Origin of the sequence: Alcanivorax profundi (genome assembly GCF_003597125.1) — a bacterium.
GTDB lineage: Bacteria > Pseudomonadota > Gammaproteobacteria > Pseudomonadales > Alcanivoracaceae > Alcanivorax > Alcanivorax profundi.
The window spans coordinates 172,639-228,695 of the sequence record NZ_QYYA01000004.1; the positions used below are offsets into that span (position 1 = coordinate 172,639).

61 protein-coding genes (2 of these 61 only partly in view) are annotated in these 56,057 nt (G+C 58.0%); 28 read left to right on the plus strand and 33 right to left on the minus strand.

Going from position 1 to position 56,057, the window contains the following annotated elements:
* The 4 genes in view from D4A39_RS13435 to D4A39_RS13450 are tightly spaced (at most 33 nt apart) and all read left to right on the plus strand, a layout consistent with a single transcriptional unit that may run on beyond the window.
* Positions 1-1,151 carry the 3' portion of a penicillin-binding protein activator gene (locus D4A39_RS13435; protein WP_119918364.1) on the plus strand. 736 nt of this gene lie to the left of the window's left edge, so the window shows 1,151 of its 1,887 coding nt (coding positions 737-1,887); its start codon lies off the left edge, out of view; its stop codon occupies positions 1,149-1,151.
* Positions 1,132-1,509, plus strand: coding sequence for a YraN family protein (locus D4A39_RS13440; RefSeq protein ID WP_022984975.1), 378 nt, complete (start codon positions 1,132-1,134; stop codon positions 1,507-1,509). The genes D4A39_RS13435 and D4A39_RS13440 overlap by 20 nt, the downstream gene beginning before the upstream one ends.
* Before the next feature lie 33 nt (positions 1,510-1,542).
* Positions 1,543-2,130 (plus strand): phosphoheptose isomerase, encoded by a 588-nt coding sequence (locus D4A39_RS13445; protein ID WP_022984974.1) that lies wholly within the window; start codon positions 1,543-1,545, stop codon positions 2,128-2,130.
* A gap of 5 nt (positions 2,131-2,135) precedes the next feature.
* The gene (locus tag D4A39_RS13450) at positions 2,136-2,714 is read left to right on the plus strand and encodes a BON domain-containing protein (RefSeq protein ID WP_022984973.1); all 579 of its coding nucleotides are present in this window, start codon (positions 2,136-2,138) and stop codon (positions 2,712-2,714) included.
* A gap of 69 nt (positions 2,715-2,783) precedes the next feature.
* Here the strand turns inward: D4A39_RS13450 and D4A39_RS13455 are convergent, their stop codons facing one another.
* From D4A39_RS13455 to rplM, 7 genes are all read right to left on the minus strand, one after another.
* Complete coding sequence (locus D4A39_RS13455; RefSeq protein ID WP_199699464.1) at positions 2,784-3,194, minus strand: ClpXP protease specificity-enhancing factor; 411 nt, start codon at positions 3,192-3,194, stop codon at positions 2,784-2,786.
* Positions 3,194-3,832, minus strand: coding sequence for a stringent starvation protein SspA (gene sspA / locus D4A39_RS13460; RefSeq protein WP_022984971.1), 639 nt, complete (start codon positions 3,830-3,832; stop codon positions 3,194-3,196). Before sspA ends, D4A39_RS13455 begins: the two co-directional genes overlap by 1 nt.
* A gap of 135 nt (positions 3,833-3,967) precedes the next feature.
* The gene (locus tag D4A39_RS13465) at positions 3,968-4,624 is read right to left on the minus strand and encodes a cytochrome c1 (RefSeq protein WP_022984970.1); all 657 of its coding nucleotides are present in this window, start codon (positions 4,622-4,624) and stop codon (positions 3,968-3,970) included.
* The gene (locus tag D4A39_RS13470; RefSeq protein ID WP_022984969.1) at positions 4,624-5,907 is read right to left on the minus strand and encodes a cytochrome b; all 1,284 of its coding nucleotides are present in this window, start codon (positions 5,905-5,907) and stop codon (positions 4,624-4,626) included. The genes D4A39_RS13465 and D4A39_RS13470 overlap by 1 nt, the downstream gene beginning before the upstream one ends.
* Positions 5,904-6,491 carry a ubiquinol-cytochrome c reductase iron-sulfur subunit gene (petA, locus tag D4A39_RS13475; protein ID WP_022984968.1) on the minus strand — a complete coding sequence of 196 codons (588 nt, stop codon included), beginning with the start codon at positions 6,489-6,491 and terminating at the stop codon, positions 5,904-5,906. The genes D4A39_RS13470 and petA overlap by 4 nt, the downstream gene beginning before the upstream one ends.
* A gap of 214 nt (positions 6,492-6,705) precedes the next feature.
* Entirely contained in the window at positions 6,706-7,101 is a 396-nt protein-coding gene (gene rpsI, locus D4A39_RS13480; protein WP_022984967.1) for a 30S ribosomal protein S9, read from the minus strand.
* A 13-nt stretch (positions 7,102-7,114) separates the two neighbouring features.
* On the minus strand, positions 7,115-7,543 hold the full coding sequence (rplM, locus tag D4A39_RS13485; protein ID WP_022984966.1) for a 50S ribosomal protein L13: 429 nt from the start codon (positions 7,541-7,543) through the stop codon (positions 7,115-7,117).
* A 247-nt stretch (positions 7,544-7,790) separates the two neighbouring features.
* Between rplM and D4A39_RS13490 the strand changes: the two genes are divergently transcribed.
* From D4A39_RS13490 to D4A39_RS13505, 4 genes are all read left to right on the plus strand, one after another.
* The gene (locus D4A39_RS13490; RefSeq protein WP_022984965.1) at positions 7,791-8,828 is read left to right on the plus strand and encodes an aldo/keto reductase; all 1,038 of its coding nucleotides are present in this window, start codon (positions 7,791-7,793) and stop codon (positions 8,826-8,828) included.
* Positions 8,829-9,189: 361 nt separating this feature from the next.
* Positions 9,190-9,816, plus strand: a complete 627-nt coding sequence (locus D4A39_RS13495; protein WP_022984964.1) for a TetR/AcrR family transcriptional regulator — start codon at positions 9,190-9,192, stop codon at positions 9,814-9,816.
* The gene (locus tag D4A39_RS13500) at positions 9,813-11,438 is read left to right on the plus strand and encodes a phytoene desaturase family protein (protein WP_119918366.1); all 1,626 of its coding nucleotides are present in this window, start codon (positions 9,813-9,815) and stop codon (positions 11,436-11,438) included. The genes D4A39_RS13495 and D4A39_RS13500 overlap by 4 nt, the downstream gene beginning before the upstream one ends.
* Entirely contained in the window at positions 11,438-12,151 is a 714-nt protein-coding gene (locus tag D4A39_RS13505) for an SGNH/GDSL hydrolase family protein (protein WP_119918368.1), read from the plus strand. The genes D4A39_RS13500 and D4A39_RS13505 overlap by 1 nt, the downstream gene beginning before the upstream one ends.
* 62 nt (positions 12,152-12,213) lie before the next feature.
* On the opposite strand, the gene D4A39_RS13510 is transcribed toward D4A39_RS13505, so the two are convergent.
* The 5 genes from D4A39_RS13510 to D4A39_RS13530 all read right to left on the minus strand — a co-directional run bounded on the left by D4A39_RS13510 (position 12,214) and on the right by D4A39_RS13530 (position 17,794).
* A complete protein-coding gene (locus D4A39_RS13510; RefSeq protein ID WP_022984961.1) occupies positions 12,214-12,879 on the minus strand; it encodes an outer membrane protein in 666 nt (221 codons plus the stop codon).
* 78 nt (positions 12,880-12,957) lie between these two features.
* Positions 12,958-14,253 (minus strand): OmpP1/FadL family transporter, encoded by a 1,296-nt coding sequence (locus D4A39_RS13515; protein ID WP_119918370.1) that lies wholly within the window; start codon positions 14,251-14,253, stop codon positions 12,958-12,960.
* A gap of 260 nt (positions 14,254-14,513) precedes the next feature.
* Positions 14,514-15,659 (minus strand): acyl-CoA dehydrogenase family protein, encoded by a 1,146-nt coding sequence (locus D4A39_RS13520; RefSeq protein WP_022984959.1) that lies wholly within the window; start codon positions 15,657-15,659, stop codon positions 14,514-14,516.
* Between the two features lie 178 nt (positions 15,660-15,837).
* Complete coding sequence (gene zapE / locus D4A39_RS13525) at positions 15,838-16,920, minus strand: cell division protein ZapE (RefSeq protein WP_102791275.1); 1,083 nt, start codon at positions 16,918-16,920, stop codon at positions 15,838-15,840.
* A gap of 76 nt (positions 16,921-16,996) precedes the next feature.
* The gene (locus D4A39_RS13530) at positions 16,997-17,794 is read right to left on the minus strand and encodes an alpha/beta hydrolase (protein WP_306461025.1); all 798 of its coding nucleotides are present in this window, start codon (positions 17,792-17,794) and stop codon (positions 16,997-16,999) included.
* Here D4A39_RS13530 and D4A39_RS13535 point away from each other — a divergent pair.
* Complete coding sequence (locus D4A39_RS13535) at positions 17,748-18,275, plus strand: Z-ring associated ZapG family protein (RefSeq protein WP_022984956.1); 528 nt, start codon at positions 17,748-17,750, stop codon at positions 18,273-18,275. The genes D4A39_RS13530 and D4A39_RS13535 overlap by 47 nt on opposite strands.
* 59 nt (positions 18,276-18,334) lie before the next feature.
* On the opposite strand, the gene D4A39_RS13540 is transcribed toward D4A39_RS13535, so the two are convergent.
* Both D4A39_RS13540 and D4A39_RS13545 read right to left on the minus strand, forming a co-directional pair.
* Positions 18,335-19,210 carry a diacylglycerol/lipid kinase family protein gene (locus D4A39_RS13540; RefSeq protein ID WP_022984955.1) on the minus strand — a complete coding sequence of 292 codons (876 nt, stop codon included), beginning with the start codon at positions 19,208-19,210 and terminating at the stop codon, positions 18,335-18,337.
* Between the two features lie 32 nt (positions 19,211-19,242).
* Positions 19,243-19,998, minus strand: coding sequence for a Nif3-like dinuclear metal center hexameric protein (locus tag D4A39_RS13545; protein WP_022984954.1), 756 nt, complete (start codon positions 19,996-19,998; stop codon positions 19,243-19,245).
* A 183-nt stretch (positions 19,999-20,181) separates the two neighbouring features.
* Here D4A39_RS13545 and D4A39_RS13550 point away from each other — a divergent pair, with 183 nt between their 5' ends.
* Entirely contained in the window at positions 20,182-21,294 is a 1,113-nt protein-coding gene (locus D4A39_RS13550) for a trypsin-like peptidase domain-containing protein (RefSeq protein ID WP_199699468.1), read from the plus strand.
* Between the two features lie 87 nt (positions 21,295-21,381).
* Here D4A39_RS13550 and hisC read toward each other — a convergent pair whose 3' ends face one another.
* From hisC to D4A39_RS13580, 6 genes are all read right to left on the minus strand, one after another.
* The gene (gene hisC, locus D4A39_RS13555; RefSeq protein WP_119918375.1) at positions 21,382-22,455 is read right to left on the minus strand and encodes a histidinol-phosphate transaminase; all 1,074 of its coding nucleotides are present in this window, start codon (positions 22,453-22,455) and stop codon (positions 21,382-21,384) included.
* Positions 22,456-22,479: 24 nt separating this feature from the next.
* Positions 22,480-23,790 (minus strand): histidinol dehydrogenase, encoded by a 1,311-nt coding sequence (gene hisD / locus D4A39_RS13560; protein WP_119918377.1) that lies wholly within the window; start codon positions 23,788-23,790, stop codon positions 22,480-22,482.
* A 181-nt stretch (positions 23,791-23,971) separates the two neighbouring features.
* Complete coding sequence (gene hisG, locus D4A39_RS13565; RefSeq protein ID WP_022984950.1) at positions 23,972-24,613, minus strand: ATP phosphoribosyltransferase; 642 nt, start codon at positions 24,611-24,613, stop codon at positions 23,972-23,974.
* A gap of 10 nt (positions 24,614-24,623) precedes the next feature.
* A complete protein-coding gene (gene murA, locus D4A39_RS13570; protein WP_022984949.1) occupies positions 24,624-25,886 on the minus strand; it encodes a UDP-N-acetylglucosamine 1-carboxyvinyltransferase in 1,263 nt (420 codons plus the stop codon).
* Positions 25,887-25,927: 41 nt separating this feature from the next.
* On the minus strand, positions 25,928-26,182 hold the full coding sequence (locus tag D4A39_RS13575) for a BolA family protein (RefSeq protein WP_022984948.1): 255 nt from the start codon (positions 26,180-26,182) through the stop codon (positions 25,928-25,930).
* Between the two features lie 119 nt (positions 26,183-26,301).
* Positions 26,302-26,943 (minus strand): MlaC/ttg2D family ABC transporter substrate-binding protein, encoded by a 642-nt coding sequence (locus tag D4A39_RS13580; RefSeq protein WP_119918380.1) that lies wholly within the window; start codon positions 26,941-26,943, stop codon positions 26,302-26,304.
* 164 nt (positions 26,944-27,107) lie between these two features.
* Here D4A39_RS13580 and D4A39_RS13585 point away from each other — a divergent pair, with 164 nt between their 5' ends.
* From D4A39_RS13585 to mgtE, 11 genes are all read left to right on the plus strand, one after another.
* Positions 27,108-28,076: a KpsF/GutQ family sugar-phosphate isomerase gene (locus D4A39_RS13585; RefSeq protein ID WP_022984946.1), complete on the plus strand. Its 969-nt coding sequence runs from the start codon at positions 27,108-27,110 to the stop codon at positions 28,074-28,076.
* Entirely contained in the window at positions 28,076-28,573 is a 498-nt protein-coding gene (locus tag D4A39_RS13590; protein ID WP_022984945.1) for a KdsC family phosphatase, read from the plus strand. The genes D4A39_RS13585 and D4A39_RS13590 overlap by 1 nt, the downstream gene beginning before the upstream one ends.
* On the plus strand, positions 28,570-29,127 hold the full coding sequence (gene lptC / locus D4A39_RS13595; RefSeq protein WP_022984944.1) for an LPS export ABC transporter periplasmic protein LptC: 558 nt from the start codon (positions 28,570-28,572) through the stop codon (positions 29,125-29,127). The genes D4A39_RS13590 and lptC overlap by 4 nt, the downstream gene beginning before the upstream one ends.
* Positions 29,111-29,647: a lipopolysaccharide transport periplasmic protein LptA gene (gene lptA / locus D4A39_RS13600; protein ID WP_022984943.1), complete on the plus strand. Its 537-nt coding sequence runs from the start codon at positions 29,111-29,113 to the stop codon at positions 29,645-29,647. The genes lptC and lptA overlap by 17 nt, the downstream gene beginning before the upstream one ends.
* Complete coding sequence (lptB, locus tag D4A39_RS13605; protein WP_022984942.1) at positions 29,644-30,369, plus strand: LPS export ABC transporter ATP-binding protein; 726 nt, start codon at positions 29,644-29,646, stop codon at positions 30,367-30,369. The genes lptA and lptB overlap by 4 nt, the downstream gene beginning before the upstream one ends.
* Positions 30,370-30,635: 266 nt before the next feature.
* Positions 30,636-32,087: an RNA polymerase factor sigma-54 gene (locus tag D4A39_RS13610; protein ID WP_022984941.1), complete on the plus strand. Its 1,452-nt coding sequence runs from the start codon at positions 30,636-30,638 to the stop codon at positions 32,085-32,087.
* Positions 32,088-32,126: 39 nt separating this feature from the next.
* Positions 32,127-32,426, plus strand: a complete 300-nt coding sequence (hpf, locus tag D4A39_RS13615) for a ribosome hibernation-promoting factor, HPF/YfiA family (RefSeq protein WP_022984940.1) — start codon at positions 32,127-32,129, stop codon at positions 32,424-32,426.
* A gap of 15 nt (positions 32,427-32,441) precedes the next feature.
* A complete protein-coding gene (gene ptsN / locus D4A39_RS13620) occupies positions 32,442-32,915 on the plus strand; it encodes a PTS IIA-like nitrogen regulatory protein PtsN (RefSeq protein WP_022984939.1) in 474 nt (157 codons plus the stop codon).
* A 56-nt stretch (positions 32,916-32,971) separates the two neighbouring features.
* Positions 32,972-33,829 carry an RNase adapter RapZ gene (gene rapZ / locus D4A39_RS13625; RefSeq protein WP_022984938.1) on the plus strand — a complete coding sequence of 286 codons (858 nt, stop codon included), beginning with the start codon at positions 32,972-32,974 and terminating at the stop codon, positions 33,827-33,829.
* On the plus strand, positions 33,830-34,099 hold the full coding sequence (locus D4A39_RS13630) for an HPr family phosphocarrier protein (RefSeq protein ID WP_022984937.1): 270 nt from the start codon (positions 33,830-33,832) through the stop codon (positions 34,097-34,099).
* Positions 34,100-34,245: 146 nt separating this feature from the next.
* Positions 34,246-35,610 (plus strand): magnesium transporter, encoded by a 1,365-nt coding sequence (gene mgtE, locus D4A39_RS13635; RefSeq protein ID WP_022984936.1) that lies wholly within the window; start codon positions 34,246-34,248, stop codon positions 35,608-35,610.
* A gap of 160 nt (positions 35,611-35,770) precedes the next feature.
* On the opposite strand, the gene D4A39_RS13640 is transcribed toward mgtE, so the two are convergent.
* Both D4A39_RS13640 and pmbA read right to left on the minus strand, forming a co-directional pair.
* Complete coding sequence (locus D4A39_RS13640) at positions 35,771-36,562, minus strand: BPSS1780 family membrane protein (protein WP_119918382.1); 792 nt, start codon at positions 36,560-36,562, stop codon at positions 35,771-35,773.
* 25 nt (positions 36,563-36,587) lie between these two features.
* Positions 36,588-37,943 (minus strand): metalloprotease PmbA, encoded by a 1,356-nt coding sequence (gene pmbA / locus D4A39_RS13645; RefSeq protein WP_031226247.1) that lies wholly within the window; start codon positions 37,941-37,943, stop codon positions 36,588-36,590.
* A gap of 41 nt (positions 37,944-37,984) precedes the next feature.
* Between pmbA and yjgA the strand changes: the two genes are divergently transcribed.
* Positions 37,985-38,524 carry a ribosome biogenesis factor YjgA gene (gene yjgA / locus D4A39_RS13650; protein ID WP_022984933.1) on the plus strand — a complete coding sequence of 180 codons (540 nt, stop codon included), beginning with the start codon at positions 37,985-37,987 and terminating at the stop codon, positions 38,522-38,524.
* A 57-nt stretch (positions 38,525-38,581) separates the two neighbouring features.
* Here the strand turns inward: yjgA and D4A39_RS13655 are convergent, their stop codons facing one another.
* The 9 genes from D4A39_RS13655 to D4A39_RS13695 form a co-directional block, all read right to left on the minus strand.
* Positions 38,582-40,087, minus strand: coding sequence for a C13 family peptidase (locus D4A39_RS13655; RefSeq protein WP_119918384.1), 1,506 nt, complete (start codon positions 40,085-40,087; stop codon positions 38,582-38,584).
* 22 nt (positions 40,088-40,109) lie between these two features.
* A complete protein-coding gene (locus D4A39_RS13660) occupies positions 40,110-40,571 on the minus strand; it encodes a Crp/Fnr family transcriptional regulator (protein WP_022984931.1) in 462 nt (153 codons plus the stop codon).
* On the minus strand, positions 40,571-42,007 hold the full coding sequence (gene tldD / locus D4A39_RS13665) for a metalloprotease TldD (protein WP_022984930.1): 1,437 nt from the start codon (positions 42,005-42,007) through the stop codon (positions 40,571-40,573). The genes D4A39_RS13660 and tldD overlap by 1 nt, the downstream gene beginning before the upstream one ends.
* Entirely contained in the window at positions 41,997-42,842 is an 846-nt protein-coding gene (locus D4A39_RS13670; RefSeq protein ID WP_022984929.1) for a carbon-nitrogen hydrolase family protein, read from the minus strand. Before D4A39_RS13670 ends, tldD begins: the two co-directional genes overlap by 11 nt.
* On the minus strand, positions 42,839-46,678 hold the full coding sequence (locus D4A39_RS13675) for a YhdP family protein (RefSeq protein ID WP_119918414.1): 3,840 nt from the start codon (positions 46,676-46,678) through the stop codon (positions 42,839-42,841). The genes D4A39_RS13670 and D4A39_RS13675 overlap by 4 nt, the downstream gene beginning before the upstream one ends.
* Positions 46,671-47,273, minus strand: a complete 603-nt coding sequence (locus D4A39_RS13680; protein WP_022985179.1) for a Maf family protein — start codon at positions 47,271-47,273, stop codon at positions 46,671-46,673. Before D4A39_RS13680 ends, D4A39_RS13675 begins: the two co-directional genes overlap by 8 nt.
* Before the next feature lie 99 nt (positions 47,274-47,372).
* Positions 47,373-47,864: a rod shape-determining protein MreD gene (mreD, locus tag D4A39_RS13685; protein ID WP_022985180.1), complete on the minus strand. Its 492-nt coding sequence runs from the start codon at positions 47,862-47,864 to the stop codon at positions 47,373-47,375.
* Complete coding sequence (gene mreC, locus D4A39_RS13690) at positions 47,854-48,702, minus strand: rod shape-determining protein MreC (RefSeq protein WP_022985181.1); 849 nt, start codon at positions 48,700-48,702, stop codon at positions 47,854-47,856. Before mreC ends, mreD begins: the two co-directional genes overlap by 11 nt.
* The gene (locus D4A39_RS13695) at positions 48,702-49,739 is read right to left on the minus strand and encodes a rod shape-determining protein (protein WP_022985182.1); all 1,038 of its coding nucleotides are present in this window, start codon (positions 49,737-49,739) and stop codon (positions 48,702-48,704) included. The genes mreC and D4A39_RS13695 overlap by 1 nt, the downstream gene beginning before the upstream one ends.
* A gap of 263 nt (positions 49,740-50,002) precedes the next feature.
* Here D4A39_RS13695 and gatC point away from each other — a divergent pair, with 263 nt between their 5' ends.
* From gatC to D4A39_RS18195, 6 genes are all read left to right on the plus strand, one after another.
* The gene (gene gatC / locus D4A39_RS13700; protein WP_022985183.1) at positions 50,003-50,290 is read left to right on the plus strand and encodes an Asp-tRNA(Asn)/Glu-tRNA(Gln) amidotransferase subunit GatC; all 288 of its coding nucleotides are present in this window, start codon (positions 50,003-50,005) and stop codon (positions 50,288-50,290) included.
* Between the two features lie 35 nt (positions 50,291-50,325).
* Positions 50,326-51,786: an Asp-tRNA(Asn)/Glu-tRNA(Gln) amidotransferase subunit GatA gene (gene gatA / locus D4A39_RS13705; RefSeq protein WP_031226366.1), complete on the plus strand. Its 1,461-nt coding sequence runs from the start codon at positions 50,326-50,328 to the stop codon at positions 51,784-51,786.
* A complete protein-coding gene (gene gatB, locus D4A39_RS13710; RefSeq protein ID WP_022985185.1) occupies positions 51,783-53,222 on the plus strand; it encodes an Asp-tRNA(Asn)/Glu-tRNA(Gln) amidotransferase subunit GatB in 1,440 nt (479 codons plus the stop codon). The genes gatA and gatB overlap by 4 nt, the downstream gene beginning before the upstream one ends.
* A gap of 52 nt (positions 53,223-53,274) precedes the next feature.
* Positions 53,275-54,090: a crotonase/enoyl-CoA hydratase family protein gene (locus D4A39_RS13715; RefSeq protein WP_102791307.1), complete on the plus strand. Its 816-nt coding sequence runs from the start codon at positions 53,275-53,277 to the stop codon at positions 54,088-54,090.
* A gap of 188 nt (positions 54,091-54,278) precedes the next feature.
* Complete coding sequence (locus tag D4A39_RS13720) at positions 54,279-55,061, plus strand: cyclic nucleotide-binding domain-containing protein (protein ID WP_119918386.1); 783 nt, start codon at positions 54,279-54,281, stop codon at positions 55,059-55,061.
* Between the two features lie 43 nt (positions 55,062-55,104).
* Positions 55,105-55,236 (plus strand): hypothetical protein, encoded by a 132-nt coding sequence (locus D4A39_RS18195; protein ID WP_022985188.1) that lies wholly within the window; start codon positions 55,105-55,107, stop codon positions 55,234-55,236.
* Here the strand turns inward: D4A39_RS18195 and D4A39_RS13725 are convergent.
* Positions 55,221-55,976: a HesA/MoeB/ThiF family protein gene (locus D4A39_RS13725; protein WP_119918415.1), complete on the minus strand. Its 756-nt coding sequence runs from the start codon at positions 55,974-55,976 to the stop codon at positions 55,221-55,223. The two genes, D4A39_RS18195 and D4A39_RS13725, sit on opposite strands and share 16 nt — an antisense overlap.
* Before the next feature lie 74 nt (positions 55,977-56,050).
* Positions 56,051-56,057: the end of a peptide chain release factor N(5)-glutamine methyltransferase gene (gene prmC / locus D4A39_RS13730; RefSeq protein WP_119918388.1), read on the minus strand. 830 nt of this gene lie beyond the right edge of the window; only the last 7 of its 837 coding nucleotides appear in the window; its start codon lies beyond the right edge, outside the window; it ends in the stop codon at positions 56,051-56,053.

The following is a 56,057-nucleotide window of genomic DNA, read 5'->3' on the forward strand; positions in this document are numbered from 1 at the left end:
CAGTCATGCTCGAAGCTCTTGAAAAAGCCGCCAGCCAACGCCCCAGCCAGGTTGCCATTCTGCTACCCGCAAGCGGACCACTGGAAACCGTGGGAGCCACGCTGAAACAGGGCATCATGACCGCCTATTACCAGCACAAGCAGGATAACCTGACACCCACCCTGCGCTTTTACGATTCATCCGGCGACGACATTCTTGCTGTCTATCAGCAAGCCATCGCCGAAGGTGCCGATTTTATTCTCGGTCCTTTAGCCAAGGAAAAAGCCGCCACCATCGCAAGCCAGGGCACATTGCCCGTCACCACACTGGCACTGAACTACGTGGACGAAGAACAGCCGCTCCCGGATAACTTTTTCCAATTCGGGTTGGCGCCGGAGGATGAAGCACGGCAGATTGCCCTGCAAGGCTTCCAGCAAGGTGATACCCAGGCCGGAATCCTTTACCCCAAGGGAGATTGGGGCCAGCGTGTTGCCCAGGCATTTGCCGATGAATGGCAGGCACTGGGGGGCACAGTTACCGCCTGGTCTGAATATCAGGAAGGCCCCGCCATTGGTGACACGGTCGAAGAGCTGTTACTCGTGGCACAGAGTGAACAGCGAGGCAAGGCCGTCAGCCGGTTCACCAATCTGAAAGTGGATGAGCGCCCGCGCCGACGCCAGGATCTGGACTTCCTGTTCCTGATTGCCAATCCGGATCAGGGCCGCCAGGTCAAGCCAGCTCTCAATTTTCATTATGCGAAAGATCTGCCGGTGTATGCCACCTCGCTGATTTACAGCGGCATGTCGAATCCCCGTCGCGACCAAGACCTCAACGGTATTCGTTTTGTTGAAATCCCCTGGCTTCTCGGCGATGAAAACAGCGCTTTGCATCAACTCACAGATGAGCAATGGCCAGAAGGCCACGGACGCTACGAACGCCTTTTTGCCATGGGTATCGACGCCTATCGCCTACAGGGTCGCCTCTACCTCCTGAATGCTCTGCCCTCCAGCGAGATGCCTGGCGTCACCGGGCGCTTGCGCATGCAACAACAGCGCATTGTCAGAGAGCTGAACTGGGCGATCTTTTCTCGTGGCGAAGCCCGGGCCTTACCCCAGGTCAGCGCCCCGGCCACCCTCAGCAGCAGACCCGGCAGTGCTACGACTTCGCGGTAATGCCAGTCGCGGCCAACAGGCCGAAAATGCAGCAGCACAGTGGCTGCAACAGCAAGGACTGTTGCTGGTGCAACGTAATTATCGCTGCCGCCAGGGTGAGATCGACCTGATAATGCAGGACAATGACGACTTGGTATTCGTGGAAGTGCGCTGGCGCAAGCATCACACCCATGGCGGCGCCCTTGCCTCGGTGGATCATCACAAGCAGAAACGCTTGATACTGGCCGCCAGACACTTTCTGGGCAGCCACCCCGCACATCATCATCGCGCCTGCCGCTTTGATGTTCTGGGTATGGAACCGGACAATAACGATTCTGTCTGTTATCAATGGATACAAAATGCCTTCTACAGCGAATAAGCTGTAGCGGACAAGACTGTTACGAGGTTGGTTATGAGCGTGGACCGTATCCGGCAATTGTTTGCCGAAAGCATCGAAACCAAAGCCAAGGCCGGCGAAGTCCTGCCAGCGGTTATTGAGGCTGCCGGGCAGGCCATGGTGGAATGCCTGCTGAATGGCGGCAAGATTCTGACTTGTGGCAATGGCGGTTCCGCCGGTGATGCCCAGCATTTTTCCTCCGAGCTGCTAAACCGCTTTGAAATGGAACGGCCCGCACTGCCTGCGGTGGCCCTGACCACTGACTCATCAACGCTGACCTCCATCGCCAACGATTACAGCTACAACGAGATTTTCTCCAAGCAGGTGCGTGCCCTGGGCAATGGCGGCGATATTCTGCTGGCCATCTCAACCAGCGGAAATTCCGCCAATGTGATGCAGGCAATCCAGGCGGCCCACGATCGCGATATGCGAGTGGTGGCCATGACCGGCAAAGAAGGCGGTGAAATGGTGAATCTCTACAGCCCTGACGACATCGAGATTCGCGTGCCCGCCAACTCCACCGCGCGCATTCAGGAAGTGCATCTGCTTGTCATCCATGCCCTTTGCGATCATATCGACCAGCAATTGTTCGGAGGTCAGTAAGCTTCATGCGCCATCTGATTCCCGCCCTGCTGACCAGCGCTTTCCTGCTGATAGCACTGTCCGGCTGTACCAGCATGTCCAAAGGCATGTCCGATCAACCTACCGATCAGGATCACGGCTCACGCACCTTTGGCGCCTTCGTAGAAGACGGCAACATCGAACGCAAGGTTTCCGTTAATCTGGCGCGAGCCAGTGAGGAACTGGATCAATCACGCATTGTTGTGGTCAGCTTCAATGGTAATGTACTGCTGGCAGGACAGGTCGCCAGCGAAGACCTGAAAGCCCAGGCCGGCAATATCGCCGACCAGGTACGCCATGTTCGCCATGTGCACAACGAGCTCCAGGTAATCGGCAACAATTCCTTCCTCGCACGCACCAATGACACCTGGCTCACCAGCAAGGTCAAAAGCCGCCTTTTCGTGAATGGCGACGCACCAGGTTGGCGCACCAAGGTGGTGACAGAAAACGGCGTGGTTTATCTAATGGGACTACTGACCCGCGACGAAGCCGAGGCAGTGGTATCGCAGGTGCAAAAAGTCTACGGCGTACAAAAAATCGTCAAGATCATCGAGTATATCGACTAAGACGCCAGGGTCCAGACAACGCGCTCAGCCCAACGAGCAATAAAAAAAACCGGCTATCGCCGGTTTTTTTTATTTGACCACCTTGAGGTGATTGACCTTGTTTGCCTTTGCCTCATCTTTCTTCTTGGCCGGCTCGGGCGGGGTGCTGGGTGGCTCTGGAGGGTCAACGGGATCAAATGCCATCCCCTGCCCGTTCTCGCGGGCAAACACCGCAACTACGGCATTAATCGGCACCCGAATTGACATGGGCACGCCGCCAAAACGGGCCGAGAAAGCGATTTCGTCGTTGTCTGCCACGAAATGTGTCACGGCACGAGGAGCGATATTCAGAACAATCTGACCGTCCTGAACAAAGTCCTGCGGCACTTCCACGCCGGGGAAAACAGCATTAACGGCCAGATGCGTCGTCAGACCGTTGTCACAGATCCACTCGTGAATCGCCCGTATCAGATACGGGCGATTGGAGGTCATGTCACTCATCAGAGCGGATTGCGCAGTTCGCGTTCAGCGTCGGTCAGGCTGGCCTGGAAGGCATCACGATCAAACAGGCGCTCGGCGTAATCCAGCAACGGCTTGGCCTGCTTGGCAGGAAGCTCAATACCCAGCGCCGGCAACCGCCACAGGATCGGGCCCACCACACAGTCCACCAGAGTGAACTCTTCGCTCATGAAATACGGCAACTCGCTGAAGATCGGCGCGCAAGCCAGGATGGCCTCACGCAGCTCTTTGCGGCGCTTGTTCAGGCTGGCCTCTTTCTCTTCACCGGCCAAGATAGCATCCACATGCCCACACCAGTCACGCTCGATACGGTGAATCAGCAGGCGGCTCTGGGCACGGGCTACCGGGTAGACCGGCAGCAGCGGGGGGTGCGGGAAACGCTCGTCCAGATACTCCATGATGACAGTGGACTGATACAGGGTCAGCTCACGGTCTACCAACGTGGGCACTTCGTTGTACGGATTCAGTGACGCCAGATCTTCCGGCTTGTTGTTGCTGTCCACATCAACAATGTCCACCGTGACCCCTTTTTCCGCCAGCACAATACGTACGCGGTGGCTGTAATGATCTTCCGGGGAAGAGAAGAAAGTCATTGAAGAACGCTTGGTCACCACACCCATTGTCGAGTCATCTCCACTAATCATCTATAACAGAAACAGGGTAACCGCTTTCGCGGGTACCCTGTTCATCGCTGGACATTGTACCACAGAAGCTGCGAGTGCTGGCGTCAGCGTTAAACCGGGCCAGCCGCAAGCTTAGTGGACGTCTTTCCAGTATTCCTTCTTGAGCAGGTAAGCCGGGATAAACAGAATCCCCAGGAATACCAGCACATACACACCCAGACGCTCACGCAAGGGACGAATCGGCTCGGCAGTGTAAGTCAGGAAGTTGGTGATATCACCCATGGCTTCCTTGAACTCATCTTCACCCAGCTCCTGCTCCAGCCCGGCCATTACGTGCGGCATGCCGACGTTTTCGAAGATACGGTTGTTGTAACCGAACGGACGGGACTCATCTTCATAGAAGTTGATCAGGTAGGAATACACCCAGTCCGAAGAGCGGAAGCGAGTCACCATGGTCAGGTCCGGCGGAGCCGTACCAAACCATTTCTTCGCCTCACCCGCCGGCATGGCTGTGTGCATCTGATCACCAAACTTGTCGCTGGTGAAATTCAGATTCTCCATAACCAGCTCTTCAGAGATTTCCAGGTCCTCAGCCAGACGGCTGTAGCGCTGATACTGAAGGCCATGACAACCCATGCAATAGTTCACGAACAACTTGGCACCATTCTGCAGGCTGACTTTGTCCTGCAGGTTTACCGGTGCCGGCACTTCGTGCTCACTTTTGCCACCGCCAGCCGCGAACGCGACCAACGGCAGGCAGCTGAAAAGAATTACCGCTAGTTTCTTCATCAGTGTCCCCCCGTTACCCGTTCCGGAACCGGCTTGGATTTCTCGAATTTATGCACGAACGGCATGATCAGCAGGAAGTAGCTGAAGTAATAAACTGTGCCGAACTGCGCAATCATGGTCTTGGTCGGGGTCGCAGGCTGGGTACCCAGGAAGCCCAGGACCAGGAAGTCCACAACGAAGATCGTCATGAAGATCTTGCTCCAGATACCACGATAACGAATGGACTTGACCGGGTGGCGATCCAGCCACGGGATCACGAACAGGATCACGATTGCACCACCCATGGCCACCAGACCCCATGCCTTGGAAGACATGATGATGTCGATGGTTGTGGCACGCAGCATGGCGTAGTACGGACCGTAATACCAAACCGGGGCAATGTGGTCAGGGGTTTTCAGCGGGTTGGCCGGCTCGAAGTTCGGCTTCTCCAACAGGTAACCACCACCGTCGGGGAAGAAGAAGATCACCACAGAGAAGATCATCAGGAAGACGATCACACCCGGCAGATCTTTCACGGTGTAGTAAGGATGGAACGGGATACCGTCAACCGGAACACCGTTTTCATCTTTGTTCTGCTTGATTTCAACGCCGTCAGGGTTGTTGGAACCCACTTCGTGCAGCGCCAGGATGTGCAATACCACCAGTGCCAACAGCACGATCGGAATCGCCACAACGTGCAACGCAAAGAACTTGTTCACGGTCGCAGTAGACAACAGGTAGTCGCCACGAACCCAGGTAGTCAGTCCTTCGCCGATTTCCTTGGCCTCTGCCGCAGAGATAAAGGGCAGCAGATCAAATGGAATCGCACCCGCCAGGGAGATGATTACCTGTGCACCCCAGTAGGACATGTTACCCCAGGGCAACACATAACCCAGGAAACCTTCTGCCATGAGTGCCAGATAGATCAGCATACCGAAGATCCACACCAGTTCCCGCGGCGGCTTGTAGGAGCCATACATCAGACCACGGAACATGTGGATATAGACCACGGCAAAGAATGCCGATGCACCAACCGCATGCATGTAGCGGATCAGCCAGCCCCACTCCACATCACGCATGATGTATTCAACGGAGGCGAAGCCTTCGTTGGGAGAGAAGAACATGGTCAGCCAGATACCGGTGAGGAGCTGGTTGATCAGCACCACCAGAGAAAGCACACCGAAGTAGTACCAGAAGTTGAAGTTCTTCGGCGCATAATATTCGGACATGTGACGCTTGTAGGCGTCAACCACGGGCAGACGGGCATCTACCCAATCGACAACGCGATTCACCATTCCCATCATGCCTTGGTCTCCCCTTCTTCAGAGCCGACGATGACGACGCCTTCACTCAGGTACGAATGCGGCGGCACGACCAGGTTGGTCGGTGCAGGCACACTCTTGTACACACGCCCTGCCAGATCGAACTTGGAACCATGACAAGGACAGAAGAAACCGCCGTGCTCCAGTTCTACAGTGGGCTGCTCTTCAAACAGAGGGGAGCACCCCAGGTGAGTACAGGTACCGACCAGCACAAGATACTCTTTTTTGATGGAGCGCCACTCATTCTTGGCGTATTCCGGCTGCTGATCCGCTTCGGACGCAGGGTCGCGGAGCTTTTCATCCAGCTGAGGCAGGGTATCCAGCATGTCCTGGGTACGACGAACCACCCAAATGGGCTGCCCTCGCCATTCCTCGACTACACGCTGCCCGGACTCCAGTTTGCTGATGTCAATCTTTACCGGCGCACCGGCATTCTTGGCTTTGGCACTGGGTTGCCAGGATTTTACGAATGGAACAGCCACACCGACCGCACCCGCAGCACCAATTGCCGAGGTCAGGCCGATCAAAAACGTGCGGCGGCTGCTATTTACGCCGTCGTTGCTCATTGAGTTATTCTCCCCTTAGATCCCACGCTCGGGGTTTGTCCGCGACCCGAGGTCCATCCTCGTGCTACGGGCGGAGTAAGGCGGCGGAAATGGTAAAGAAAAAGCCCACACCTGACAACCGGTTATTCCTGACCAGAAAGACCTAAATGACTGATTTAGACACAAAAAAGCCCAGCGTTGCTGGGCTTTTTTGTGAACCGGCTGACCGGAAGTATTAACGCTTGGAGAACTGCGGACGACGACGCGCCTTACGCAGACCAACCTTTTTACGCTCCACCTCACGAGCATCACGCGTCACGTAACCGGCACGACGCAGCTGACCACGCAGCTCACCGTCATATTCCATCAGCGCACGGGTAATGCCGTGACGGATGGCGCCAGCCTGACCGTTGTTGCCACCACCGCTAACGGTAACCAGCACGTCAAACTTGTCAGTAGCTTCCACCAGCTCGAGAGCTTGGCGAACAACCATCTGATTGGTCTTACGACCAAAGTAGACATCCAGGGGACGGCCATTGATGGTGATGTTGCCGCTACCCGGGCGCAGGAAAACGCGCGCGGAAGAGGTCTTGCGGCGACCGGTGCCGTAGTTGGTTTCTACAGTTGCCATCGTCTAAAACCCCTTAGATTTCCAGCTGCTGCGGCTGTTGAGCAGTATGAGGGTGCTCAGTGCCAGCATAGACTTTCAGTTTGCGGTACATGGCGCGACCCAGCGGGTTACGCGGCAGCATACCCTTAACCGCCTTCTCAATGATCATCTCAGGCTTTTCGGCCTGCAGAGTCGCAAAGTTGGCTTCTTTCAGGCCACCCGGGTAACCGGTGTGACGGTAATACATTTTGTCGTTCGCCTTGTTACCGGTAACGGCCACTTTATCGGCATTGATTACGACGATGTAATCACCGGTATCGACGTGTGGAGTGTACTCCGGCTTGTGTTTACCGCGCAGACGGTTTGCGAGTTCGGTCGCCAACCGACCCAGCGTTTTGCCGGAGGCGTCTACCACATACCAGTCGCGCTTTACGCTTTCCGGTTTTGCGCTGTAGGTCTTCATGGAATTCTGCCCTAAAATCAATATGTTACGGGTAGCAAACACCCGCCGGCGTCAGTTCCGCCGGGCAAGAGAGCGCGAATTCTACCCAAGCCCCCCACAGAACACAAGCCATTGAGAGGGATTTGTTGGCATTGACGCACTCAGCAACCAGCAGGTCCGGATTCGCCCTTGTGGGCAGTCGGACCCCGTGGTCAGATTGGGCGCCATCATCCCTTATATTGTCGCCGCAGTAAAACAGGAGCCAACCATGGAATACCGCCGTCTGGGTCGCACCGATCTGAACGTTAGCAGCCTCTGCCTGGGCACCATGACCTGGGGCAGCCAGAACACGGCCGAAGAAGGCCACGCCCAGATGGATATGGCGCTGGACCACGGGATCAACTTTTTTGATACCGCCGAAATGTATGCCGTCCCGGCCAGCCCGGAAACGTCTTTTCGCACCGAAACCATCATCGGCGAGTGGTTTGCCAAAACTGGCCAGCGCAACAAGGTCATCCTTGCAACCAAGGCCGCGGGGCCCGGCGACTATGTCAAACATATCCGTGGCGGCCCGCGCTTTACCGCTGCCAGCCTGCAGGAAGCCGTGGAGGGCAGCCTCAAGCGCCTGCAAACCGACGTCATTGATCTCTACCAATTGCACTGGCCGGAACGCACTACCAACTTTTTTGGCCGGCTGGGCTACAAGCACCGTGATGGCGAAGAGGGCATTGCCATTAGTGAAACGGTTGCCGGCCTCAAGGCGTTGATAGATGCAGGCAAGATTCGTCACTGGGGCCTGTCCAACGAGACCCCCTGGGGACTGATGACCTTTATCCACGAAGCGGAAAAAATCGGCCTGCCGCGCCCGGTCAGCATCCAGAATCCTTATTCCCTGCTTAATCGCAGCTATGAAGTCGGCCTTGCCGAAGTGAGCCATCGTGAAGACGTGGGCCTGCTGGCCTATTCGCCGCTGGCGTTTGGCATGCTGACCGGCAAATACCGCAACGACCAGTGGCCGGAAAAGGCGCGACTGACCCTGTTCAAGCATTTCTCCCGCTACACCAACCCGCAAGCGACCGCGGCAACGGAAGCCTATTACACCCTGGCACAAGAGCGCGGCGTCAGCCTGACCCAGCTGGCGCTGCAGTTCGTTACCACCCGGCCGTTTGTCACCAGCAACATTATTGGCGCCACCGATCTTGCGCAGCTGGAAGAGAACCTCAACAGTGTAGACCTGCCTTGGGACAAGGAACTGGAGAAAGCCCTGGAAGCGATTCATAACCGTTTCCCCTACCCCGCACCGTGATAACGGAACCCGTCGGGCGTCATGCTGCCCCCTTAAACCCCCTCCAAAATAGCCTCCCTCCCACTTGCGGGAGAGAGGCTGGGAGAGGGAGCCTTTGAAATTCAAAAACACCCTGATCCCAAAGACCCGTCTCCCTCTGACCCTCCTCCCTCGGGAGTGATCAGTGATCGCCCGGCCGCCATTGTCGATTCGCGGTATAACCATCACCTCCACGGTTCCGGCACCCCTGCCAGCCAGCAGCGGCGAGGCTTGATCTTGCGCCATCGCTGCCACCAGCTCGCAACAGCTGAACCCGGACTCTTGACGCCAGCATGTCGCTCATGCCAATGTTAACACCGTTAACTTATAGCGATGGACATCTATGGCACGCACCGCTTACCACCACGGCGATCTCCAGCAGCAGGTCCATGACCAGGCGCTTGCCGTGGTACGCGAGCACGGTGACAGCGCCATCAGCCTGCGGGCCCTGGCCAAGCAGATTGGCGTCAGCGCTCCGGCGCTATATCGCCATTTTGCCGACCGGGAAAGCCTGTTGGCGGAACTGGCGATCAGTGGCTTCGAAGCATTACGCCAACGCCTGCTGCAGGTGAAGCACACCCCGCCACGGCAAGCACTGATTGGCATTGGCCTCGCCTATGTTCGCTTTGCCCAGGACGAGCCCAACCTGTACCGGCTAATGTTCGGCGGGCAGGTGCTGCCCCGCGGAGTCCACCCACGACTGGACGACGCCGGCAAGGCAGCCTTCCAGGTTTTGGAGGACACCGTAGAACGGGCGCGCCACAGCGGCTATCTGAAACCCATGCCGCTGGCACTAATGACCGCCACCGCCTGGTCACTGGTCCATGGTCTGTCCCAGCTGACTATTGACGGCCATCTGCCGAACGCCGATGCCGAACCCCATCTTGCCGAAGGCATCACCAGCCTGTTGCTGGAAGGGGCCATCGCCGACACCAACCGCGCTACCGATAATAACGAGGATTCCCCATGAGCAGCCCACAACCCAGCACCCTACGCGTCGGACGACGCTATCGCGCCAACCGACTGGAGAGCGGCTATGACGCCATCGTCATCGGTTCCGGCATTGGTGGCCTGACCGCCGCCGCCTGCCTCAGCAAGCTTGGCAAAAAAGTGCTGGTCCTGGAGCAGCACTACACCGCAGGGGGATTCACCCACAGTTACGACCGCAATGGCTACGAATGGGATGTGGGGGTGCATTACATCGGCGATATGGGCAGCAGAAAAACCATGGGCCGCCGCCTGTTTGATCTGGTCACCGACAACCAGCTGCAATGGGCGCCGATGGACCCGGTCTACGATCGACTGTTTATCGGGGAGCGCCAGATCGATCTGGTTGCAGGCCCGAAAGCCTTTGCCGACGAGCTAAAGAAACAGTTCCCGGATGAAGAGCGCGCCATCGACACTTATCTTGGCTATCTGTCACAGGTCTCTGCTGCCATGCCCGGCGTCACCCTCGCCAAAGTCATGCCCGACCTTCTGGCCAGTCCCTTCCGCTTCCTTGCCCGCCGCAAGGCACCGGACTTCCTGAACCGGCCGACCCGCGACGTGCTGCTGACCCTGACCCGCAACGAAGAGCTGATTGCCGCGCTCACCGGTCAATGGGGAGACAACGGCCTGGTTCCCAACGATTCCAGCTTTATCATTCATGCCCTGATTGCCCGCCATTATCTGCATGGTGGCTACTATCCTGTCGGCGGCGCATCGGAAATGGCCAAAACCATCATTCCGGTGATCCAGCAAAGCGGCGGCGAAGTCTTTACCTACGCCGATGTACAAGAAATCCTGATCGAAAAGAGTAAAGCCGTCGGGGTGCGCATGGCTGACGGCACAGAGATCCATGCCCCCGCTATCATCAGTAACGCCGGGGTATTCAATACCTTTGGCCCCCTGCTGCCAGAGAGCGCCCCCCACAAGGATTTCTATCAAATGAAGCTGGGCCAGGTGCAGCGCTCAATGGCCAGTGTATGCCTATATATTGGCCTGCAGGACACCGCAGAGAACCTGCAGCTACCGAAGACCAATTTCTGGATTTACCCCGGCACCGATCACAAGCAACAGGTTGAGCAGTTTCTGGCCGACCCGGATAACCACGATATTCCACTGACCTATATTTCGTTCCCCTCTGCCAAGGATCCCAGCTTCACGGAACGTTACCCCGGGCGCGCCACCATCGAAATCGTCGCCCCCGGGCCCTTCGAGTGGTACCAGCAGTGGGCCGACAAGCCCTGGGGCAAACGTGGCGACGACTACGAGGCACTCAAGGAAGAATACGCCCAGCGCTTGCTGGAGAAACTCTACGAAAAAATGCCCCATCTGCGAGGCAAGGTGGACTACTACGAGCTCTCGACGCCGTTATCAACGGATTATTTCTGCCGCTATCCCAGCGGCGAAATCTACGGCCTTGACCACACACCCCAGCGGTTTGAGCAGGACTGGCTAAAACCGAAAACCCGCATCCCCGGCCTCTACCTGACCGGCCAGGACATCATGACCTGCGGGGTGGTTGGCGCCATGATTGGCGGCCTGCTCACGACTGTCGCCGTCGGCGGCGCCAGAAGCCTGCCGCTGGCCAAGAAAGTGTTCGCAGGCTAATGCATCTGCCCTTCTGGCTGTGCACCGGCCTGCTAAGCCCTGTACTGATGGCACAGGCCCTGCACACTCGCCGCACCACCCTGCGCCTGCCTGAGGCCGACGGGGCCCGCCATGGTCAGTGGGGGCACGGGGCCCCCTCACAACGGCTGTTGGTGATAGGCGAATCGACTGCTGCCGGGGTCGGCGTGGAGCACCAGCGTCAGGGATTGGCGAGCCAACTGGCGCGTCAGCTCTATCAGAGCAGGGGCGTGTCGGTGCAATGGCATACCGCGGGAGTCAACGGCGCGCGCGCTGGAGCGCTCATGGAGATCGCCAACGACCTTAGTATCGCGCCGGTGGATCACATTTTTATCAGTCTGGGCGTCAACGACACCACCGGCCTGACCCGCCGCCAAGCGTATTATCATCAGCTCCTGACGCTAAGCCATGCCCTCAAGCGACACAGCCCGGCCGCCAGACAATACCTTCTTGCCGTGCCGCCCATGCACCGCTTCACTGCCTTGCCAAGCCCACTTCGGCAACTACTGGGCTGGCGCGCCCGTCAGCTGGACGAAAAACAGAAACAGCTGGCCGGGCAACCCCCAGGATACCTGCAGCATATCCATTACCCTGAGCTGGAACCCCCGTCACTATTGGCAGAAGACGGCTACCATCCTGGTCCGCGCGGTTATCGAGCCATGGCAAAGGCTGTGGCCGCGCAGCTCTGGGACTAACTAACCTCCTCACCGCATTCCTCAAAGTCACAAAAAAGGCGGCTTACGCCGCCCTACTGTGCCTACTGGAAAAACCACCCAATTCCAAAGCGCCACAGCCCCTGATCCAGGGTATCGACCCCCCTGTCGACATCAAGCCACTGCTGACTGTAGCCGCCACGCATGAAGAATCGATCACTCACATCAAGACGAATACCTGCTCCCACTTCGTAGCTGAAGACCGTGTCCGAAAGCGTCGGAGTGTCATAGCCGCAGTAGTAGCCCCACCATGGATCCCACCAGCACACCGGCACCGACGGCCCGGTAGGCACATTGGTATCCAGGTACGTCGCACCAATGGCCCCTTGCACATAGGGCGTAAGCGCCTTGCGGAAGAAATGATAGGTTCCATTCAAGGCCATGGTAGTCATCTCCAGCTCACCACTACCCTCAAACCGGCCTGCAGGATCAATCTCATTACTGGTGCGAAAGTCCGTATCCACCCATTCAAGAGCAAACCCGAATTGCACGTGTTCATCCAGGTTATAGGCAAAATCAAAGCCAAAGCCGATATCATCATCAATACGAACTTCCGAACCTCGATCGCCATTGAGCGTCTGGCCTTGCAAACCCAAAAGACGAAAACCGCCTTCCCAACGCTCAGTACGATAGCTGTTGGGAATTTCAGCCACCGCATTCATCGATAGCAGCGCCACCAAGACTCCCGCCAGACTGCGTACCCTCATCATGTTCTTCTCCTTGCGCGATCAAAAAAGGCGAACCCGTAACCGGATTCGCCTTTTATATCACGGAAACACCGCCTGAGATTAGAACCGGTAGCTCATCTGGGCACCAATCACATCAGCATCCAGCTCATAGGTACCCTTGAGTTGGGCCCCCTTGTCAGAACGACTGATATCCGCATCATCAACAAAGATATGGGCATAGCCAACGTCGATAGTCATATTATCGGTCGGATTGAACCCAGCCCCCAGGGTCACCCAGATCCGGTCAGAGTCTGGCGAGATCGCAGAACGGTTATCTTTGCCCTGTGTAGAATCTTCCTTTGCCACCCCGAATCGCAACACGGTGCCACTGGCAAGTGCGTGATTCAGGCCCAGGGAATAGCGAGCCGTGTTTTCCCAGTCGAACTCTTCAGTAGGGTTGAATGCCAAATCAGGGCTTTCCACCACCAACGCATCCAGAGAACTCCACTCCGTCCATTCAACGCCCAACAACAACTGTGTCCGATCTGACAAGTCACCAGCATATGAGAGCTGCAAAGAGGCAGGAAGATCAATATCGGCCGAGCCTGAATAACTCCCGGGAGCAACAGGGTTCCCCCCCAAGGCGGACAAAAGTGCTCCCGCATCGCTAAAGGAGATATCACCCTCGACTTCGTAGCTCATCTCGGAGCGGTAAGCCACACCAAAATGGTTGTTATCATCAGGACTGTAGGTCAGGCCAAGATTCCAGCCGATGGCATCATCATCACCCTCGAGACGGGTCGCCGCATTGCGAATATCCGCATCAAGCGTCTGGTAATTGATACCGATGCCAACATTCAGATTGTCTGTCAGCTGGATCCCCAGGGAAGGATTGATATTTACCGTCTGCAGATCCGATTCCGTGGCATAAAAGTCGCCAGCGGTGACCGTACCCAGCCCGGCAGGCGGCGGAGGCGTGAGATAGGCATTACCCCAACCACTCTCATACTCAATTTTGGTACCGAACGGGGAAACAATACTCAAACCAAAAGTCATCGTCTCGCTAATTGGCACCGCCAGAAACGCACTGCCCACGAAGGGCTCCACATCGTCAAAGTCGCCACTCCCTTGTCCTACCTGGGGACCAAACAGAGACATACCGTCGGAGTCGGATTTGAAGGCAGTATCGACCCACACCTGATGCAGCGGGATAGAAATTTCGGTAGCACGAAGTCCGGCTAGCGTCGCCGGGTTATACCATTGATTGGAAGCATTTTCGCTCAGCACTCCCGCACCTGCGTAAGCGGTACCCATGGCTGAAACAGATTGATAGGACACGGCAAAACCGCTGGCCATTACCTGACCTGACAGCAGCCCGATGGTGGATCCGACGATGAGAACGCCCGTTTTTTTCATTTTTGCTCTCCCTCTTCCTGAAAGTAACTTCCTGAACGCAAGGTCATTCCTGGAACGCTCATTTCTTATACCCAATACTGAGCGGATACAGCAACCTCGAGCGTATGCCCATCTTTTTGTCTTAAACAGGGCTTTTTTGTAAAAGATCCGCCGTTATGGTCAGGGAGCCGTCCCCCCTCAAGAAGCCATTGAAAACCCGGACCGGCAACACAAAAAAGGCTGCCGAAGCAGCCTTTTACTTGTGCAGGAGGACACTGGAATCAGTCCGCCAATACTGCCTTGGCGATAATGGTCTTCATGATCTCGTTGGTACCGCCATAGATGCGCTGGACGCGGGAGTCAGCGAACATGCGGGCAATCGGGTATTCCCACATGTAACCGTAACCACCGTGCAGCTGCAGACACTCATCAATCACTTCGCACTGAAGATCCGTAATGTAGTATTTACCGGCAGCAGCAGTAGGAATATCCAGCTCTTTCTTGAGGTGGAGTTCAAGACAGCGATCCACATAGGAACGAGCCACTTCCAGTTTCGTGTGCATCTCGGCAATTTTGAACTGGGTGTTCTGGAAGTCCGCAATGGATTTTCCAAACGCCTTACGCTCTTTCACATACTGGATGGTCTGCTCCAGAGCTGATTCCGCCATGGCCAGGCCACCGATGGAGATACCCAGACGTTCCTGCGGCAGTTCTTTCATCAGGTAGATGAAGCCCATGCCTTCTTCACCGAGCAGGTTTTCGGCAGGCACCTTAACGTCCTGGAAGAACAGCTCGGAAGTGTCCTGGGCCTTCATGCCCACTTTCTTCAGATTGGTGCCCTTCTCGAAGCCTTCTGAATCGCAATCCACCACGAACAGGCTGATACCTTTCGCGCCCTTGCTGGGATCAGTCTTGGCTACCACGATCACGATGTCCGCGTTCTGACCGTTGGTGATAAAGGTCTTGGAGCCGTTCAGGACGTAGTGATCGCCCTGCTTTACCGCGGTGGTCTTCACGCCCTGCAGGTCGGAGCCCGCACCCGGCTCGGTCATGGCGATGGCGCCAATGCACTCACCGGTAACCATCTTCGGCAGGTACTTTTCTTTCAGGAATTCGCTACCGTTGTTCTGGATGTAAGGCGCCACGATCTCGGTGTGCAGACCCCAGCCGATACCGGTCAGACCGAGACGGGAAATCTCTTCGTTGATGACCACGCTGTACAGGAAGTCCGCTTCGATTCCACCGTACTGCTCTTTTACCATCGGGCACAGGAAGCCCTGCTCACCCGCTTTGAGCCAGATTTCACGGGGCACAACGCCTTGCTTTTCCCACTCTTCATTGTTGGGAACGGCTTCAGCTTCGAGGAACTTGCGAACGGTATCGCGGAAGGTTTCGTGGTCGGAATTGAACAGCGTACGGGGGATCATGAATCTCTCCGGTCTCGTGTTGGGGAAGTGGCCCCGAAACCGGAAATGGCCGGGGCACAGAATATCCCCATGATGTTCACTGATACTGCCATTGGGCAATGACCGAATTGATCAATGCCTTTTCGCCCTGAGACATACGGCCAATAGTAGTGAACGCGTCGTGAGCAAGCTCCGGGGCTCAAGCCCGGTGTTCACGCCCAAGATACTCCGACGACTGCATTTCCTGCAGACGGGAACGGGTACGTTCGAACTCGAAATCCAACCGCCCCCCGGCATAAATATCCTCAATAGGGGTTTCTGCCGTCATCACCAGTTTGACTGCCCGGTCGTAAAACTCATCGACCATGTTGATGAAGCGACGTGCCATGTCATCCTTGGCCGCCCCCATCTGTTCCACGTTGGCTACCAGAACGGTGTGAAATTCCCGGGCGATTTCGATGTAGTCAGTCTGGCTGCGAGGCCCATCGCACAGCGCCTTGAACTCAAACCAGACCACATCATCGGCACAGACCACCGTCGGAATCTTGCGCCCCTCAATTAATACATTGCCTGCATCACGGTGACGCGAATGATCGGGCTCCAGGGTATGAAAACGCTCGTGCAGATAGGCCTCTGCCGTTTCACCCAGCGGACAGTGATACAGCTCCGCCTGCTCCAGCAGCCTCAACCGGTAATCGGTGCCGCCATCCACATTCATCACCTGGGTATGCTGTTTGAGCAGGGCAATGGCTGGCAAGAAACGCGCTCGCTGAAGACCGTCACGATAAAGCCCATCGGGCTCAATATTGGAGGTCGCGACCAGAGTGACGCCATTGGCGAACAGTTCTTCCATTAACCCGGCCAGAATCATCGCATCTGTGATGTCGGTGACAAAGAACTCATCAAAACACAGCACCCGAGCCTGGCTGGCGAACTTCCGGGCAATGCTGATCAACGGATTCTTCTCGCCCTGCCGTTCCCGCATTTCACGGTGCACCTTCTGCATGAACCGGTGAAAGTGCATGCGGCGCTTCTGATCAAAGGGTAACGACTCGAAGAACACATCCATCAGGTAGGTTTTGCCGCGCCCAACGCCCCCCCACATATACAGCCCCATCTGTGGACGAGGCTTGCGAAAGCGCCCAAACAAGCCTCCTCCGGAGGGCTCCGCCAGCAAGCGATGATACAGATCATCCAGCGCTTCCACGGCCCGCAACTGGGCGGCATCCTGGAAGAAATCCTGGCGCTGAAGGTCGGCCTGATATTGCTCAAGAGGAGTCATAGTCATTGTGGCAGCAGGTGGAGCGGGCCAATGTAGCGCCGGGGCCCGGCGCTGACAAGCGGCAGCCGGCGTGTCGTTAACCGGATACTGGCAGGTGACTGGCCGCAGCTTCCTTCAGTTCCACCAACCGACCGTGGAAGAAGTGGCCGCAATCAGGGAAACGAATCAGATCCGGGGTCAACGGTGTTTGCTCGGCCCAGCGGAACACTTGCTCCGCCGGCACCACCTCATCGTCGTCACCCTGTACTACCGTCACGGGACAACCGGTGGTCTCGATATCGCTGAACGGATAATGGTGAACTGGCGGCGCCACTAGCAGCAAGGTACTGACGGGCATGCCATTGGCATTGAGGATTTCAGCCCCCCGACAGGCGACAAAACTGCCAAACGAAAAGCCCGCCAGCCACAGGGGGGCCTGAGGGAACTGTTCGCGTAACCAGCTGTGAATCGCCAGCAAGTCTTCGGTTTCACCGATGCCATCGCTGTAAGCACCCTGACTGTCGCCCACCCCGCGAAAGTTGAAGCGCACTACCGCGCCCCCCTTGTCCCGGACCAGCCGCGTCAATGTGGTCACCACCTTGTTGTCCATGGTGCCACCAAACAAGGGATGAGGATGGCAGGCAATGGCAACAAAAGGTGGCGCATCGCTGCCCTGTTCGAAAACAGCTTCCAGTTGCCCACTCGGCCCTGCCAGCTGTAGCCGTTCAGCCATGTGCCACCTCCATCGATGAATTGTTACGAGTTGTCCCCTTGGCGACCTCGCGGCACTGTGCTGCAATAGTCCGCAGTTGTCGTCAAAGACTGACGACAGTGTACAGGAGTATGCCATGGATATGCTGACAACCGGGGTATTGAGCTTTGCTGCCGGCGTCATTGTTGGAGCAGGCTTGCTGTTCTGGCTGTTACCGGCCCGCCGTCAGGCCGGGCAACTGATTCGTGACCGTGACGAGGCCCGTCAGGCACTGGAGCACTACCGCTCGCAAGTGGATGACCACTTCCTGCATACCGCAGAACTGGTCAACGATATGACCCAGGCCTACCGCACTGTCCATGAGCATCTTTCCAAAGGCGCCCAGGCACTGTGTTCCGAGGGAGGGCGCAAACGCGCAGCGGCCAAATCCCTGGATTCTGCCCCGAACCGTGACAATTCCGACCCGATCAACCCCCCACTGGACTACGCCCCCAGCGCCCAGGGAACGCTGGCCGAGGACTTCGGGCTGCGACGCAAACCGGAAGGCCCCTTCGAGCCTGTTGATGTAGACAACCCTACCCCTGACGCCATTGTTGAACCCCCTCGAGATTATGCCGAGGGCATGGACGACAACAACGAAGACAGCCCCCGCAAGGACAAGTAGTTCCGACGCGAAAACGGATTGCGGGCAACCCTGCTTTGGGGCCGGCAATCCGCGCCAACCTACGGAAGAAATGTCTCCGGCACCCGCATCGGCACAGGCGCGTCATCGACAACAATCTCGGCGGGAAGATGCCCCGCGGGATCCCCATCCGCCTGCACCGGCTCTGCAGCCTGCTCACACTGGATATGGACTTTTTCTGCCCGTAGCGAGGCGACCCCGTCCACCCGCTCCATTCGGCCCAGTAACAGGGCGCTCAGGCAACGCAGCAAGAACCGTACTCCCGGTTTCTGGAACAGCAGCACCTGTACCTGTGGACGCAGAATGTTCGCTTCCCGACTGAGCACAAAGCTGCCGCCATAATGGCGACCATTGGTCACGATCGCCGAGAAACAATCCAGCGGACGACCGTCCACAGTGACCCGGTATTGCCGTTCACCATAACGACGAATCTGTCCAAGCATGGCCAACACATATGCCAGCTTGCCAAAACGCTCCTTGATACCGAGATTGACCCCGTCTACTACCCAGGCGTCATAACCAATGCCACACATCATGATAAAACGGCGGCCATTCAGACGAGCCGGTGTCACTGACACACTTTTTCCACAGACCACCACCCGCGCTGCGGCTTCCGGCTTTTTCGGCAGGCCAAGCTCCCTGGCCAGCACGTTGGCGGTCCCGGTGGCGAACACGCCGAGCGCAACCCCGGGCGCCAGGCCATTGAGCACTTCATTGGTGGTGCCGTCACCGCCCACTGCCACGACACAATCGCCCTGATCCTCGAGCTCATTCAGGTAGCGCGTCGCGTCATTGGGCCCGGTGGTGTGATACAAGCGCACCCTTGCTCCCAGTTGCTCCAGCTCGGCCACAAAACGGCAAAGCAGTGCCTCCCGGCCACCCCCGGCCGCCGGGTTGTAGATAACGGTGATCTTCATGTTGGAAAGGAAACCCTCGTACTGCTCCCGGTTCAGGCCGGGTTATCGATGTCGATAAAGGTGTGCTCAATGCCGTAATTGTCGCTGAGCCATTGCCCCAGCGCCATGACCCCATAACGCTCTGTGGCATGATGACCACAGGCAAAATAGTGAATGCCGGTCTCGCGGGCGAAATGGGTGGTAGGCTCGGAAATCTCGCCACTCAGGTAGGCATCCACGCCCTTGAGTTGCGCCTTTTCAATAAATCCCTGGGCACCGCCCGTGCACCAGCCAATGGTCTCAATCTCGTCGCCGGGATCCCCCACATGCAGAGGGGTACGCCCCAACACCGCTTCGGCATGGGCACTGAACTCTTCGGCAGACATGGGGCTATCCAGGCGACCGATGTTACCGACCGGAAGCGGCGAATCGTCCAGTCCGCCCTCGGTGATCAGCCCCAACCGGCGGGCCAGTTGCGCATTGTTGCCAAGGGTGGGATGGGCATCCAGCGGCAAGTGATAGGCAAACAGGTTGATATCGTGGCGCAGCAAGGTCTGCAAGCGCTGTTTTTTCATGCCGCGGACTCGCTGATCTTCCCCTTTCCAGAAATAGCCATGATGGACCAGGATCGCATCCGCATCCTCGACAATAGCGGCATCAATCAGGGCCTGGCAGGCCGTCACGCCACTGACCACTCGCCGTATCTGCTCGCGTCCTTCCACCTGAAGCCCGTTGGGGCAGTAATCCTGAAAGCGGTCCGCGGCCAGTTCCTGGTCGAGCATGGACAACATGTAATCGCGCTTGAGCATGACACCTACCGGAAAAGATCAACATTCCTGACCCTGGAGCCCCCTCTATCCCCCGAACGGCGGTAGAATTTCCACTCCACAGGCCCTACTATGCGCGCAGTTTACCTATCCGGGCCTGCACTTGTCTTGTCACCCGCCAAACGGGGCCGCAGCCAAGCCGAATCGCGCCGGAATACGCACACCATGGGGGCACTGTCGGTGGTCAGAGTCTTTCGCTTTTTTGCCGGACCTATCTTTGCCGGGCTTGCCGTCGGTCTGGCTGTGCTGTGGTGGTATGAATGGGGTCCGAGCGCCCAGCCCGCACGCCACGACACCGGTGTTGCCAGCTATGCCGGCGCCGTCACCCATGCCGCTCCCGCGGTGGTTAACATCTTCACCAGTCAGGTCGTGACCAGCGACGACGATGCCGAATCACCTCTCTTCAATCGGTTCATGGAGCAACCCCGCCGGGAACGCGCGCTGAGCAGCCTGGGTTCCGGGGTCATTGTGGACGATGCCGGCTATGTTCTCACCAGCCATCACGTGATCCGCGATGCGGACGAAATCCTGGTAGCACTGCGCGATGGTCGTGACGCACCGGCACGAGTCGTCGGGGCGGACCCGGAAACTGACCTAGCACTCTTGCACATCGCCCTGGAAAACCTGCCAGAGGTGGAGCTCAACGGTAACGGCCCGGTTCAGGTAGGCGACGTGGTACTCGCCATCGGCAACCCGCTGGGTGTCGGACAGACGGTGTCCATGGGTATTGTCAGTGCCACCGGTCGCAGCCATCTGGGCATTGCGACCTTCGAGAATTTTATCCAGACCGATGCAGCCATTAACCGGGGGAATTCCGGGGGCGCGCTGATTGATACCAACGGCCATCTGATTGGCATCAACACCGCCATCCTCTCCGCTGACGGCTCCTGGCAGGGGATTGGCTTTGCCACTCCCGCCTCAATCGCCAAGGAAGTGATGAGCGACCTGATCGAACACGGCCGGGTTATTCGCGGCTATCTGGGCGTCACGGTACAGGACATCACCCCCTCGCTGGCCGACACCTTTGGTCTGGAGGAAGTGCGCGGAGGGCTGATTGCAGAGGTCGTCGTGGACAGCCCCGCCCACAAAGGGGGACTGCAGCCCGGGGACGTCCTGGTTGGCATCAACGACCAGCCCATGAAGGATGGCTATGAGGCCATGAATCGCATCGCCGGGATGAAGCCCAATGCCGAGGTCACGTTGAATGTGGTCCGCAATCGCCAGCCCCTGGCTGTCGAGGTGGTGATCGGAACACGCCCCCCTGCCGAGACCGAATAACCTCTGGATTACGCCTTGCGGAGCAAGGCGTGACCTGATGCGTCTCTTTGCCCGCAAGCGCGCCCTCAGGCCTTCAGGCTTACCGTCCTACAGCAGCGTATCCAGCGCTTCAATCAAGGCCTGATTTTGCTCCGGCGTGCCGACGGTAATGCGCAGATAGTCGGCGATGCGTTCGGGCTTGCCGAAATGGCGCACGATTACGCCAAGCTCCCGCAGCCCGCTGGCCAGGCTTTCGCCACTGTGTTTCGGGTGACGGGTGAACAGGAAATTGGCCGCAGAGGGCAGTCCTTCAAAACCGCGCTGGCTCAACGCCTCATCCAGCCACTCCCGTTGCTGGATCACCAGATCGCAGCCTTTTTCGAACCACTCCCGGTCGTCAAATGCCGCCTTGCCAGCGGCAATGGCCAGCCGGTCCATGGGGTAGGAATTGAAACTGTCCTTGATCCGGTTCAGCCCGTCGATCAGGGCCGCATCGCCCACCGCCAGACCGATACGCAGACCGGCCAGAGAACGGGATTTGGACAACGTCTGGGTCACCAGCAAATTCGGGTAGCGGTTGACCAGCGCAATGGCCGTGTCACCCCCGAAATCGATGTAGGCTTCGTCCACCACCACCAGTGATTCCGTATTGGCTTGCAACAGGCGTTCAATATCGCGCAGAGGCAACAACTGTCCGGTCGGCGCATTGGGATTCGGGAAGATAATCCCGCCATTGGGCTTGAGATAGTCGTCCACCGAAATGGCCAGCGCCTCGTTCAAGGGCACCGCGTCATACTCGATCTGGTATAACCCGCAATACACCTTGTAGAAGCTGTAGGTGATGTCCGGGAACAGCAGCGGCTTGTCCTGCTTGAAGAACCCCAGAAACAGGTGCGCCAATACCTCATCGGAACCATTGCCGACAAAAACCTGATCACGGGTAATGCCGTAACCCTTATCCGCGTAGTACCCGGCGATGGCTTCCTTCAGCTGCCCGCTATCCGGATCCGGATACAACCGCAGACGCGCATCCGCCTGCTCCCGAATGGCCTCGATCACCCGGGGTGACGGGCCCAGCGGGTGCTCATTGGTATTCAGTTTGACCAGCTTGCTCATCGTCGGCTGCTCACCCGGCACGTAGGGCTCCAGCTGATGAACAAAGTCACTCCAGTATTTGCTCATAGTTTTTCCGTCCGACGTTGGACGTCAGACGTCTGACGCCTTGTTGATTCTGAATTCTGCGCTGCGGGCATGGGCAGTGAGGCTTTCGCCGCGCGCCAGGGGCGAGGCGATGCCGGCCAGGGCGCTGGCCCCCTCCGGGGAGCAGCCGATCAGGGAGCTGCGCTTCTGGAAATCGTACACCCCCAGCGGTGAAGAAAAGCGTGCCGTCGCACTGGTCGGCAACACGTGATTGGGCCCGGCGCAGTAGTCACCCAGGGCCTCAGGGGTATGACGCCCCAGGAAAATGGCTCCCGCGTGGCGGATTTTTTTCGCCCACGCTTCCGCGTCATCGATGGATAGCTCCAGGTGTTCGGAGGCAATCACATTGGCAATGTCGATGGCCTCATCCAGATCTTTCACCTGAATCAGCGCCCCCCGGTTTTTCATGGAGGTCCGGATGATGGCCTCACGCTCCAGCGTCTGGGCCAGTGTTTCCATAGCGTCAGCGACCTGCTTGAGGTAATCCGCGTCCGGGCACAAAAGGATCGCCTGAGCCTCCTCATCGTGTTCCGCCTGGGAAAACAGGTCCATGGCAATCCAGTCCGGATCGGTTTTGCCGTCACACACCACCAGAATTTCCGACGGGCCGGCGATCATGTCGATGCCTACCTTGCCGAACACCTGGCGCTTGGCTTCCGCCACGTAGATATTGCCGGGGCCGACAATCTTGTCCACCGCCGGCACGGTGTCCGTGCCGTAGGCCAGTGCCGCCACCGCCTGGGCGCCCCCCACCGAAATAAACCGGTCTACCCCGGCGATGGCCGCCGCCGCCAGCACCATATCGTTGAGCTCGCCCCCCGGTGCCGGAGATACCATGATAATCTCATTCACGCCCGCCACCTTGGCGGGCAAGGCGTTCATCAACACCGAGCTGGGATAGGCCGCCTTGCCACCGGGCACATAGATCCCTGCACGGTCCAGCGGCGTCACCTGCTGGCCAAGCAAGGTGCCATCGGCCTCACGGTAAGACCAGGAATCCTGTTTCTGCTTTTCGTGATAGCTGCGCACCCGTGCCGCTGCCGCTTCCAGCGCCTCACGCTGTTCTGTCGGAATCCGCGCCAGGGCGGCCTGCAGCTGGTCCTCACCCACCACCAGATCTGCGGCGGCACTGACCTCGCGACGATCAAACCGGGCGGTGTACTCCACCAACGCAGCATCACCGCGTTTGGCCACATCCCGCAGGATGCCCTGAACCCGCTCGGCCACTTCCGCATCGCGCTCCTCGGACCAGGCGGTCAGGGCCGCCAGCTGGGCATCGAAGTCAGCGTCTTGAGTGTTGAGCCAGGTGGTTTCCATGTTTGGGTACCGTAAGAGTCAAAATCAAAGTCCAGTTTTACCACAGAGGACACAGAATTCACTGAGGGAAAAACCGGGAATTTTCTATCAGCAGGATCAGCAGAACCTTTCGCCCACTCGATGCAAAAAGGGTTTTGCCCTGTGGCCTCTGCGGTAATAAACGCTTTTCGTCTTTGCGCGACTACTCTTTGCGCGAGGCGACTGCCGCTTCCAGCTTGTCCAGGATCGCCTGGATATCCGCATGCCGGGTCTTCATGCTGGCGCGGTTGACGATCACCCGGGTAGAGATATGCGCAATCAGCTCGGTAGGTTCCAGACCGTTGGCTCGCAGGGTATTCCCCGTATCAACGATATCCACGATACGGTCCGCCAGCCCCACCAATGGCGCCAGTTCCATGGCGCCGTACAGTTTGATCACTTCGGCCTGCTTGCCCTGCTCGGCAAAATACGCCTTGGCCACATTGACGAACTTGGTGGCGACACGCAGGCGGCTCCCCACTTCCGGGGCATCGTTGAGGGCGGCGACCATCAACTTGCAACGCGCGATATTCAGATCCAGCGGCTCGAACACACCGTCCGCGCCATGCTCCATCAGGACATCTTTACCAGCCACACCGATATCGGCGGCACCGTGCTGCACATAGGGCGGTACGTCGGTGGCGCGGATAATGATGATCTTCACGTCATCACGGGTGGTGTCGAAGATCAGTTTGCGTGACGCAGAGGGATCTTCCAGCAGCTCAATACCTGCCGCCTTCAACAGCGGCAGGGTTTCCTTGAGAATGCGGCCCTTGGAAAGGGCAATGGTCAACGGTTTGGTCATGAGGCTTCCGTTATCGGGGCACACGGCGAATCACCGCGCCCAGCGATTGCAGTTTCTCTTCAATACACTCGTAGCCACGATCAATGTGGTAGATGCGATCTACGATGGTTTCCCCTTCTGCCGCCAGCGCCGCAATCACCAGCGATGCCGATGCTCGCAGGTCAGTGGCCATCACCGGTGCGCCCGTGAGCTGCTCGACACCCCGGCAGATGGCGGTGTTGCCTTGTACTTCGATGTCGGCGCCCATGCGGTTCATTTCCTGCACGTGCATGAAGCGGTTTTCAAACACCGTCTCGACAATGGTACCGGTTCCCTCGGCAATCAGGTTCAGGGCCATGAACTGGGCCTGCATGTCAGTGGGCATCGCCGGGTACGGTGCGGTGCGCAGGGACACCGCCTTGGGGCGGCGCCCTTCCATATCCAGCTCGATCCAGTCGTCACCAGTGGTAATGGTGGCGCCCGCCTCTTTCAGCTTTTGTAGCACCGCGTCCAGAATCCCGGGCACCGTATCCTTGGTCTTGATACGTCCGCCCGTGATGGCCGCTGCAATCAGGTAGGTCCCGGTTTCGATTCGGTCCGCCACCACCTGGTGGTGGCAACCGCCGAGGCGCTCGACCCCTTCAATGGTGATGGTATCGGTTCCGGCACCGGAGATTTTGCCACCCATGGCGTTGATGAAATTGGCCAGATCCACCACCTCCGGTTCGCGAGCCGCGTTTTCCAGATAGGTGGTGCCTTCCGCCAGCGCGGCGGCCATCATCAGGTTTTCGGTGCCCGTCACTGTCACGGTATCCATGACAATTCTCGCACCCTGCAGGCGACCGTCCACGCTGGCGTGAACATAGCCATTGGTCACCTCGATCTCGGCCCCCATGGCCTCCAGACCGCTGAGGTGAATATCCACCGGACGGGAGCCAATGGCACAGCCCCCGGGCAGGGACACCGTGGCCTTGCCGAAATGCGCCACCATCGGCCCCAGCACCAGAATCGAGGCCCGCATGGTTTTCACCAGCTCATAGGGTGCCACCAGTTCCTTGATGGTGCTGGCATTCACCTCCACGTGCATGCGGTCATCGATCACCACTTCGACCCCCATACGACCGAGCAACTCGATCAGGGTGGTGACATCCTGCAAGTGAGGCAGGTTGCCCACGGTGACCGGCTCATCGGCCAGCAGGGTGGCAGCCAGAATCGGCAGGGCGGCATTCTTGGCGCCGGAAATCCGGATCTCGCCGTCAAGGCGGCGGCCGCCAGTGATGATCAATTTATCCATGAACGGTCTCTAGACGTGTCTTGAAGGGCCCATGGGCTGACTCAGGCCAGCCCCATCTTCTGGGCTTTTTCCCACTCGGCAGGGGTAAAGGTGATGATCTGCACCGCGTGGATGGTATTACTCTGGATTTGCGCATTAATGGTGGCGTACACCAGCTGCTGCTTCTTCACCGGCATCAGACCCTCGAAGGCATCGGACACCACGCGAATCTGGAAACGGTCACCGCCACCTTCCACGGCCACATCGGCACCGTCGAAACCGGCTTCCACCAGCGCTTTTACCTCTTCCGGATTCATGATTGCTCCTTTTCCCGGGCGCAATGGCCCCAAACGGCACAGGAGCGGGATGAAACCCGCTCCTGTCAAAGGCGCAATAATACGCGAGCCGCGGCGAGCTTGCCACGGCACGGCCGGAGTCAGCTCTTGGGCTTGTCTTTCAGGCCGGTGTCGATATTGGCATCCGCCGACCAGTTATCGATCACCTTGTCGATATCATTGTACTGCTGCATGCCCTGGGTGAACTGGCTCTTGAAGGTATCCGCCAAATCCAGGCCATTCACGTACACATTGATCACCCTCCATTGGCCATCGCGCAGAAACAAAGTGTAGTAGATCGGTACGGTCTTGCCCGAGTTGGTCCGGATTTCCATACGTACCCTTGCGTAATCGCCACGACGATCACCCTCTTCCATGGGCAGGGTTGTAATCTGCTGGCCGTCATACAACGTAATGCCTGAGGCATAGGTATTGATCAGGCTGTTCTTGAACACGTCCAGGAACCGGTATTTCTGCTCCTTGGAGGAAGGCCCAAAGTAATCCCCCATCACCATCCGGGTGATACGCTTGAAATCCACCAGATCCGCCAGCTCTTCGCGAACCAGCTGCCGAGCCTTGTCCGGATTGGCCTCCAGCTGGGCACGCTCAGCGTCAATGCGGGACGTCATGCGCTCGACAGCCTCCTCTACTACTTGGCGAGGATCCGCTTCGGCACGCCCCAGCACCGCCAACATCATCAAGACCAGTGCCAAACCTGTTCGGTAATAGTGACGCAATTGCATAGTAAACTCCCTGTGACAGTCGGGCGGTTTTACGGTGTTCCGGCCGCGCTGTCCAGAACCCTCCATGCTTGTTTGGAGTCGAAACTCACCCAGCAGTTCCAAAAGAAACAGATTTCCGATCAACTCGTTGCAGCATGTATAATCGCCGCAACCAAGGAGATTGCATGAGCCACGACCACATTGCTGTCGGCCAGCGGGTACTGAATATCGAAGCCCGCGCCGTCGATGCCCTGAGGGACAGCCTCGACAACAACTTTGTTCGCGCCTGCGACCTGATGCTTGAAGCCCGCGGCAGGGTCATCGTGACGGGCATGGGGAAAAGTGGCCACGTGGGCAGCAAACTGGCGGCCACCCTGGCCAGCACTGGCACCCCGGCTTTCTTTGTTCACCCCGGTGAAGCCTCCCACGGCGATCTGGGCATGATCACCCAGGACGATGTGGTTCTGGCCTTGTCCAATTCTGGCGAAACTGCCGAGGTTCTGGCCATCCTGCCTGTCATCAAACGCAAGGGCACACAATTGATTGGCATGACGGGCAGACCCCAGTCGGCTCTGGCGCAACTGTCTGATGTACATCTTACTGTCGCAGTAGCCGAAGAGGCCTGCCCGCATAATCTGGCGCCCACCTCCTCGACTACCGCCGCACTGGCCATGGGAGATGCCCTGGCCATTGCCTTGCTTGAGGCGCGCGGCTTCACCGCAGAGGATTTTGCACTCAGTCATCCCGGTGGGAGCCTGGGCCGCAGACTATTACTCAAAGTGGACGACATCATGCATTCCGGTGAAGACCTCCCTGAAGTTGACTCCACTACCGCACTGACTGAAGCCTTGCTGGAAATGACTCGCAAGGGGCTTGGCATGACGGCCATCACTGATCCGGACGGGCGCCTCGCCGGCATTTTTACCGACGGCGACCTGCGCCGCATGCTGGACAGGGACATCGACATTCGTAGCGCCACGATTGCCGAGGTGATGATTACCGACCCGATCACAATTGAACCCGGCCATCTCGCCGCTGAAGCACTGCAGATCATGGAAAGCCGCAAGATCAACGGCCTGGTTGTCTGCGATGATCAGCGCAGACCCCTGGGGGCCTTTAACATGCAGGATCTGCTTCGAGCAGGGGTGGTGTAATGCAGATTTCTTCCATTGACGCACAAAACCTGCGTCTTATGGCCTTTGACGTCGATGGCGTCATGACCGACGGCCGGATCTATTTCACGCCAGAAGGTGAAGCACTGAAAGTCTTCAATACGCTGGATGGACATGGCCTCAAGAAACTGGCCGCCAGCGGCGTCACCCTGGCCATCATCACCGGCCGCAACAGCCCAATGGTAGCAAAACGGGCCGCCGACCTGGGTATTGAGCATGTTATCCAGGGAAGGGAAGACAAGGGCGTTGCGCTGCAAGCCCTGGCAAAAGAGCTGGGCATTGACTCCTCTGAAACCGGTTACGCCGGAGACGACGAACCGGATGTCAGCGCTCTGGAATGGGCCCGACTCGGTTTTGCCCCTGCCAACGCCCACCCTTGCGCGCTTCAGGCCGCACAACATCACACCCAGCGCCGCGGCGGCGAAGGCGCTGTACGCGAAATCTGTGATGCCATCCTGCAGCAGCGAGATAGCCAATGAAACGTCAGGGGCTACTTAGCGCCACCGGCATCCTTCTGCTTGGACTGGTGATGCTGATGACGCTGCATGAATGGGACGACTCGCTTCCCGGGCAAGACCTGGCTGTGGAGACTGCGCCAGCCATTCTGGCCACAGGCGTAACCGCCAGGGCTTTTAGCGAAAAGGATGGCACGCTGCAGTATCACCTGACAGCTGACGATCTGGTGCAGTACGATCACAACCCGCTTACCGAGATGAACAGCCCGGCACTGAAAATGAGCAACGAGAAAGGCAGCTGGACGATCACCAGCGCCAGCGGCACAGTGCAAAATAATGGCAACCTCATCATTTTTGATGGCGATGTACAGGCTCGCAATCCGCAGCAGAAGATCGAACTGGACACACAGCAACTCCGCTTCAACAGCGAACAGAATATAGCCACCTCGCCAGGCGATGTGGACCTGCGCTTCGAGAACGGCCAGACCCGGGCCGGAGCCCTGGAAGCGGACCTGGACAAGGGCATCCTGTCCCTTGAGCAAGGAGTAAAGAGTGAATTCGATGCCCCGGCTTCGTAGCCTGGTTATGGGCAGCCTGTTTTTACACGCTGCCTCACTGGTTCTGGCAGCTCCGGCAGAAGAGCCCATTTCTGTCACCGCCGATAGCGGGCGCTTTGAACAGGACGCCGGCACAGGACTGTACCGCGGCGACGTAGAACTATTGCAAGGACAACGCAAGATGCTGGCAGAAGAGATGCGCCTGTTTACACGCAATGGTGAGCTGGTGCGGGTCGAGGCCAGCGGTAACCCTGTGCGTCTCTCAGAAGGCAAAACCCTGTCCGCCCATGCCAACAATCTGGTCTACGACATAAAGGGTCGCCGCCTGGTGTTGACTGGCAACGCCTTTATTGAACACCAGGGCAACACCTTCGAAGGCGCCAAGGTCGAATACAGCCTTGATTCAAAACGTGTGGATGCCAGCAGTAAAGGCGACCAGCGCGTACGACTGGTGATACCCGCAGAAAACCAAGTACCGGGAAACCAGCCGGACCAGAATGACGAGGCCGATGCCCCCGCAACGGAGACTGAATCTCAATGACACATTTGCGCGCTCATCACCTGGCCAAAAGCTACAAGGGCCGCCGGGTCATCGAGGACGTATCCCTGGACGTGGAAGCCGGACAGATCGTTGGTTTGCTGGGCCCCAACGGAGCAGGCAAGACCACCTGCTTTTACATGATTGTCGGCCTCGTAGAAGCCGACGCAGGGCGCATCGAGATCAATGACGGAGACATCACCCACCTCCCCATGCACGGCCGCGCCAAACGCGGTATCGGCTACCTGCCCCAGGAAGCGAGCATCTTCCGTCGCTTGACGGTCGCGGAAAACATCATGGCCATTCTTGAAACCCGCAAAGAGCTAAGCAAACAGGAGCGCCACGAACGGATGGAAAACCTGCTCAAGGAATTCCACATTACGCATATTCGCGATTCGCTGGGCATGAGCCTGTCAGGCGGTGAACGTCGCCGTGCCGAAATCGCCCGCGGTCTGGCCACCGACCCGGACTTCATCCTCCTGGACGAACCCTTCGCCGGCGTCGACCCAATCTCCGTGAACGACATCAAGGGCATCATCCGGCACCTGAAAGAACGTGGTATTGGCGTACTCATCACCGACCACAACGTGCGTGAGACCCTCGACATTTGCGACACCGCCTACATTGTCAGCGCTGGCCACATCATCGCATCCGGTGACGCCGACACCATCCTCTCGAACCAGCAGGTGCGGGATGTGTATCTGGGGGCAGACTTTAGGCTGTAAGAGCCAGGGCGAGTGAGCAGTTAACAGTGAACAACGGCGCGGAATAGTCCCGGGGTTTCCGAACGCCAGAAGCCGAACCAGGACCCCGGCCGCGGCCATCAAAGCCCGAAAAAATCAGCAAACCCGCCCGCGCAACATCAACGGTTCACCGTTCACTGTTAACGCTTCAGACTCCTACCACACAAGAACCACTGGCACAATTATTGCTAGAACAAGTTTGAAGCTGTTATTCTCGGGTTTTTGGGGATCACACCAATCCGAGCAGTATGAAGCCCACACTACAACTACAAATCGGCCAACAGCTGACCATGACACCTCAGTTGCAGCAGGCGATTCGCCTGCTGCAGCTGTCCACGCTGGATCTCCGGCAGGAGATCCAGCAAGCGGTTGAAAGCAACCCGCTGCTGGAACTGGCCGACGACTTTGGCGACGACGCCCTGCCTGAGCATGACGAAGATCGTCAGGAGATGGACGCAGAGCGTGATGACGCCCTGGAAGAATTTGTCGACGGCGAACCCGGTGTCGACACTGAGTGGGATGACGTCTACTCCGGCCAGAGCAGTGCCACCGCGTCAATCCCTGATGACGCCGATGACTGGCAGCAACGGCACACCGTGTCCGGCAATCTGCATGACCACCTGCACTGGCAGCTCAACCTGACCCCCATGAGCGATGTGGACCGACTCATCGCCATCACCATCATTGAATCTCTGGACGATCGCGGCTACATGACCGTGAGCATCGACGACATCGTCACCATGATGAATGTCCAGGAAGGGCTGCCAGAGGATGCCCACATCGAAGCCGACGAGGTACTGGCCGTTCAGCATCGCCTGCAGCAATTCGATCCGGTCGGCGTCGCCAGCATTAACCTGGCAGACTGCCTCGGTGTACAACTGCGCCAGCTGGAATCCGACACGCCTTTCCTGCCTTTTGCGCTGGCGCTTCTGGACCACCTTGAACTATTGGAAAAGCACGACTATGCCGCGCTTCGCAAGGTTCTACAGCTCTCCGAACAGGAACTGCTTGATGCCCTCTCGCTGATCCGCACCCTTGACCCGGCGCCAGGCGAGCAAATTGGAGAGAGCCAAGTCGATTATGCGGTGCCGGATGTCATCGTCCGCCAGCACCACGGGCGCTGGCAGGTCAGCCTGAATGACGACATCCTGCCCAAGGTCAATCTACAGCAGCAATATGCCGCCATTGCCCGTAAAACCAGCGGTGAAGATGGCCAATACCTGAAAAACTGCGTTCAGGAAGCCAAATGGTTCATCAAGAGCCTGCAAAGCCGCCATGACACCCTGTTGAAAGTCGCCACGCGGATTGTCGAGGTCCAGCAGGATTTCTTCGATTATGGTGAAGAGGCCATGAAGCCACTGGTACTGGCCGATATCGCCGATGCCGTCGAGATGCATGAATCAACCATCAGTCGGGTCACCAATCAGAAATACATGACCACACCCCGCGGCGTCTTTGAGCTGAAATATTTCTTTTCGAGTCACGTGGGAACAGATGGTGGTGGTGAGTGTTCCTCCACCGCTATTCGTGCCATTATTAAGAAGCTGGTCGCCGCAGAGAACCCTCGCAAGCCACTCAGCGACAACAAGCTAGCCAGCTTGCTGAACGAGCAGGGAATCAACGTGGCGCGCCGGACCGTCGCCAAGTATCGTGAGGCGATGAGAATACCGTCTTCCAGCGCCCGCAAGCGTTTGGTGTAGGTGCCTGGGACGGCCCACAAGCAGGTAAAGGAGCCAGCCATGCAAATAAATATCAGCGGTCATCACCTGGAAGTTACCGATGCTTTGCGCACCTACGTAGGCGACAAGTTCTCCCGCCTGGAGCGCCATTTCGACCAGATCACCAGTGTTCAGGTGATTCTTTCCCCGGAGCCCAAGACCCACAAGGCAGAATCTACTATCCACATCTCCGGGGCAGATCTGTTCGCCACCGCTGAAGCCGATGATATGTATGCGGCCATCGACAAGTTGACCGACAAGCTCGATCGCCAGATTCTCAAACACAAGGAAAAGGCCGTTAATCACAAACACGGCCACTAACCCGAAACGACCATTATGCGAGTTCGCGAACTTCTAACCGAAGCACGCACCCACAACGGGGTGCAGGCCAGCAGCAAGAAACAGCTGCTGGATCAGGTGGCACAGCTGGCTGCGGCCGGCTGTGACGGCCTCAAGGAGCAGGAGGTCTTCGATGCGCTGGTAGCCCGGGAAAAGCTGGGCTCCACCGGCATCGGGGAAGGCATCGCCATCCCCCACTGCCGGCTTGGCAATTGCGAACAAGCCATCGGACTATTACTGAAGCTGGACACCCCCATCGATTTTGATGCCGTTGACGGACGCCCCGTTGACTTGGTGTTTGTGTTGCTCGTTCCCCAGGAAAACCCTGAGCAACACCTGAAAACGCTGAGCCACCTTGCCAGCCTTTTCAATGACGACAGCTACCGGAACGAATTGCGGGTCAGTTCAGACGATCACAAGCTGTTCCTGACTGCCGTGGAATCCGAAGCTGAATTGCGGTTGGCTTCGTAACGAGTGAACTCTCGAAAACCAGGCCATAATACAAATTCTCTGCGTGCATCCCGATCATGAAACTGACCATCATTAGCGGACGATCCGGGTCTGGCAAATCCACAGCCATCCAGGCGCTGGAGGATCAGGGTTATTACTGTGTCGACAATCTTCCTGTCGGCATGCTACCGACCCTGGCCCAACAACTTAGCGAGGGCGAAACTGCCATCGGTCATGTCGCTGTTGGCATAGACGCACGCAACCTTCCAGGCCAATTGCTGGCCTTCGACAACATTCTTGACGCGCTGAAACAGCAACAAATCACCAGCGAAATCATCTACCTTGATGCTGATGACAACACCCTGCTGAAGCGATTCAGTGCCACCCGGCGGCGCCATCCTCTGGCGACTGACCAACGCTCACTGGAAGATGCCATCGCTCACGAGAAAGACCTTCTGGCCAATATTCGCCAACGGGCTGATCTGGTTATCGACAGCAGTAATCACGAAGTGCACAGCCTCAGGAACCTGATCCGTGAACGTGTCGCTCAGCGGCGCAACGCCCTCTCGCTGCAAATCGAATCCTTCGGTTTCAAGAATGGTCTTCCCACAGATGCTGATTTTGTCTTCGACGTGCGCATTCTTCCCAATCCACATTGGCATCCGGATCTGCGCCCTCTTACCGGACGCGACCAGGGGGTAATCGATTTTTTGCAAAAGCACGATATCAGCCACGACCTGCTGGATGACATCGCCACTTTTGTACAGAGATGGCTGACCGCCTTTGCCCACAGCGATCGGAGTTACGTCACAGTCGCGATCGGTTGTACAGGTGGCCAGCACCGTTCCGTCTACATAACCGAGCAGCTGGCTGCTCGTCTACGCGAGCAAGGTATCACCTTGCAGGTCCGGCACCGCGAACTGGGATCCAGCTGAATGATCGAACAGTCCCTGGATGTGATCAACAAACTTGGCCTGCACGCCCGCGCTGCTGCCAAGGTGGTCAGCGTGGCCTCACGCTATGACAGTGCTATCCACGTGCTTCACAAGGGCAACCGCATTGATGCAAAAAGCATTATGGGGCTTCTTATGCTCGGCGCCGCCAAAGGCAGCCAGGTCACCTTCCAAGTCGAAGGCGATGACGAAGACGCAGCCATGGCAGAACTGGAAGACCTGTTTGCAAGGATGTTCGACGAAGGAGAGTGAAAAACAGTTAACCGTGAATAGTGAACAGTTGAAAAATCAAGTACCACAGACTCTGAAGGACTGTTACTGTGTGGTCATCCCAGCCAAGCAGCAGCACGCTTTGTTTTCGCTGTTAACTCTTCACTGTTAACTGTTAACTGATTTCCATGCCCGCCGACAGCAGCCGCAGCCAGCAACATCTCAAAGCCATCAACCGCGCACTGGCCAGCGGGACCTATACGCAGGTCCGGCAGCTGATCAACAACCTGCCCGGCGCTGAAGCCGCCCACTTGATTGAGTCTTCCCCTCCACGAGAGCGGGAAATTCTCTGGCAGCTGCTCAGCAAGGAACAGGAAACCGAAGTCCTGCAGTATCTGGGCGAAGAGGTCCGGGTTGAGCTATTGCGCAACCTCAGCACCGATGAGCTGGTGTCGCTGGTTGAAGAACTGGATACCGACGACCTCGCTGATTTACTGCAAGAACTACCTGATCATGTCACCAGTCAGGTGATGGCCAGCCTCGACGAACAAAACCGCGAGCGGCTGGAGCACGTGATGAGCTACCCGGTGGATACCGCCGGGGGCCTGATGAACACCGATGTGATCACCGTGAGACCGGAGATCACTTTTGAAGTGGTTCAGCGCTATCTACGTTTGCGAGGCGATATCCCTCGCACCACTGATAACCTGGCCGTAGTCAACCGGAAAAACCAGTTCATTGGGCTGTTGCCTCTCACCAAGGTGCTGATCAGCGATCCGGGCACTACTGTGCGCGAAGCCATGATCACCGATATTCAGTCGATCCCGGCCACCCTGCCTGCCCATGACGTCGCCAAGATCTTTGAGCGCCACGACTTGGTGACAGCCCCTGTCATCGACGACGAAGGCATGCTGGTAGGCCGTATCACCATTGATGACGTAGTAGACGTAATCATGGAAGAAGCCGACCACTCCTTAATGAGTATGGCGGGTCTGGACGATGACGAGGATACGTTCGGCTCGGTTTGGCAAACCGCCCGCCGCAGAGCGCTGTGGCTGGGTATCAACCTGCTGACCGCGTTGGCTGCCTCTGCCGTGATCGGCCTGTTCGAGGCGACGCTGGAAAAGGTGGTGGCCCTCGCTATCCTGATGCCGATCGTCGCCAGTATGGGCGGCATCGCCGGCAGCCAGACGCTGACGCTGGTGATTCGCGCCATGGCACTGGGACAGATTCAGTCCAACAACACCCGCTATCTGCTATTCAAGGAGCTATCTGTTGGCGCCATCAATGGGTTGTTGTGGGCTACCGTGATTGGCATTACCGCCGGGTTGTGGTTCAGTGACGTAAGCATCGGCATCGTGATCAGCGTGGCCATGGTGATCAACCTGATCATGGCCGCCTGTGCCGGTGCACTGCTGCCCATGATCATGAAAAAAATGGGTATCGACCCGGCCCTGGCCGGATCTGTAGTCCTCACCACTATCACCGATATTGTTGGCTTCATGGCCTTCTTGGGCCTGGCTACCGTGCTGTATGCCAATTTGTTGGTGTGAACGGAGCCTCCCGAGTCTTTCATCCACTCTGGAAGGCGTTTCCGTTCTTCTAAATCACGAGAACTATTTTAGGTATTGCCTTCCTGTCAAGCGCAGCTAGCCGCTCAAACACAAAAGCCGAAAGGGGCTCCTTTCGGCTTTTGTGTTGGCGTGGCACGAATTATTCCGTAAATACCTGTTTGAATGATGCGTAATACGCACCCGCCAACAACGGGCCAGCAAGCAGCAACCCAAGAAAAAGCGGAATCGTTGCCACCATCACCAACACCGTCGCCACAATGCCATAGAGAATCAGCGGGAGCAGATTCGTCAGGCAGGCTTTAAAACTAAGCCCCAGCGCTTCACCCGGGCCCATATTGCCAAGGAAGACCAGCGGGATACTGAAGTAGAAAAGACAGCCAGCCGCCATCAGAAACAAGAACATGATCAGACCTGCCAATGCGATGGCGCCCCCGCCAATACCCACATCCGGTACTCTTCCCGCCTCCATGGCATTAAGCATGCTCACATCAAAACCGATGCTCAAAAACAGCAGCACCATCGCTACGATGAAAATGCCCACGTAGACCGCCAACTGCAACAACGCCAGGATCACCAATGGACCGGTTTTTTCTGAGAATCCGGCAAAAAGGTCAGCAAACTCCACACTGCCTTCGTTATCCAGCCGGTAGAACATTTTAACCAGCCCGGCATACAGCAGCGTCATCAAAAACATGGCCGCCAACCCACCGATAAAGGGGACGAACTGCACAGCCACATTCAGCAGCATGAGCACCACCAATGCGCCAATCATTACCCCCCAGTTGCCCGCCAGCATCGCCTTACCCTGGCCAAACCAGCTCATGGCATCGCCCATAGACACTTTTTGGGCCGTACCGATAACCAGCTCTGCAGCCTGTGGCGGTACCGCCACATCGCTGGTCGGTTGTTGATAAGGATTCATTTCTGACATGCTTTTTCCCTCCAATGGAAAGTTATTATCGTCCTGCAATTTTCATGGGCGACAGCAGCAGAGAACCACAGGCGATGTTGCCGCGATAATCCACATCGGTGCCGCTACCCTGGATGCCACGTAGCATCTCCGCCAGATGACCGGCAATGGTGAATTCCTGTACCGGTGAAGTAATCCGCCCATTCTCGAACAGGAAGCCACTGGCACCGCGAGAGTAATCCCCCGTCACCATATTCACCCCTTGCCCCATGACCTCGGTGATCAAGATCCCTTTGGGCACTCGGGCCATCAACGCTTCCAGAGACTCTCCAGTATCGGTGACGCGCAAGTTGCGAACACCACCGCCATTGCCGGTCGGAGACATGCCAAGACGTCGACTGGCATACAGACTCAAGGCAAAGGAGGTCAGGATGCCGTCTTCCACAAAGGCCTGCTCGCCGGTAGGCAAACCGTCACCATCGAAGGGCGACGACGCATTGCCTGCAGGCAGGTGCGGGTGTTCACTGAGGGTAAAGCCCGCAGGCAGCACCGCCTTGCCAAGGCTGTCTTGCAAAAAAGAGCTGCGACGATAAATGGCGCCACCACTGATTCCGGACACCAGATGGCCAAGCAAGCCCGATGCCACTTCCGGGGCAAAAATGACAGGCAATTCACCGGTTTCCGGAATCACCGCCCCCAGGCGTGACAGTGCCCGCTCCCGGGACATCTGTCCTACGGTTTCAGCATCCGCCAGCTTCTCGCCAATACGCCCACCGTCGTACCAGTAATCCCGTTGCATTCCGTCATCGTCTTCCGCGACCACGCTGCATACGCGGCTGTGGTGGGTGCCGCGATAGCCGTGCAGGAAACCTTCCGAGGTTGCGAACACGCGCAGGCTGGCACCGCTGTTAATGGAGGCACCTTCCGAATTGACGATACGGCTATCGTCACGGGCCACCTTTTCGCACGCCATGGCTTCGTCGATCGCTCTGCCAGTGTCCATCTCCCATGGGTGATACAGGTCCAGTTCAGGAATATCACGGGCCAGTTGGTCCGCCGGCGCCAGCCCCGCATGCTTGTCAGCTTCGGTGTAGCGCGCAATGGCAGAGGCCGCTTTCAGGGTGTCACGCAGGCTGTCGCGATTGTCGTCCGAGCTGCTCGCATGTCCCTTGCACAACCCCTGGAACACGGTGACAGAAACGCCTCTGTCGCGGTGAAACTCGACCGTTTCCACCTCGCCCTGCCGCACGTTGACCGAAAAGCCCTGACTGAGGCTGACATTCACCTCAACCCCGTCCAGCCCCAGCCGTTTTCCCTCTTCCAGCACCCAGGCAGCGGTATCCTGCGCCTGCTGAAGTTGTGCCATGTCGAGTGCCGCTGTCGTTGCGGAGGAATCAGACATAAAATAGCGCTTCCCTTACCCATTAATTCAAGTGAAGTCAGATGACCGAGTATAACGACGACCCGTACACCAGCAAATCCGAGCAGAAACGGGATGACCTGGCCCTGCAGGAGCTCGGGCAGTCGCTGATGGCGCTCAAGCAGACCGAACTGGATCGCCTGCCCCTGAGCGACGGCCTCAAAAAAGGTCTTGAAGAAGCCCGCCGCATCACCAGCAACGAAGCCCGCCGCCGACATTCGCTGTACATCGGTCGTCTGGTCCGGGAATCCAACAGCGAACAGATTGTACAAGCACTGGAGGCGCTTCAGGATCCGTTCCGCCAGCAACGGCTCACCAATTGGGTAGAGCAGATCGTTGGCTGCGAACAACCCCGTGAAGCAGATGCCACCGTGCAGCAAATTCTGGACTTCTTTCCCCATGGGGATCGCCAGCAAATGCGCAACCTGACCCGCAATGCGCTCAAGGCTCGCCTCGCCGACCCGGCCAATGCCAGCCCGGGAGAAAAAGAGAAGTTCAAACGCGAACGCCGCAAGCTGATGAATTACCTGAATCAGCTGGACAAAACCGTGCCCCTGTTTTGAACCGAGCCCTACAGCCGCCCGTGCAGAAGTGCCCTCCAGCACCTGCCGGGCGCACCGTCAGGGCTTGTGCAATGCTGGCGTTTCGAGACTTTGCCACCAGCCCAGGAAGCTGTGACCAACCGCCTTCTGGGGTAATGAGCGCTCATGCTCGTCAAACCCCTGCTCTTCTTCCATCCGCGATACTTTCGCCTGCGCCGCCGAGAACCAGGCATCCGGATCATTCACGCCGGCACTCATTCCCTCTCCATACAGCGCCTTGCTAAACCAGGTGCGCTCAGAATCATCACCGCACCCAAAAGACGTACGGTCTGTTGCTGCAGACGAGAACACGACTCTCTCAGGCGCCGCCAACGCGTCCACCCAGTGCCCGGAATAACAGGCTGAAACAACCACCCACTGGTGTTTAACCGCCAAACTGTTCAACCAGTTCTTTGCGTCATCGACTGCCAGGTTGTTAAGCCGAAGGTTATGGGTATCAAGAACCAGATCACCATTTACGGCCCCGTGACTGACAAAATGGATTAACAGCAAGTCTTCCGCTGGATCCATCAACGCATCCAGGGCGTTAAGACTTTCCCGCACACTGGTCCGTGTCGCCAAAGGCAATTCATCGCTGCCTCCATTTACCAGCAGAATCTGCCGGCGCTTCAGGTCGAGCACAGAACTGAGCCGGGAAGAGACCCAACCGACTTCTCGCTGGAAGACTCCTTCCGTACCGTCCCCCCCCACCGCCAGGAAGTAAACATCCCGGACACCGGGACGCTGTGGCGCCAATGAAGACAAGGCTGACTGCAAGCGACTGGATTCGGTATACAGACGAGCCTCCATACCTGCTGCCTGTTGCTGCCGGCGTTGCCGATATGCCTTCTCACTAAGGTAATATTTGCCCCGCACGAAGTACCCATTCTCCAGCGTCGGCTGGGCACCAGCCTCACCCGGAATCACCCTGACACCCGGACCTTCGGCTTGTCCGTACTCAAACCCGGCACGAATGATGACGCCATCCGGGCGGGTCAACTCACCTTGCCCGTGAAAATCAAAGTCAAGAAATGGGCCGCTATACTGATAACCTTCCTCGTTACGATAGGTACCCTCGGTAATCTCACCCTCAGAGTAGCGCCCCTCGTATTGCTCCCCTTCCTCAGTTACCCACAGCCCGTCACCATGGGGCAGGAAGTCCTGAAACTCGCCCTGATAGGAATCCTCTTCCCCAAAGGTCATCACCCCGGCAACAAGCTCGCCTTCCCGGAAGGTGCCCTGAAAATGCTCATCACCGCAAATCAGGCTTCCCTCACCATGCAGCACCCCTTCGACAAAAGCGCCCTCCATGACACAACCATCCTGTAACTCAAGTCGACCTTGACCGGTCATCAAGCCAGCGCGGAACTCCCCCTCGTAACGGCGGCCATCAGGCCAGCGCAGTTCGCCGTATCCGTGGAAAAGATTATCTTGAATTTCACCGTCATAGACCGCCCCATCGGGCAGCTTCACATCGGCAGGCATAGGCCCGGGGTCGCAAGCCGCCAGCCCCAGGGCCAGTACGACTACGCCAAGGTTTCGCATAAGGGTTCCTGTAAAGACCGGTTCAACCAACCGGTAATTTGAACTGGGCCAACTGGGAGGACGTCCGGCGCAGGTGGACACAGAGTAGCTTGGCAATGTTCTCCATCACCAAGCTAACGGCGTTGGGGCTGCGGCGCCGGAGTTGATCCAGGCCCTTTCGGGTGAGCACAATCAGCGTGGCGTCTTCGGCAGCCCTGACCGTGGCCGAACGAGGCTCATGATCCACCAGCGCCATTTCACCCATGGAATCACCGGGGCGCAGATGGGCGATCACTACTTCGCCACCTTCCACATTCTGCTTAACGATATCCAGGCAACCCCGTACCACAAAGCAGACAAAATCACTGCGGTCACCCTCCCGGCAGACCGTTTCGCCAACCGGTACGCGGTTGACGAATACCAGTTTTTCCAGAAGCCGTAATTCCTCTTCGCTGAGGCCGGTAAACAGGCGCATACGCGACAGAATATCAATCACCTGAGACATCAGGCGGTTCCTCCCACCGTCAGGGCGTCCACCCGCAGCGTAGGCTGGCCTACACCCACCGGGACAGACTGGCCATCCTTGCCACATACCCCAATGCCGGAATCCAGGGCCAGGTCGTTACCGACCATGGAAATGCGCCCCATGACTTCCGCACCACTGCCGATCAAGGTGGCTCCCTTGACCGGACACACAATCTTGCCTTTTTCTACCAGGTACGCCTCGGTAGTCGAAAACACGAAACGACCAGAGGTAATATCCACTTGCCCACCGCCGAAATTAACGGCATAGATGCCCCGATCCAGGCTCGCTACGATTTCTTCCGGGTGAGTTTCTCCCGGCAGCATGTAGGTGTTGGTCATGCGTGGCATGGGCAAGTGGGCATAGGATTCCCGGCGCCCATTCCCGGTCGGTGACACCCCCATCAGCCGTGCATTGGTCTTGTCTTGCATGTAACCGACCAGTTTGCCGTTTTCAATCAGGGTATTGCAGGCGGAGGGGGTTCCTTCATCGTCCACCGTCAGGGAGCCACGACGATCCAGCATGGTGCCGTCATCCACCACGGTACACAGCGGTGATGCCACCTGCTGCCCCATTTTTTTGGCAAACATGGAGGTACCCTTGCGGTTAAAGTCCCCCTCCAACCCGTGCCCAACCGCTTCATGCAGCAAGACCCCGGGCCAGCCAGGGCCCAGCACCACAGGCATGGTGCCCGCCGGCCCCGGCTGGGCTTCAAGATTCAACAAAGCCCCGCGGACCGCTTCCCTGGCCCAGGTCTCAAAGCGGTTTTCCTGTAGCAGCCAGTCGTAACTGACACGCCCGCCTCCCCCTGCGCTGCCTCGCTCACGACGTCCGTTGCGCTCGGCAATCACACTGACATTACAGCGGATCAAGGGACGGACATCGGCCGCCAGGGTGCCATCACTGGCCACCACCATGATCACATCCTGCACCGCGCTCAGACTGGCGGTGACCTCGACAATCGCCGGGTCCAGGGATCGTGCTAACGCGTCCAGACGCTGTAGTAGCGCCACTTTTTCTTCTGCCGGCCAGGCCAGCAACGGATCCAGTGCCGCATAGCGTAAAGGGGCCCCTCGGCGGCTGAGCTGCACGCTGCGGTCCTGCCCCTGACGGGTAATCGCCCGGGCGGCACCACTGGCCTGCTGCAACGCCTGCAGGGTGATGTCATCACTGTAGGCAAAGCCGGTCTTGTCGCCCTGAACGATACGTACCCCTGCGCCCCGCTCAGTATTAAAACTGGCATCACGAACAATACCGTCTTCCAATACCCAGGCCTCGTGGCGACTGTGCTGGAAATAGATATCCGCATAATCCGCCTGCCCCGTCAGCTTGCCGTTCAGCAGGGCTTCCAGCTGACCGGTCTGCAAATCGGCAGGGGCCAGCAGGATGGACTCGGCAATGGACAGGCTATCGTTCATAAGGACCTTCTATGTGAAATCGTTGATGCGTTTGCACCGGCATACGCTGGCGAAGTTCATTCATGGTAGCAAGGTCAAGACCTGCCACAAGGGCAGCGGGCACATTCTCCAGGCTCGCGACCACCTCGCCCCAGGGGTTGACCAGCATGGAGTGGCCGTAGCTGCCACGCCGGGGCCCGTGTTCGCCGCACTGGTTTGCGCCCAGCACATAGCACCCAGTCTGTACCGCCGTCGCCCGCAACAACAGCGACCAGTGCGCAGCCCCGGTCACAGCAGTAAATGCGGAAGGATAGACAATCAAGTCCGCCCCGGCATGGGCCAGCCGCTGTGCCAGGGAAGGGAAACGCAGGTCGTAGCAGATCGCCAATCCCACGGTCAGTCCGGCAAGCGGCACGGTAACCACCTCGGTGCCGGGCTCAAAGACATCGGATTCGCAGTAACGACCCTGCGCATCATTAACCTGAGCATCAAACAGATGCAGCTTGTCATAAGCGGCCAGACACTGCCCCTCGGCAGAGACTGCCAGTGCCCGTGTGCGTACTCTCGGTGCCGCCACGACACTGCCGTCAGGGCGCCGCATCGCCGGAACACTGCCACCAATAATGGCCATATTGAAACGCTTGGCCTGCTCACAGAGCCAGCCCTTCAACTGCTCAAACTGCCCGGCAGTGGCACGATAATCGCCGCCGTAGACAGCAAAATTTTCAGGCAGCACCGCCAGCTGCGCACCGCCGTTCGCGGCCTGCTCCAGCAGCGCGGAAGCCGCCTCAAGATTACCGGACAGTTGCTGGCCGCTGGTCATCTGGATGGCCGCAACAGAAATTAGCTGCGTCATTCGAACATTCCTTCGGTTTCTTCCACTTTGGGCTCAGACCAGGTGCCGGTCACGGCATATTCCATGGTAGCCGTTCGATCCAGTTCGTCCCCCCAAATACGTTCGACCACAAAAATGCCGGCACAGGCCGCAGGCCCCGCAAGACACCCCGCATAAAGGTTACTGGACAGCGGCAGCGTCACTTCCATTTGATGATTAAGGGTTTCCTTTTCAAGATCCACGTTACCCTGAACTTCAATGATCGCGGACGGTGACTTGATCGCCAGATTGGTTGTGGAGACAGACGGCCCCTCAATGCGGAAATCCCCACTGATGCTGTCGCAGCTCAAACCCTTCTTGTACAAGTCAGAAAAATCCAGCCGCAAACGGCGTTGAATCGTGCCAATGTTCAAAATCCCCAGCACCCGGAGAAACGATGTTTTGGCGTCCGTCTGCGGAATACGGCACTCACCAATATCAATGCGCGTTTGACCATCCATTGCCAAATAATCAGGGTTCAACGGCCAGTCATTCCAGCCCAGCACCCCTTTGGCCCGGGCATCCTCAGACTCGATCATCTCCGGCAGACCCCAGGCTCTCAGGGATCGTCCCAGCTTGTCGGAGCTGAGAACACCATTGAATCGGGTGTATTGCGCCGCTCCGTCACTGTCACCCTGCGCCGTCCAGTCGAGGGAACCCTCAACGCGGGTAAAGCGCCACTGACCATCCAGGTCCGAAATTCTTACGCCTTGGGAAATTGGTCGGACATTACCGCGCCACTGACCAAAATCTTCACCGTTGATCGTCAGGTTATTTAATCTCGCATCCAGTGTTGGCAACTGATAGGGAGAGAATGGAGCACCTTCTTCCAGGCCTGCACTTTCAGGCAGTGTCAGATTGACGCGGGAGACAGACAACGACATGGGCCGCTCCCCCCTTATTGAGAAACCATCAGGAATATGCATTGAGCCTGCCACTGCCTCACTACTCAGGGCGAGATCCCAGCCCGAATCCCTGGGCAACACTGAAAGAGCTGCACCGGGGACCGCAACGCCGAACAGGTCCAGCTCACCGATTTGCACCTTGATGCTGTTCAGTAACCCCGCGGTTGACGAACCCGCCCCCTGCTCCTGTGACTTGAACGCAGGGGCCATTTGATCACCAATGAAATCCAGCCAGGGACTGACTGAGGCTTTATGCAGGGCGCCACGAACGTTTATCCCCATGGCTGGCACCTGCAGATGCCCCCCGCCCAACAAGACGTCACCTGCAAGTTCGCCTCCCAACCGGAAACGGCCACGGATTTCATCGCCATAACCCAGCGTCAATTGCTGGGCCTGGCCCCGAGGCTCTATCGATACAGTGAAAGGGACACGTTGTTCCGTCTGTTTACCAAGCGGCGCAGGTGCATCCACCCTCACCCCTTTCATGCTGGAGGACGCCTTCAACGAAAAGGCACTACCCTGCCAGGGAACCTGTATTGCCAGCTCCACCGGCACCTTTCCACTGACCGGGGCTAACCAGGGAAAACCCAGCCACTCGCGCAACGCCGATGCCTTGAGGGTGGCGCTCGCCTCCATCAGACTGCGACTTCCACGTGTGAGCCAGTGCCCGGCCACGGTGCTATCCAGCAGCTGAGCCTGGAAATCCGGCACCTGAATACCGTCACGAAGGTGGAAATACACCGGCGCCTGGACTTTTTCCAGCATCAGGTTACGCGGCACATTTTGCACACGGCCATCCCTTACTGCCGCATCAACCACCACGGTCGGGGAGCCACTGCCTTTCTGGAAAGGGAAATCCAGCAGCAACCGGCCTTGCATCTGACCGCTCTTGAGGCGCCAATCCAGCAATTCATCCGGTAATGATTTCTTCAACGGCGTCGTCTGAAACAGCGTATCCAGGTCTGATACCGGCCCCTCGACCTTACCAGACACCACCAGACGCGGGCCCTTGGCCGTCTCAAAAGGAGGAACATCCACGTACACATCACTCAACACACTGTTGAGTAAGGTTCCTTTGCGAGCAACACCACGCACCTCACGACCATTAATCCTGACATCGGCTTCAACGCCCGAGGCACTGGGCCAGTTCGGCAGAAAAGACAATTGCGCATCAGTGACCTGAAACCGCATCTGGAAGGTGCGATCCTGCTGTCGTTCCCGATCAATTTTTACCGGCCCGTGGTATAAAAGTTTGCCATGCTGTAACGACCCGCCCTGGATCGCCTGAGAAAGCCAACGGGATAATCCCTCAGGAATACGCTTTAACGGTATGTAGTGGCTGGCACGGGAACCAACACCCTCATAAATGTCCGCGGTTAACCGCAGTTGCGGTATCTGGCCAGGCACAATCACGGTTGTAAACATGGCCTCGCCGTGGGCATCGGGGTTTACGGCTCGCAGACGACCTGAACGCAAAATCAACGCCTTGTCGTTTTTTTCCCAACCAACTACACCAGTCAACTGTCCCTGCAGAGGGTGAGCGTAAAGCCGTGGCAACGTCAGTGAGAGATTGTCGCTGTAAAGGTGTGCCAGCCCGCCTTCCGGGCTTCCCGATATCCAGCCGCTCAACCGTGAGACACCTGGAATCTTGTCATCCGCCTGACTGCCCAGCGCCGTAAAGCGAGCCTGAAAGCGCTCCACATGGCGCCCCTCGCCATTCAGATACACACCATCGATAACTCCCTGTGGCGCCAGACTCGCCAACTGTTTCTGCCAGCGGGCAATATTGTCAGGAAGGGCAAAAGGCCATTTGAGAAACTGTTGGTTGATCGCACGTACCGGCAGATCACCGGTCCGTAACTGCCATTGATGAGTTTCGCCAGACGCACGCCATTTCAGCCCCACATCCCCGAACAAAAGTTGCCCCGCGGGAGACTGCGCGGACACATTACCGAGGGACAAAGTCGTCTGATCACCTTCGCGCTTTAGACCAACATCCAGGGAAACAGCCTCCAGCGGCCACCGCTGACTATCTTGCTCGAACACCAGGGAGGGGATTCCCAGCGCTAACCGGGCACTCTCAGGCCTTCCGTCAGCAATACTTCCCCAAAGCTCCATATCACCGTCAAACGCAGCAATTTGCACAGGCCAGTCAAGAGAATCAGGCAGCCACTCATGCATGCGCTGCCCACGAATGCGCAAGTAAACATCTGCATTGATTTCTTTCAGAGTGTAGGCGTCCTCATGTAAATGCAGACGGGCATCTACACTCAGTGGGCGGTCACGAGCCTCAAGGGTGACAGACAACAGGTGGTCATCACCGTCGTTAATAAGGGTTGCTTCCATCGAGGACGCCGCCAGAGGTGGCAGGCCGGGCCAATCCAGAGAAAGTCGCGCGTTGGTAATCGATAACAACTGCTGTCGGTAAAACAACCTCAGGATACGTTCAAGCGGCGGCGCGTCGCTGTCTTCCCCGGCAAGCGCATCCAGACCACGCAGGCGAATTTTCCCGTCCGCATCTCTCACCAGATTCAGCGCAACACCATCGATATGCAGCGACTCGAGTGCCAGATCCTGATGAATAAGTGACCGGATCACATCCACATTCAGGACAACTTCATCCAGCTCAAGAGGTGCTTCACCTTCCGGGGCAGGAAGACGTAACTGACGCACCCTGAACTGTGGCGTCAGGCCATCCATATGGCCTTCCAGCTCGGCGATTTCCAGCGGCGACTGGATCCTGTCCTCGAACAAGGCTTCCAGCTTGCCGCGATAATCCGGCACCAACAGCATCAGCTGGCGCGCGACCACGACGTAGCAGGCCATCAATAACAGACATGCGGCCAGCGACCACCAGAGCAGCGGTAGAACCCGTCGCCAGCGGGAATGGCGATGTTCAGTGCGGTTAGCCATCTTCATTCGTTTGCCAGTACTCCAGCCCCGTCTCATCCATCAAAGATACCAGTGCTTCCAACGGCAACCCAACGACCCCGCTGTAACTACCAGACAAAGATGCCACCATCGCCCCGCCCAAACCCTGGATACCATAACCACCGGCCTTGTCGGCGCCCTCACCGGTCGCCACATAGGCTGCCAGCCGGGCATCTTCCATGAAGCGGAAGGTTACCGTCGTAATCGAATGCGCCTGACGCACTTGCCCACCACTCAACAGGGCTACCGCAGAAATTACCTGGTGGGTTCGCCCGTTTAGCGACTTAAGCATGCTAAGAGAATGAGCCGGATCTCGAGGTTTGCCAAGAATACTCCCCTCCAGCACCACAGACGTGTCCGCCCCCAGCACCCATCCTGTGGGAGAGCCATCCCGTTGCCGCTGCCGTTCACCAGCAAGGGCCTTTTGCTTCGCCATACGCAGCACGTAGTCCAGTGGAGGCTCGGCGAGCAGCGGGGTTTCATCAATCCCTGGCGGCTTTAACACCGAAAACGGCGCTGCAATCTGCTGCAGCAATTCCGCACGACGCGGCGACCCGGAAGCGAGATAAAGAATCATAGATTCGAATAGTGGCTAAAGATAAATCGTTAACAGTGAACACCAGCGCTATCCCCTGCATGGCACAGGAGATCTACCGCTCATCATCCACCCGGGGTTTCAGCGTACTAGAAAACGCAATTGAACCCAGCGCAGTACCGCACAGACCGGGCGCCAGAACAAGGCGCTGGTGAAAGAGGCATACAAAATAGTATAAGGAGGGTAGCTGGTGCGACCGACAGATTCCTGTACCGAATAGGCCAACAGGCTGACCGTACCAATCAGAAGAAACACTACCGCGCACTGCTGGAGTGAGGTAAATACGCGCATACGCTTGTAGGCCGCCAGCATCACATAGGCTCCAAGGGCAAAAGCCAGCCCCCACTGACCCAGCGTGGCACCAACCAGCACATCATAGTAGAGACCCACGCCAAAACCCCACAACACACCGATACGACGGGGCAATGCCAGGACCCAGTAGACCAGAACCAAGAGCATCCATTCTGGCCGGATCCAATTAATGGCCTCCGGGAACGGCACCACCTCCAGCAGCGCGGCGATCAGCAGGGACACAATGATCACCCCAGTGCCGGATGGACGATCACTGCGCATTGGCGTTCTCCCCCATCAACGGACGCGCAGGCGCATCCGAGGGCTGCACCAATAGCACATGACTGGCCCTGTCGATTCGGGCAGTTGGCAGAGCCGTGATTTCCGCATAAGGCGCACCCGACTGATGCCGGACCGTGGTAACGGTTCCCACCGGGTAACCTCGCGGGTAACGCTGTCCAAGCCCCGTACTGACCAGCAAATCGCCAACTTCAATGTCTGCAGTATCCGGCACGTACAGCAGCCGCAACCCGGTTTGCCCGTTTCCGGCCAGCACCGCGCGGACGCCATTGCGATTAACCTGCACACTCATGGCATGACTGGCATCAGTGAGTAACAGCACCCGGGAACTCAGCGGGCCCGCATCAACCACTTGCCCGATCAGCCCTTGCGCATCCAGCACTGCCTGGCCACGGTAAACATCGGAAACGGTGCCCTTGTTAATCACCAGTTCCTGCCTGTTGGGATCCGGGTCCACGCCAATAATTTCTGCCACCAGCACATTGGCATCCAGGTCCGCGGACGAGTTAAGCAGCTCGCGCAGGCGCACATTCTCGGCCTCCAGCACAGCCAGACGCTGCACCTTCTGCTCAAGAATCAGGGATTGTCGCTGCAGGCGCTGGTTTTCTTCCATGAGCGAGGAACGGCTCTGCGCCTGCTCTGAAAGCCACTGACCAGAGTCCACCGGGAAGTGGGCAATGTAATGAACGGGGGCGGTAAGATATCCCAGCACATGACGCACCGGTTCCGCCCACGGCGTACGCTGGTCCAGCACAATCACAATGACAGACAGAACCAGCGCAGCAACCAGACGGTATAGAGGGTTGGCCGAAGCCGTCATCAGCCCATGGCCAACATGTCAAAGCCCTGGCTGTCCATCAGCTCCAGCGCCTTGCCGCCGCCTCGAGCCACACAGGTCAGCGGATCATCGGCAATGATGACCGGCAGGCCGGTTTCTTCAGACAGCAGACGATCAATATCACGCAGCAGCGCACCACCACCGGTGATCACCAGGCCTCGCTCAGCAATATCAGAGGCCAATTCTGGCGGAGAGGCTTCCAGGGCATTCTTCACCGCGTTGACGATGGAGGCCAGCGGCTCTTTCAGCGCTTCCAGAATTTCTTCAGAGTTCAGGGTAAAGCTCCGCGGCACACCCTCAGCCAGGTTACGGCCACGCACATCGATTTCACGGATCTCGCCACCCGGGTAGGCGGTACCGATCTCGTGCTTGATGCGCTCGGCGGTAGATTCACCGATCAGCGAGCCGTATTCCTTACGCACAAAGGCCACAATCGCTTCATCAAAGCGGTCACCACCAATGCGTACGGACTCGGAGTACACCACCCCGTTCAGGGAAATCAGGGCGATCTCGGTGGTGCCGCCACCGATATCCACCACCATGGAGCCACGCGCCTCTTCCACCGGCAACCCGGCACCAATGGCAGCCGCCATGGGCTCTTCAATCAGGTACACATCACGGGCACCCGCCCCATAGGCAGAATCCTGAATGGCGCGACGCTCCACCTGGGTAGACTTGCAAGGCACACACACCAGTACACGGGGCGCCGGCGGGAAAAAGCCGGTGTCATGCACCTTCTTGATGAAGTACTGGAGCATTTTTTCGGTCACGTCGAAATCGGCGATCACGCCGTCTTTCATGGGCCGGATGGCAGTAATGTTGCCGGGGGTACGACCAAGCATGCGCTTGGCGTCAGCGCCCACGGCAGCCACGCTCTTCTGGGCACCATGATGACGGATAGCCACCACAGAGGGCTCATCCAGCACGATACCGCGGCCACGTACGTAAATAAGGGTATTAGCGGTCCCCAAATCAATGGAGAGATCGGTGGAGAACATCCCCCGAATACGCTTGATCATCGACATCCTGGCCAATTTCCTGAATTTTCGCGAAAAATGATGCCGGCAGGGAAAAAAGCCGCGCATCTACAAGATGTGCGCAACTCTAGCAACGGCAGGCCCTTTGGGCAAGCAAACCCATGCGACCACAGCGGCGCCATGCCCCGGCGGACAGTGGCCCCGGACCGGCGGTCTATGGTACTTTTTGCGGCTTTCCGACCCCACTGACAGGCGCCCGATACCCCGCCCGTAACCAGTGGGCAGATCACTCCATGGAGACAAGCATGGCCATTGATTCCAAGGTGGTGGCTCAGGTAGCTCACCTGGCACGCCTGAAAGTGGACCCGGCAGACACCGATGCCCTGTCCAACCGCCTGAATGACATCCTCGCGATGGTAGACCAGCTGCAGCAGGCCGACGTAACTGACGTGGCGCCCATGGCCCACCCGCTGGATGTCACCCAGCCCCTGCGCGACGACACCGTGAGCGAGCCCAATGTGCGTGACAAGGCCATGGACATCGCCCCCGCCGCCGAAGACGGCTGCTTCCTGGTCCCACGGGTTATCGAATAAGCGAGTAAGGCAGCAAACAAGCTATGAGCGACGCCATGCATACCAAGACACTGACCGAACTCAAGGCCGGACTGGCCGCCGGAGAGTTCTCCTCCCGGGAGCTCACCGAGCATTTCCTCGGGCGCATCCAGCAGTTTGACGCGGACATCAACAGCTTCGTCACCGTGACCGAACAACAGGCCCTGGCCCAGGCCGATGCCGCCGATGCGGCTCTGGCCGCAGGCAAGGGAGGCTTGCTCACCGGCCTGCCCATCGCCCACAAGGACATCTTCTGCACCGAGGGCGTGCGCACCAGCTGCGGTTCGAAGATGCTGGACACCTTTATTGCCCCCTACACCGCCACCGTCGTGGAAAAGATGGCAGCGGAAGGCGCCGTGATGCTGGGCAAGACCAACATGGACGAATTCGCCATGGGCTCGTCCAACGAAACCAGCTACTACGGCCCGGTGAAAAACCCCTGGGACCGGGAGCGGGTTCCCGGTGGCTCCTCCGGTGGCGCTGCCGCCTGCCTGGGGGCCCGCCTCGCCCCTGCCGCTACCGGCACCGACACCGGCGGCTCCATCCGCCAGCCGGCAGCCCTGAACGGCATTACCGGCCTCAAGCCCACCTATGGCCGCGTCTCCCGCTGGGGCATGATCGCCTTCGCCTCCAGCCTCGACCAGGCCGGCCCCATGGGCCTCAGTGCCGCAGACTGTGCCCTGATGTTGCAGGCCATGGCCGGCCACGATCACCGGGACTCTACCAGCCTCAATGAAAAGGTGGACGATTACCTGGGCGCACTCAACGACGACATCCGTGGCCTGACCATCGGCGTACCTGAAGAGTTCTTCCCCGACACCCTGGATGGCGCCATTGCCGACAACAGCCGCGAGGCGATCCGTGAACTGGAAAAACTCGGCGCCAAGGTGGTCTCGGTGTCCCTGCCCAGCATCAAGCTGTCGGTACCGGCCTATTATGTGATTGCCCCGGCCGAAGCCAGCTCCAACCTGAGCCGCTTCGACGGTGTGCGCTTCGGGCACCGCTGCGACGACCCGCAGGATCTGGAAGACCTCTACAAGCGCTCTCGCTCCGAAGGTTTCGGTGATGAAGTGAAGCGCCGCATCCTGGTGGGTACGTACGCCCTCTCTGCAGGCTACTACGACGCCTACTACCGTCGCGCCCAGCAAGTGCGCCGTCTGATTCGCGACGACTTTGCCCGCGCCTTTGAAAAGGTAGATGTACTGATGGGCCCCACCGCCCCGGAGACCGCCTTCAAGCTGGGCGACAAGAAAGATGACCCGGTCAGTATGTACATGGCAGACGTCTTCACCATCGGCGTAAACCTGGCCGGTCTGCCCGCCCTGTCCATGCCCACCGGCTTCATCAAGGGTCTGCCCACTGGCACCCAGGTCATCGGCAATTATTTCCGTGAGGGGCAGATTCTCAACGTGGCCCACAAATATCAGCAAGCCACTGACTGGCACAAACAGGCGCCGGTACTGGGAGGTGCAAAATGAGTTGGGAAGTCGTGATCGGTCTGGAAATTCACGTCCAGCTCAATACCACCAGCAAATTGTTTTCCGGCAGCAAACTGTCCACCGGTGCTGAGCCCAACACCCAGGCCTCACTGGTGGATCTGGGCATGCCTGGCACCCTGCCAGTGGTCAACCGCGAAGCAGTACGCAAGGCGGCGCTGTTCGGCCTAGCCATCAATGCCGACATCTGCCGGCACAGCGTGTTCGAACGGAAAAATTATTTTTATCCGGATCTGCCAAAAGGCTACCAGACCACACAGCTGGACAAACCTGTTGTAGGTGCCGGCGAAGTGGAGATTCAGCTGGAAAGCGGCGAGAAAAAAATCGTGCGCATTCACCATGCGCACCTGGAAGAAGATGCGGGCAAGTCCCTGCATGAAGACTTCCATGGCATGACCGGAATCGACCTGAACCGTGCTGGCACACCGCTGATTGAAGTGGTCACCGAACCGGATATGCGCAACGCAGAAGAAGCCGTGGCCTTTGCCCGCAAACTGCACGCCATCGTCACCTCCATTGGCATCTGCGATGGCGACATGTCTCAGGGCAACATGCGTTTCGACGTGAACGTGTCCATCCGCCGCCCTGGCGACGCACTGGGCACTCGCACCGAAACCAAAAACCTGAACTCGTTCCGTTTTATGGAACGCGCGATCAAGCTGGAAGTAGAACGCCAGATTGATGTGCTGGAAGACGGTGGCGAGATTGTCCAGGAAACCCGCCTGTACAACGGCGATACCCATACCGCCCGCTCCATGCGCAGCAAGGAAGACGCCAACGATTACCGCTACTTCCCCTGCCCGGACCTGCTCCCGGTAGAAATCACCGACGCAGACCTGGACGCCCTGAAAGCGTCCATGCCGGAGCTGCCGGACACCCGCAAGGCTCGTTTCCTCGCCGACTACCAGCTGTCCGAGTATGACGCCGATCTACTCTCCGGTGATTTGGCCACCGCCGCCTTTTTTGAAGTGGCAGCCAAGGCCGGCGGCGATGCCAAGCTGGCCGCCAACTGGGTGATGGGTGAACTGGCCGCCAAACTGAACGCGGAAGAAAAAACCATCAACGACAGCCCCGTGTCCGCTGACCAGCTGGGCCAGCTGATTGCCCGCCTGAAAGACGGCACCATCAGCTCCAAAATTGCCAAACAAGTATTTGAAGCATGCTGGGCAGGTGAAGGAGACCCGGATGCGGTCATCGAAGCCAAAGGCCTGAAACAGATGAGCGACAGCGGCGAACTGGAAAAAATCGTCGACGACATCATCGCCAATAACGCACCTCAGGTAGAAGACTACCGCAGCTCGGATGACGCGAAGAAAAAGAAAAAAATCGGTTTCTTCGTAGGCCAGGCCATGAAAGCCACACAGGGCAAGGCGAATCCGCAACAACTGAATGCACTGCTCAAAGAAAAACTGGGCTAACAGAAGTGTGTCCGACGCCGAATATCAGGCGTCGGACCCAGAGGATTAACTCATGACCCAAACCTTCAAGAAACGTGTCACTCTGGAAAAGAAAAACAGCATCGCCTACGTCACTCTGAGCCGTGCAGACAAATACAACGGCCTGGATTTCGACATGATGGAAGGGCTGATTGAAGCCTCGAAGGCCGTCCGCAAGGACCGCGACATTCGTGTCGTCATTTTGCAGGGTGACGGCAAGGCGTTTTGCGCCGGGCTCGATTTCGGCACCGTCATGAAGCAGCCCCTGAAGCTGATCAAGGGTTTCACCAAATACGGCATCAAGAAAACCAACCTGTTCCAGGAAGTGTGCTGGTGCTGGCGAGAGCTGCCGGTACCGGTTATCGCTGTACTGCACGGCTATTGCTACGGCGGCGGCATGCAGATTGCCCTCGCCGCAGACTTCCGCATGGCCACGCCGGATTGCGAGATGTCGATCATGGAAATCAAGTGGGGGCTGATCCCAGACATGACCGGTACCGTGACACTACGCGAACTGGTGCCCATGGACGTGGCCAAGGAATTGACCATGACAGGGCGGCTGTTCAATGGCGACGAAGCCAAGGCCATGAACCTGGTCACCCGGGTATCCGCCACCCCGCTGGAGGAAGCCGAAAAACTGGCTGAGGCCATCAAGACCCGCTCCCCGGACGGCATCAGCGCCGGCAAGGCCCTGTTCCAGCAAACCTGGACCGTGCCCGAAGCCCAGGCGTTCGATATCGAAAGCAAACTGCAGTTCAAACTGATGCGCGGCAAGAACTACCGCCGTGCCCTGCAAGCCGGGCAGAAAAAGGAGGCTCCCACCTTCCTGCCCCGCGAACGGGATTATTGAGTCGCCGCCCACCCCGCGGCCCCGCCCCTTCCCGGCGGGGATCGACCCATGTCGATCCCCGCCACACCCTGCAGCAAGGCCATACCGTCGAAGGCATTCGACGCCCTCTACTGCCAACCCCGTACTGTTTCGCCTTAATAACTTGCTGCATACTGAAACCAGAACCCACGCATTCATCGAGGCATTGCATGATCTCTGTGGCAGAAGCCAGCGGCGGTTTCCCCGCCCTCACACGCATGTACAAACGTCTGGTCAACGACTTCATCAGCCAGTTGCCGATCCAGCCCCAGACCCTGCCTCTTGTACCGACTGAAGATGCCTTCAAGCACGGCATGTGCGGTGACACCACCTACGTCGTCAAAGGCGGAATGCTGGGCATGCGCTGCCGGGAAAAGAAACTGTTCATCTGGGACGAGGGCGACATGATTCTGCCCGATGCGGGCAACGGTGAAGTGACCTATTACGCCGAGAGCGCGGTACTGCTGGCAGCTTACCCGACCGTGAAGCTGGTGGAAGCAGTCATCGCCGACGCGCAACTGGCCAAACTGTGGACGCGTATCCTGACGACGCAGCAAGGCATTCTGGTGCGTCTGTTATCCGCACACATGCCAGAAGAGTCCTTCACCACCACCGGCTTTGCCTATTTTGAACCGGGCGACATCATTATCCGCCAGGGCGAACCTGCCGATTACGTGTTCAGCCTGTTTGAAGGCGATGCGGATGTGGTCGTGGATAACGTGGTCGTCGGCAGCGTCAGTGAAGGCGAAGTGGTCGGCGCGATCGCCCTGCTGACCCACTCCCCCCGCAGCGCCACCGTACGAGCCAAAAGCCGCTGCTCGGTGGTCAAAGTCCCCAAACACCAGTTCAAGGATCTGATTCGCACCAATCCGGGCATGATTCACAGCCTGCTCAGCGACATGGCGCGACAGATCAAGACGCTCAATGGCCAGGTGGTGGAACTGTCAGCCTGACCCGCCACCGGCAGGCATGCGCGCAGGCGCAGGGAGGCAGACCATGAAACACCTTCTCGGAGCAGCCTTTGTGATTGTGCTGATCATTCTGATCGCCATCGGCCTCACCACCGAAGAGTCACCGACCGTCTATGAAGTGGAGCCGGATACCCCGATCCATCACTCACCGTCGTGATTCGTACCGCACACCGCACAGCCAGGGTCTTGCCGTAACGTCACTTGCCGCCAGTCCAGGCTGCGGCCATCAAACAGGTGCAGCTTGCCTCCAAGCTGCGCCCCACTGAGCACCCGGATCGCCGCCAGGGCCTGCAGGGTGCCCACCGTCCCCACCACCGGACCCACGATCCCTGCCTGATTGCAGGCCAGGTCGCCGTCCGTGCCTTCACCGTATACACAGGCATAACAGGGCGCCTCCGGCGCTCGAAGATCGAACACCGCCAGCTGACCATCCATGCGAATCGCCGCGCCACTGACCAAAGGTTTGCGATACCTGACACAAGCCCGGTTGATGGCTTGCCGGGTCACGAAGTTATCCGTGCAATCGAGCACCAGGGTAGCCTCCGCCACGGCCACTTCCAGCCAGGCATCATCCACCCGCACGACAGCCGCACGCACATCCACCTCCGGGTTCAGCTGCTGCAGCTGGTCACGCAGGGCCTCCGCCTTGAACTGATTGACCTGCCCGCCACGGAACGCCACCTGCCGGTGCAGGTTACTGACCTCTACCCGGTCATCATCCGCCAGCACCAGTCGGCCCACACCGGCACCGGCCAGATACAGTGCCGCCGGATTGGCCAGCCCCCCGCAGCCCGCGATCAACACCCGCGCTGCCGCCAGCGCCTCCTGCCCGGCCAGATCCAGCTCATCCACCATCAGCTGGCGGCTGTATCGTTCAAGCTGTTCGTCATTAAACATGGTTGGGTACCGCTTCACGCCTGCACGCGCCACATCAAAATTCCGGCGGAGGTTGCCCCTCGGCAATGTCCACCCTACGAA

Coding starts and splice junctions, on each gene's coding strand:
- D4A39_RS13445 (WP_022984974.1), top strand. CDS start 1,543: ATGAGCGTGGACCGTATCCGGCAATTGTTTGCCGAAAGCATCGAAACC.
- D4A39_RS13450 (WP_022984973.1), top strand. CDS start 2,136: ATGCGCCATCTGATTCCCGCCCTGCTGACCAGCGCTTTCCTGCTGATA.
- D4A39_RS13455 (WP_199699464.1), bottom strand. CDS start 3,194: ATGAGTGACATGACCTCCAATCGCCCGTATCTGATACGGGCGATTCAC.
- sspA (WP_022984971.1), bottom strand. CDS start 3,832: ATGGGTGTGGTGACCAAGCGTTCTTCAATGACTTTCTTCTCTTCCCCG.
- D4A39_RS13465 (WP_022984970.1), bottom strand. CDS start 4,624: ATGAAGAAACTAGCGGTAATTCTTTTCAGCTGCCTGCCGTTGGTCGCG.
- D4A39_RS13470 (WP_022984969.1), bottom strand. CDS start 5,907: ATGATGGGAATGGTGAATCGCGTTGTCGATTGGGTAGATGCCCGTCTG.
- petA (WP_022984968.1), bottom strand. CDS start 6,491: ATGAGCAACGACGGCGTAAATAGCAGCCGCCGCACGTTTTTGATCGGC.
- rpsI (WP_022984967.1), bottom strand. CDS start 7,101: ATGGCAACTGTAGAAACCAACTACGGCACCGGTCGCCGCAAGACCTCT.
- rplM (WP_022984966.1), bottom strand. CDS start 7,543: ATGAAGACCTACAGCGCAAAACCGGAAAGCGTAAAGCGCGACTGGTAT.
- D4A39_RS13490 (WP_022984965.1), top strand. CDS start 7,791: ATGGAATACCGCCGTCTGGGTCGCACCGATCTGAACGTTAGCAGCCTC.
- D4A39_RS13495 (WP_022984964.1), top strand. CDS start 9,190: ATGGCACGCACCGCTTACCACCACGGCGATCTCCAGCAGCAGGTCCAT.
- D4A39_RS13500 (WP_119918366.1), top strand. CDS start 9,813: ATGAGCAGCCCACAACCCAGCACCCTACGCGTCGGACGACGCTATCGC.
- D4A39_RS13505 (WP_119918368.1), top strand. CDS start 11,438: ATGCATCTGCCCTTCTGGCTGTGCACCGGCCTGCTAAGCCCTGTACTG.
- D4A39_RS13510 (WP_022984961.1), bottom strand. CDS start 12,879: ATGATGAGGGTACGCAGTCTGGCGGGAGTCTTGGTGGCGCTGCTATCG.
- D4A39_RS13515 (WP_119918370.1), bottom strand. CDS start 14,253: ATGAAAAAAACGGGCGTTCTCATCGTCGGATCCACCATCGGGCTGCTG.
- D4A39_RS13520 (WP_022984959.1), bottom strand. CDS start 15,659: ATGATCCCCCGTACGCTGTTCAATTCCGACCACGAAACCTTCCGCGAT.
- zapE (WP_102791275.1), bottom strand. CDS start 16,920: ATGACTCCTCTTGAGCAATATCAGGCCGACCTTCAGCGCCAGGATTTC.
- D4A39_RS13535 (WP_022984956.1), top strand. CDS start 17,748: ATGGATATGCTGACAACCGGGGTATTGAGCTTTGCTGCCGGCGTCATT.
- D4A39_RS13530 (WP_306461025.1), bottom strand. CDS start 17,794: ATGACGCCGGCAGCAAAGCTCAATACCCCGGTTGTCAGCATATCCATG.
- D4A39_RS13540 (WP_022984955.1), bottom strand. CDS start 19,210: ATGAAGATCACCGTTATCTACAACCCGGCGGCCGGGGGTGGCCGGGAG.
- D4A39_RS13545 (WP_022984954.1), bottom strand. CDS start 19,998: ATGCTCAAGCGCGATTACATGTTGTCCATGCTCGACCAGGAACTGGCC.
- D4A39_RS13550 (WP_199699468.1), top strand. CDS start 20,182: ATGGGGGCACTGTCGGTGGTCAGAGTCTTTCGCTTTTTTGCCGGACCT.
- hisC (WP_119918375.1), bottom strand. CDS start 22,455: ATGAGCAAATACTGGAGTGACTTTGTTCATCAGCTGGAGCCCTACGTG.
- hisD (WP_119918377.1), bottom strand. CDS start 23,790: ATGGAAACCACCTGGCTCAACACTCAAGACGCTGACTTCGATGCCCAG.
- hisG (WP_022984950.1), bottom strand. CDS start 24,613: ATGACCAAACCGTTGACCATTGCCCTTTCCAAGGGCCGCATTCTCAAG.
- murA (WP_022984949.1), bottom strand. CDS start 25,886: ATGGATAAATTGATCATCACTGGCGGCCGCCGCCTTGACGGCGAGATC.
- D4A39_RS13575 (WP_022984948.1), bottom strand. CDS start 26,182: ATGAATCCGGAAGAGGTAAAAGCGCTGGTGGAAGCCGGTTTCGACGGT.
- D4A39_RS13580 (WP_119918380.1), bottom strand. CDS start 26,943: ATGCAATTGCGTCACTATTACCGAACAGGTTTGGCACTGGTCTTGATG.
- D4A39_RS13585 (WP_022984946.1), top strand. CDS start 27,108: ATGAGCCACGACCACATTGCTGTCGGCCAGCGGGTACTGAATATCGAA.
- D4A39_RS13590 (WP_022984945.1), top strand. CDS start 28,076: ATGCAGATTTCTTCCATTGACGCACAAAACCTGCGTCTTATGGCCTTT.
- lptC (WP_022984944.1), top strand. CDS start 28,570: ATGAAACGTCAGGGGCTACTTAGCGCCACCGGCATCCTTCTGCTTGGA.
- lptA (WP_022984943.1), top strand. CDS start 29,111: ATGCCCCGGCTTCGTAGCCTGGTTATGGGCAGCCTGTTTTTACACGCT.
- lptB (WP_022984942.1), top strand. CDS start 29,644: ATGACACATTTGCGCGCTCATCACCTGGCCAAAAGCTACAAGGGCCGC.
- D4A39_RS13610 (WP_022984941.1), top strand. CDS start 30,636: ATGAAGCCCACACTACAACTACAAATCGGCCAACAGCTGACCATGACA.
- hpf (WP_022984940.1), top strand. CDS start 32,127: ATGCAAATAAATATCAGCGGTCATCACCTGGAAGTTACCGATGCTTTG.
- ptsN (WP_022984939.1), top strand. CDS start 32,442: ATGCGAGTTCGCGAACTTCTAACCGAAGCACGCACCCACAACGGGGTG.
- rapZ (WP_022984938.1), top strand. CDS start 32,972: ATGAAACTGACCATCATTAGCGGACGATCCGGGTCTGGCAAATCCACA.
- D4A39_RS13630 (WP_022984937.1), top strand. CDS start 33,830: ATGATCGAACAGTCCCTGGATGTGATCAACAAACTTGGCCTGCACGCC.
- mgtE (WP_022984936.1), top strand. CDS start 34,246: ATGCCCGCCGACAGCAGCCGCAGCCAGCAACATCTCAAAGCCATCAAC.
- D4A39_RS13640 (WP_119918382.1), bottom strand. CDS start 36,562: ATGTCAGAAATGAATCCTTATCAACAACCGACCAGCGATGTGGCGGTA.
- pmbA (WP_031226247.1), bottom strand. CDS start 37,943: ATGTCTGATTCCTCCGCAACGACAGCGGCACTCGACATGGCACAACTT.
- yjgA (WP_022984933.1), top strand. CDS start 37,985: ATGACCGAGTATAACGACGACCCGTACACCAGCAAATCCGAGCAGAAA.
- D4A39_RS13655 (WP_119918384.1), bottom strand. CDS start 40,087: ATGCGAAACCTTGGCGTAGTCGTACTGGCCCTGGGGCTGGCGGCTTGC.
- D4A39_RS13660 (WP_022984931.1), bottom strand. CDS start 40,571: ATGTCTCAGGTGATTGATATTCTGTCGCGTATGCGCCTGTTTACCGGC.
- tldD (WP_022984930.1), bottom strand. CDS start 42,007: ATGAACGATAGCCTGTCCATTGCCGAGTCCATCCTGCTGGCCCCTGCC.
- D4A39_RS13670 (WP_022984929.1), bottom strand. CDS start 42,842: ATGACGCAGCTAATTTCTGTTGCGGCCATCCAGATGACCAGCGGCCAG.
- D4A39_RS13675 (WP_119918414.1), bottom strand. CDS start 46,678: ATGGCTAACCGCACTGAACATCGCCATTCCCGCTGGCGACGGGTTCTA.
- D4A39_RS13680 (WP_022985179.1), bottom strand. CDS start 47,273: ATGATTCTTTATCTCGCTTCCGGGTCGCCGCGTCGTGCGGAATTGCTG.
- mreD (WP_022985180.1), bottom strand. CDS start 47,864: ATGCGCAGTGATCGTCCATCCGGCACTGGGGTGATCATTGTGTCCCTG.
- mreC (WP_022985181.1), bottom strand. CDS start 48,702: ATGACGGCTTCGGCCAACCCTCTATACCGTCTGGTTGCTGCGCTGGTT.
- D4A39_RS13695 (WP_022985182.1), bottom strand. CDS start 49,739: ATGATCAAGCGTATTCGGGGGATGTTCTCCACCGATCTCTCCATTGAT.
- gatC (WP_022985183.1), top strand. CDS start 50,003: ATGGCCATTGATTCCAAGGTGGTGGCTCAGGTAGCTCACCTGGCACGC.
- gatA (WP_031226366.1), top strand. CDS start 50,326: ATGCATACCAAGACACTGACCGAACTCAAGGCCGGACTGGCCGCCGGA.
- gatB (WP_022985185.1), top strand. CDS start 51,783: ATGAGTTGGGAAGTCGTGATCGGTCTGGAAATTCACGTCCAGCTCAAT.
- D4A39_RS13715 (WP_102791307.1), top strand. CDS start 53,275: ATGACCCAAACCTTCAAGAAACGTGTCACTCTGGAAAAGAAAAACAGC.
- D4A39_RS13720 (WP_119918386.1), top strand. CDS start 54,279: ATGATCTCTGTGGCAGAAGCCAGCGGCGGTTTCCCCGCCCTCACACGC.
- D4A39_RS18195 (WP_022985188.1), top strand. CDS start 55,105: ATGAAACACCTTCTCGGAGCAGCCTTTGTGATTGTGCTGATCATTCTG.
- D4A39_RS13725 (WP_119918415.1), bottom strand. CDS start 55,976: ATGTTTAATGACGAACAGCTTGAACGATACAGCCGCCAGCTGATGGTG.